This is a genomic window from Aeromonas sp. FDAARGOS 1419, assembly GCF_019047045.1.
Lineage (GTDB): Bacteria > Pseudomonadota > Gammaproteobacteria > Enterobacterales > Aeromonadaceae > Aeromonas > Aeromonas veronii.
In genome coordinates this window covers 345,477-403,147 of record NZ_CP077209.1, presented here as the reverse complement: position 1 = coordinate 403,147, position 57,671 = coordinate 345,477, and the positions used below count along the sequence as shown (strand labels likewise).

Sequence of the window (57,671 nt, the reverse complement as noted above, 5' to 3'; positions counted from 1 at the left end):
CCCGGCCAAGCCAAGCTTGCCGCCGCCAACGCTCAGGGCCAGCAGAGCCAGCGCCAGCAACGCCATGGCCAGCAGAGCCAGCCAGCGCCAACTCGGCAGATGGATCAGCAAAGAGCGGTTGCCAGCCCGCAGGCAAAGCATATCGATAGGTGTACGCATCAGCCCCTCACTTGACGGTCAGCAGGGTACGAAAGCCCCCGCGGTGGACAATGGCGATCAGTACAGGCGCGCCAATCAGGGCCAGAATGACCCCGTTGGGCAACTCGAACGGCTGGATCAGCCAGCGCGCCAGAATGTCGGCCAACAGCAGAAACAGCATGCCGAACAGGGCGGAGAAACAGACCTGCACCGACAGCTTTACCGGCTCCACCAATCGGCCACAGTAGGCGGCCAGAAAGCCGACAAAGCCGATGGGGCCGGCGATAGCGATGGCACTGGCGGTAAACAGAGTGGCGGCCAGCAGCACGCCAATTCGCACCCGGTTTGGGCGGATCCCCAGCGCCTGGGCCTGACTGTCCCCCATCTGCATCAGGGTCAGCTGGCGACAAAGCAGCAAGGTGATGACAAACGCCGCCAGCACGAAGGGCAGTACGGCAATGATGGCATCGAGATTGGCCGCCGACAGGGAGCCTAATACCCAGAAACGGTATTGCTCCAGCACCATCTTGTTGGAAAACAGCAAGAAACTCGACAGACCACGAAATGTTGCCGAGAGGGCTACCCCGACCAGAATGAGCTTGAGAGGATTTGCGCTGCCAGTAATAGTGCTGAGTACCAGCACTATTACGTTGCCAAACAGAGCACCAAAACCAGCCCAAATCAGGTAACTGTAAGCTGATTCCGCTCCAAACCAGGTGATCCCCACCACCAGTGCAAATACGGCCCCTTCACTGACCCCGAGCAGGCCGGGTTCCGCCAGCGGGTTGCGGGTCGCACTCTGCAACAAGGAGGCCGCCAGAGATAAAGAGGCGCCGACCACCATGGCACAGAGGGTGCGCGGCAGTCGCAAGGTATTGAGCACCATGGCGAGCTTCTCGTCGCCAGCCCAGCGGGCATCCCCCATCAGGTAGCCGAGCACCTCGCGAGCACCATAGACACCCGCACCGGTGGCGAGCGAAAGAGAAAGCAGTACAAACAGGAGGAACAATCCCAGCCAGAACAGCGAGGTCTGGTCTCTAAACACCCTTTAACTCCTTATGGTGGCAATACGCATGTTGTTGAAATAAAAGCGGTCACCCGAGGTGATCCCCTGACAACAACGGAAGCCCGCCAATGCGGGCTCCCGTTCAGCCATTACAGCTTGTAGGCCACACCGGCATAGACAGTACGCCCATCGAGAATTTGATCGGCCTCGGTGGCAACCCAGTCACGCTTGGTATTGGTCAGGTTGTTGAGTCCGAACTTCAGATCCAGTGCCCGAGTTGCGTTCCAGACTGCCCCGACATCCAGGGTGTGGAATCCGGCGGTGGTCTCATAGGTGGTGCCGCTCATGCGCGGAACCGGAAGGATCTGGCTGCCGGTGTAGTTCCAGCCGAGCTGTGTACTCAGGCTCTCGATGACCTGCCACTCCAGCTTGGCGTTGGCGGTATGCTCCGGCGTCCGATAGAGATCCTTGCCGCTGGTCTTGTCCTCCGCATCGATCAGGGTGACGTTGCTGGAGAGGGTTAGGTTATCGGTGAGATCAAACCAGCCGCTCAGCTCCATCCCCTTGATGCGGGCCTTGCTGACGTTCTGATAGGTCATCACCGCCGGACGCCAGGTGGAGGTCCATGCCTCGCTCTGGATCTTGTCCTTGATATCGTTGTGGAAGGCGGTAACCCCGGCCCCCCAGAACGAACCATCGTAGGCGGTGCCCAGCTCGTAGCTGACGGCGGTTTCCGGTTTCAGATCCGGGTTGCCCACCACGGCGCAGCGACCGCGACAGGCAGCTACGGCATAATCCGGGTTGGACTGGGCAATGGTCGGCGCCTTGAACGCCTTGCCAATGCCGCCCTTGACCACCCAGTTGTCCGTCAGGCTGTAGAGGGCATAACCGCGGGGGCTGAACTCGGTGCCATAGGTCTCGTGGTGATCGACCCGGCCACTCAGGGTCAACGCCAGATCGCCAAAGCCAAACTCATCCTGCAGATAGAGCGCGCTCTGGTTGACGCTGACATCCCCCCCCTTGAGGTTGACGTTATGCTTGAGTTCGGTGATGCGGTACTCGGCACCGCTGGTCAGCAAGTGACTACCCAGGTTGCCGCTCAGCTGGCCATCGAAGGTGTGGTTGGTCTGGCTCACATCGCCGCTGCTCTTGCTCAGCGCCGTCATCAGCTCGGAGTCGTCAAACAGGTCAACCTGCTCGAAGGCATAGCCGACCCGGCTGTCGAACTGCTCCCAACGGCCGACGTGAGTGGCATTGAGCCCCAGTCGCTCCATCTGCTGGATATTGCGCGGCGTCTGGCCGTAGTTGTTCCAGTGGGCCTCGCGATCGTCTTTGGCGTAGTTCATCCCTACATCCAGATCCTGACGATCATCGATCAACCATTTGACGTTGGAGAGGATCCCCAGCTTTTCACGCTGCTCGATGGCATCTGCCTTGGGGTTGATGCTCTGCTCGCTCTGCCAGGCATCCCGGTGATTCCCTTCTACCACCAGGTTGGCCAGCAGCTTGTTATCGATCAGCGCCCCGCCCACATAGGCGCTCGCCTTGTTGATAGTCCCGCCGTGACCATCGGTGGGATCGCTAAAGGTATAGGTGGCAGCCGCTTCGGTCTTCTCCACGGGTTGGCGCAAGATGACATTGACCACCCCACCCAGCGCATCGGCACCGTAGAGGGAGGAGATAGGGCCACGGATCACTTCGATACGCTCAATGGCCGCCATCGGGATGGCGGAGAGATCGAAATCATTGCCATAACCGGAGGTAAGAGCATCGCGGGAGCTGATACGCCGGCCATTGACCAGCAACAGGGTGTAATCCCCCTCCAGCCCGCGCAACTTGATCTCGCTGCGGCCGTAGCTGGTAGCAGGGCTGATATTGACCCCCGGCAACTGTTTCAGAGCGCCGGTCAGATCATTGACATTGAGCTTGTCGAGCTCGGCCCGGGTTACCACAGAGACGCTGGCCGGGGCGGTCAGCTCGCTGTGCCGGGTTTTACTCGCCGTCACCACCATAGTTTCATGAGCGGCGACAGGCGCAGTCCCTTGGGCCAGAACTGGCAGGGTAAAAAGGGACAACACCAGCGGATGCACTGCAAATCGTCGGGATGATGTACGCATCATCAACACTCCACATAAAACAACCAGGGCCAACACCACCGACATCCCTGTCTGACCTCGCCAGACCCGGTGCAAAGTGATGGAGTTCATTGGCATGAACAGTCTCGTTCATGCCCCATCACCCCGAACATCAGTGCATTACGGCAGGCCCTGCGTTGTGCTATGCCACTCGCAGCCATCATTAACAAAAGCGCCGTACCGACTGACATCGGGACGGCGCAATACTAAATGCAAATCATTTTTATTTGCAAGAGTGAATCAGGTATTCTTTCGCATCCGCTTAATTATCCATCACATCGTGACGGGTCTGGTGATAGGCCTCTTCACTCTTGCCCCGGCGCCAGTACGGCACGGCGTAGAGCGACTGGCGATCCACCTCGAGCACAGACCGAAAATGGCGGCGCAGCGGCAGCACCAGCGCCTCTTCCCCACCCAGCCAGAAGAAGCCACCATCGCGCACCAGCGGCAGAGCAATCACATGTTCCAGCAGGCCACTGGACTCGGGCTCGCCGACAAACCAGTGACAGCGAACCCCGACCGGCAGCGTCAACGGCTGAGCATCGGCCTGATCCGGCACCAGAATCGCAATTTCCCCTCTGGCATCGGCAGGCATCACCTCACACATCGCCATGATGGCGGGCAAGGCGGTGAGATCCCCCACCAAGCAGTAGTGATCGGCCGGTTGCAGCATGGGGTTGGGACCACCCGGCCCGGAGAGGATCACCTTCTCTCCCGGCTTGGCATGGGTAGCAAAGGCGCTGGCGGGCCCGCCGTCACCGTGCAGCACGAAGTCGATATCAATTTCCTGCTCATCACGGCGAAACGCTCGGATGGTGTAGGTGCGGATCACCGGCTTGTCAGCCGGGTCACTCCAGCGCGGGCCGCTCGGGGTCATGGCAGGCAGCACCGGCTCTACCTGATGGGGCTGGGCCAGCATCACCTTGATATGGGCTCCACCGCAGGTAAAGGGATAGTCAGCCAGTTCGCTGCCACCAAAGGTGATGCGACGCAAATGGGGGGTGATCTGGGCAATGGCTTTGACAGTCAGCAGACGGGGGCGATTGGGAGGCAGAGATGGGGACACGATGGGGCTCCTCGTTGAGTGTGTCGCCCATGCTACACGCAAATAGGAATTACTATCAAATAAGATTATTTCTCGTCTAATAGCTACAAGCTGGATTCAAACATCCCCAACCACTGGCGTCCACACCCCAATCCAGACATAGGCTTTATGCACGCTAGCTCCATGATTGGGCAAAGAAAGCAGCCGGACAACGCCATAGTTACGAAGGGTTCCATTTGCTTATTTCGACCATAGTTTTTCGAGATCAAATTTTATTTCCCAATAAGTTTCCTATCCTTAGTGAAGCAGTTAATGTAAGCACAGGATGCCAAACAGGATTGTATGATGGATGACCAGATCCTGATTATTGATGATGACGATCTCTCCCTCCCCGACGCACAGCAAGCGGGCTGGAAGGTGATGATTGTTGACGATGAGCCTGAAGTGCATCGCATCACCAAAATCACCTTGAACAAATTCGAGTTTGACAATCGCCCCATCGATTTTCTACATGCCTATTCCGCGGCGCAGGCCAAAGAGTTGCTGGCCACCACCCCGGACGTTGCTCTGTTGCTGCTGGACGTGGTGATGGAGGTCGACCACGCTGGCCTCGATGTCGTCAAATACGTCCGTGAAGATCTGCAAAACAAGATGGTACGCATCGTGTTGCGTACCGGCCAACCCGGCCAGGCGCCGGAAGATGACGTGGTCACCAACTACGACATCAACGACTACAAGGATAAAACCGAGCTCACCTCCCAGAAGCTGCGTACCCTGCTGCGGGCCAGCCTGCGATCCTATCGGGATATTCGCACCCTGGAGAGTAACCGCCAGGGGCTGGAAAAAGTCATCGAAGCCTCCAAGGGGATCTTTGAGAAACGGGCCCTGCGCCAGTTTGTCGAAGGCGCCCAGGAGCAGCTCAGCGCCCTGCTCCATCTGGGGGAAACCCAGATATACGACGTCAAGCAATGCGCCTATGAGGTGAAGGATCAAGTATTGGAGCCCCTGCTCCCCGGCCATCCCGCCATGCTCCTCACGGACGCGCCGGAGATCCTGCGCCAGGCCATGAGCAAGCGCAGCAACGTCTATAACGCCACCCAGATGGTGCTCTACTGCCAGAATCCGCGCCACCACCTGCTGTTCCACATCGAGACCACCCGCCAGCTCAGCCAGATCGATACCAGTCTGCTGACACTGTTTACAGAAAACATCATAGTGGCGCTGGAGAATATCCGACTCAATGAGGTGATCGCCGACAACCAGCGGGAGATCATCTATCGCATCGGCGAACTGGTCGAAACCCGTTCAAAAGAGTCAGGACTGCACGTCAAACGGGTCGCGCTCTATACCGAACAATTCTGCCACCTGATGGGCATGAGCGAAGAGCAGAGCGAGCTGGTGAAACGTGCCTCGCCGCTCCATGACATTGGCAAGGTGGGAATTCCCGATGCCATCTTGCACAAGCCGGGCAAGCTGACACCGGAAGAGTGGGAGATCATGAAAACCCACGCCCAGCTCGGGCAGGATATGCTCTCCGGCAGCGATCTGGCGCTGTTTCAGATTGGTGCCACCATCGCTGGCAATCACCATGAGAAATGGAATGGCAGTGGCTATCCCCGCGGTCTGAAAGGGGCGGATATTCCGCTGGAGGGGCGAATTGTGGCGCTGGCTGACGTGTTCGATGCCTTGGGTTCGGATCGCTGCTACAAGAAGGCGTGGCCGCTGGACAAGGTGCTGGCCCTGATTGAAGAGGAGAAGGGGCAGCATTTCGACCCCCAGCTGGTCGAGCTGATGATGGCCAATCTGGACAAGTTCCTCGAGATCCGCGAGCAGAACAAGGATGTCTATATCGGCGAACACTGATAGCCAGCTTGTTCTGTTTATGAACTCAAAAAAACCGCCCTGCTTATCAGGGCGGTTTTTTATATCTGGCATCACGCCACTTCAGTACGAGGGTTACTGCTCTGGCAGATTGAGATCCAGCTTGGCAGCCGGTTGTCCGGCTTGCTGATTCTCGGCCTGCGCAGCGGCCAGAGCACGCTTCAGAGCACGCCGTTTTTGTATCACCACAAACCCGACCCCACCCAATACCGCCAGCAGCACACCACCACCCGCCAATGCCCAGATCAGCCAGCCCATTTCCTCCTCTGCCGGAGTTTCATGGGTCGCCTCGGCGCTAGATACAGGAGCTGCGGCCGACACCACCTCTACAGGAGGCGGCGGTGGCGGGAAGACATTGAAGGTTTTCACCGGCAACTCGATTTTCAGCTCACGGCCGAGGCGAGTGGTGCCATAGAGGGTTGCTTTCACCTCATGCTGACCGACCTCCTTGATGTTGGAGAGATCGATATCAAGCTTGGGGTCGCTGGCGGTCTCGCTGAACTCGTAGAGGCCGCCCACATTGCTGGTCACACTCCCCTTGACCACCACGGAAGCGGGATCCAGCTCATCACGGTCGATTAGCAGTGAGAGCTTGGCACCCAGCTCATCCGAAGGCGGCGCCAGGTTATAACTGAACGGATAGGGGTAAAGCAGCACATCCTGATAACGGGCACGGACAAACACCTGATTGCCCGTGCTGAACATGGCGCGGTACTTTCCACCGGGAATATCCTGCAGCGTCACTTCAGCCGTCATGATGCCATCGCCCGGCACTTCGTCGAGCCCCTTGCCATCATCGCGATAGTGGCCAAGTACTTGATCCAGCACGACCTCTTTCTTATCGGCATCGCTGAACGATTGCAGCTTGATGGTCATGCCAAGATCAGAGAGATAGTATTTATCTTTCGGCGGCTGGCCATTGATCAGCAACCACGCCTTGAGCTTGACCACCTCCCCCTGATAGAGCTGCATCGGCAGGGCGGCGATATCGAGCCGGATATCGGAGAGAATGCGCACCCGGTTATCGGGATCCACATCGCCAATCGCCTGCCAGGGGCCCGGCATGGGATTGCGCAGGGTAATGAGATCATGCTCCGGCAACGCCAGCCAACCCACATCTGCGGGTTTGACCTTGCCCACGTAAAGCTTGCTGCCATCGGGGCGAACCAGGATCACGGACGGGGTGCCCGGCTTGCGCTTGATGATGAAGGTTATCTCCTTAACCCCATAATCGATGCGAAAGCGGTTATCCAGCAGCGGGATGTCGGAGGGAGCAAACACTTCGGTCGCCGTCGCCCCCAGCGAGAGCAACAGCAGCAGACCGGCACACCACTTGCTCATTGCCGCCACAGACAACTTCCTCCCTTCTTCTGTACCAGATCCAGTCTCGCCTCGTGCAGGGCCTGAACCTCGGTGCTGGCACGCACCACCTTGAGGGCGGGTCGGTTGCTCTCCAACCGGCGAATGCTGGTGTCCTGATTGTTTTCGTTTTCGTTGCTCTCGGTGGCCAGATTGAGTTTGGTCTGGCCGCCGGTCATCAGCAGGTAGACGTCCGCCAGGATCTCCGCATCGAGCAGAGCCCCGTGCAGGGTACGGTGGGAGTTGTCGATACCGTAACGATCGCACAGCACATCCAGGTTGTTGCGCTTGCCGGGGAAGAGATCCCGCGCCATCGCCAGGGTATCTGTGATGGTGCAGATATCCGCCGTCTTGAAGTTGAGTCCGAGCTTGCTGAACTCGTAGTCCATGAAGCTCACGTCAAACGGTGCGTTGTGAGCGATCAGTTCGGCGCCGCGAATGAACTCGAGGAACTCGTCGGCGATCTGGCTGAACGACGGTTTGTCACGCAGAAACTCGTCGGTGATACCGTGCACCTGGATCGCTTCCGGGTCGACCAGACGATCAGGCTTGATATAGACGTGATAGTGGTTACCGGTCAGCTTGCGGTTGATCACCTCCACACAGCCGATTTCGATAATGCGGTGCCCCAGATAGACAGGGCCGCCCGCCGTATTCATACCTGTGGTTTCAGTATCCAGAATGATCTGGCGATTCAGTTGGGGTGTGTTCATGATCCAATCTATGTCAAACTTCGGCTTTACTTACTCGCTAGTTTACCCCAAGCCTCATGTTAAAACAGATTGATTGCTCATGTTAAAACAGATTGATGTCTATACCGACGGCTCCTGCCTCGGCAATCCGGGCCCGGGCGGTTACGGGGCCGTGATGGTCTACGGCAAGCACCGCAAAGAGATTTCCGCCGGATTCAAGTTGACCACCAATAACCGGATGGAGCTGATGGCCGCCATCATGGGGCTGCGCACCCTCAACGAACCGTGCAAGGTGCGCCTCACTACCGACAGCCAGTATGTCCGCCAGGGGATCACCCAGTGGATCATCGGCTGGAAGAAGAAAGGGTGGATGACCGCCAACCGGCAACCGGTCAAGAACGTCGATCTCTGGAAGGAGCTGGATGCGGAAGTGGGTCGCCACCAGATTGAGTGGCTCTGGGTGAAGGGTCACTCCGGCCACCCGGAGAACGAACGGTGCGACGAGCTGGCCAGAGAGGCCGCCTGCGGCAAGGATCTGGCCGAGGATACCGGCTACCAGCCCTGACGGGCCATTCCCGGTGTGGCGAGGGACTTTGGCAATTGCCAGCGCCGCCTCACCGGGATCAGTGGAAAGCGCCGTTTACGTGCCGCAATCACGTATACCGATGCAAACGCCCTGCAATAATCCCGTCCGATACTCTCCTGCCACCAACTGTGCCAGCTCTGTTTCCCCATAAACGAGTAACCAAAGCGCTCGTCGAACATCACCTCACATCCTAGCAGATGCAGCCAGTCCGTCACCCGCCCCGGGGTGAACATCCGTGCCGACCAGGGCATTCTGCGCCGCAAGAACGGCACACAGTGACCGATCCCGACCAGACTCATGGGGTTATAGCCACTGATGATCAGCCAGCCATCGTCGGTCAGCACCCTTTCGGCTTCGCGCAACACCTGATGGGGATCGGCAGAGAAATCGAGACAGTGAGCCAGCAGGCAGGCATCGACGCTGCCGGTCCGTACCGGTAGATCGAGGGGGTCGCCATACATGTCGAGCAGCCGCCCGCCGGGGGCAACCCCGATCTGGTGACGAATGGAGGAGCGTTTGCAGGAGAGTTCAGCGCTCAGAGCGCCAATTTTCAGCAGATGATACCCAAACAGATTGGGACACCAGTTGTCGAGTCGATCCTGGATCTCGGCCGCCACCCAGTCCCCCATAGGCAATGCAGACCAGCTGGTCGGGATCTCGATTTGTTGTTCGGTACGTGCCACCTGCATAATAGGGCTCAACTCGGGGTTTCGAACGCCATCCTGTTATATAAGATACCCTCCCTAAAGAGAAGCAGACTCATGTATCCAGTGATCACAGTTCCAGCCTTTAATGACAACTACATCTGGTTGATCCGCCACGAAAATCACTGTCTGGTGGTCGATCCGGGCGATGCCGCCCCCGTGCTGGAGCGGCTCGAGGCATTGGGGCTGGTGCTCGATGCCATCCTGCTGACCCATCACCATCACGACCATGTCGGGGGCGTCACCGACCTGCTTGCCCACTTCCCCCACGCCCGGCTCTATGGCCCCAAACTTGACCCGATGCCGGATCACCACGGTCAGTGGCTGGAAGATGGCGATCAGATCAACTGGCACGGCCTCGCCCTCGAGGTGATCCATGTGCCCGGGCACACTCGCGGCCACATCGCCTACCACGGTAACGGCATGCTGTTTTGTGGCGATACCCTCTTCTCGGCCGGTTGTGGCCGCCTGTTTGAAGGGACGCCGGAGCAGATGTACCACTCGCTGCAACGACTCGCCGCTCTGCCCGATGAGACCCTCATTTATTGTGCCCACGAGTACACCCTCTCAAACCTGCGTTTTGCCTATGCGGTCGAGCCGGACAACCCGGCGATCCGCCGCCAGATCGGGCTGATCAGCAAACTGCGGCAACAGGGGCTGCCAAGCCTGCCAAGCCGGCTGGGTGACGAACGCGCTTTCAACATTTTTCTGCGCTGCGAACAGGATTCAGTGAAATTTTCTGCTGAAAAGCACGGGCTAAAATGCGTGGAAAATCCGGTAGATACCTTCACCATCCTGCGTCAGTGGAAGGACGTTTTTTGAACAAACCTTGATCAGGGGGCCATTGCCCCTTATGATGCGAGCTGTTTTTCCTAAAAATGACCGGAACGAGATGAAGGTACGAACGGCCTTATTGGCAGCGCTGTTGCTCAGCGGCTGCCAAAACCTGAGCCATCAGGATGACCGGGCGCTAACGGCAATCGAGCCGATCAAGTCCCCCCAGGTCAAGAAAAAAGCGCATAAAAAACACTCTTCCCATTTTCTGTTTGGCGATGAACAGCTGGACGAAATGGAAGATACGGACAATCTGTGGGTGCGTATCAGCGATGATATGCAACTGGAAACTCCGGACAACCCGCGCATCCGCCAGCAACGTGAGTGGCTGTTGCGCAATGATAAGCATCTGGCGACCATTGCCAGCCGGGCTGAACCCTACCTCTATCTGATGGTAGAGGAGATTGAACGGCGTGAGCTGCCAATGGAGCTTATTACTGTCCCGATGATCGAGAGCATGTTTGATCCCCATGCCCGATCCCGCAGCAATGCCGTCGGTCTGTGGCAGTTTGTGCCAGCGACAGGCAGAAACTTCGGTCTGCGCCACGACAACTGGTATGACGGACGGCGCGATGTGCTGGCCTCCACCAATGCGGCGCTCGACTATCTGGAATACCTGAACCGCTTCTTTGACGGTGACTGGCTGCAAACGCTGGCCGCCTACAATGCCGGTGAAGGACGGGTGCGCAACGCCATCCAGCGTAACCAGCGCGCAGGCAAACCGACCGACTACTGGTCGCTCGATCTGCCCCGCGAAACCCGGATGTATGTGCCCAAGATCCTCGCCATGGCTGACATGATCAGCAATGCTGACAAGTACAATATCCAGTTGCCGGTGCTCGCCAACGAGCCGAAGCTGCGAGTGGTGGAGACCGGCAGCCAGATCGATCTGAATGTGGCCGCCCAACTGGCCGGTCTGCGTACGTCACAGCTCAAGGAGGTCAATCCGGCCCTGAGCCGTGGCGTGATGTCGCCCCGTGGCCCTTACCGCCTGCTGGTACCGGTAGAGTATGCCGATACCTTGGAGCTGGCACTGGCAGATCTGCCCAAGAGCGAGCGTATTCGTACCCGCTCCTATCAGGTCACCAGTGGCGATACCCTGTCGCGCATCGCCCAGAATCATGGCGTCAGCGTGAACGAGCTGAAGCTGGCCAACAATCTGCGCAGCAACAACCTGCGTCGCGGTCAGCAACTGGTGATCCCGACCCACGGTCAGGTCAGCAACAAGGCCAGCTCCGCCAGCAAACCGCAACAGCTGGCAAGCCGTGGCAGCAGCCAGAAGGCCAAGGTCAGTTACAAGGTGCGCTCGGGTGACAACCTGTGGAGCATCAGCCAGGCACACGGCGTCTCCCACGAAGAGCTCGCCAAGTGGAACGGTCTGAATGCCAAGTCGGCGCTCAAGCCAGGTATGAAGCTGGTGGTCTATCCCAAGCAAGGGAAGAAGAGCGACAAATCGATGGTGTATCAGGTTCGCCGTGGTGACTCCATCTCCTCCATCGCGGCTCGCTTCCAGGTGGCCATCAACGATGTGATGCGCTGGAATCAGCTGGATAAAGGGGATTACCTCAAGCCCGGCCAGGAGCTGACCCTGTTTGTGAAGAACAACAGCTAAGCCACACCACTTGAACCCGATAAAAAACGGGGCCAGTCATCTGACTGGCCCCGTTTTTTATTACTGCGGCTAACCGCTGCTGTGTCTGAACCACCGACTAAAACAATGGCTTGGCGCCGCCTGCGGATGCATCACCGCTCTGCAGGCAAAACTATCACCGCTATTCCCAGAGCCTTGTCGGCACCACCATCAGCACGGTGCGCTGGCCAATCGCCACATTGGCATTGGGGAAGACTACCGCCTCACGCGGCTTCTCGACTGTGTAACGCAGCTCGCCATCCTCGGCCAACACGAACCCTTGGGGGAATTCGGTGAAGTTGTCCACATCGCTGGCGAACAGGAAGCGAAAGTCCGCCGATTTTTTGGTGATCACCCGATCGATGGCAAACAGGGTGAAATCATCCGCCCGCCACGGCTCCAGCGCCACCTCATCCTGAGTGACCAGCTCCTGCAGCGCCTGACGGGTTTCGATAAAGCGGGTCATATCGTTCTCGCCAAACGGGCGCACCTTACCCAACTCCACCGTAAAGGCGTGGGCCCCATGCTGGCGGGAGCTGTAGTAGCTGAAGGTCGTAGTCGGGCTGGCGGAGAGCAGTATGGTGCGCACCCCGCAGGCACCGAGGAACTGCACCTGCTCGCGGCAGTGGGGCCGCTCGTGGGGAAAGGGGTAGACGGCAAACTTCTCGTGGCGCGAGCCGCGAATGGCGGTGTGCAGGTCGTAGTGGTAACGGGGACGAGCCGGATCGGCAAAGAAGCGGCTCACATACTGCTCAAGGCGCATGGCGCGGATCCGCTCCCGATTGCAGAGCCCCTCCCCCTTGCTGTGGGCACCGGAGAAGAGCCGGTTCATGTTCTCCTCCACCTCCCGCAGCCCCAGATTCATCGCAGCCGGATTGCCAAACAGGAACAGCACCCGATGGCGGGCGCTCAGCTCGCCTGAGAGCAGACGACTCAGCAGCTGGTTGCAGATCTCGATGGGAGCGGTCTCGTTGCCGTGGATGCCGCAGGAGAGGACGATATCCTTGCGTCCTCCCGGCTGGTCGTCCGTGCCACTGGCAGGCTCCAGACAGAGCACGCCCGTATCCCAGACGCTGACCCGCGCACCATCGGGCAGGGCAAATTCAAAGGGCTCAAGCTGCCACTCATGGCTGCGGGTCAAGGCCAAAAAATCGTGCTGGGGAATCATCCGTCTCACCCTCTTGCGCTGGAATACTATGGCCGGATTATACGCAAGGCATCGCGGCTTAAAATCGTTTTTTAAACAAATTCAAACATTAACGATACAAGTGTGATAACAATCGAACGACGACAGCAATGACGGTAGCGATGTGGAATAAAGAGGAGAGGAAAAAGGATCAACAAATAACAGGGGGAAAACGGGGGAGGATAAAACAGACAATGACAGACCTGGCGGCCGGGCGCCACAGGGGCAGAACAGCAAACGACTCAGCAGAAAAACAAGGCATCCATGCCCGGCAGATCAACCACGCCAGAACGGCTTGGTGGTCTCTTGATAACGGTCAGCTTCGTTCAGGCCGATGTCTTTGAGCAGGTACTCGGGCAGCTCGGAGAGCTGGCGACGGCTGCGGCTGCGCTCCAGCCAGGTCAGAACGGTCATTTTAACGCGAGCAACCAGATTCAATTGGCTGGAATGCTGGTAACCGGTTTCGGTATAAGTCATGTTGGCCATGATGTGGCTCCTCTGAATATTTGTTTACGCACTGGGCTTTATTTGATGCGCAAAGCTTAGTCAGGGAGCAGGGCCGACTCAATTGACGAATTTTGATACGTTACATTAGGAAAACTAATAGTAAAAAACTGACTGATACAATTTTAATGCTTTGATTTATAAAGAATAATTAAGTCACCATTCGACCATCAACGGCCCGCAGCATATTGTGCTGCATGGCACCACCTTACATATGCAATTTACCGCATTGCCTATGCACTCACCAATGGACGTGCCATGGGTGGCAACCCCGTCATTACATTCGATTGTTAATTCCGTGATCTCTTGGCGATCTTAAATTAACACAATGAAACATATAACAAACTTACTTTTCCTCCCGCGCAGCTCCCTCGATGAAGACCCGAAAACGCCCCTCTTGGCGCGCAACCGGCATACTGGTATGGTTATTTATACAGTAGTTTATTCCCCTGCCCTGACGCCATCGTTTATGCCGTCAAAGGCGGATGAAACCACAGGATCATCGATGGATACCTTTACCCCGACCGCCGCCCTGCGTCAACAGATGGCCGCCATTGAAGCCTCTCTCAACCAGCTGGCCGATCTGCTTGGCCAACTCGAGCTGCAGGAGGCTCATGTCTATCCTCTCCCCCCGGTGCCACAGGGGGAAGAACACGACCCGATCGAGCAAATTGAGGTGGACTATCTCAACGGTGAAGCCGCGCTGGCGGCCACCCTCGCCGCTTATCGGGACCACAGCGCCCGTCCCGGCTGCTCCACCAAGGCGACTCATCGGCTGCCCGGCTGGTTGCGCTTTCCTGCTGCCGCAGCCCCCTTGCTGCAACCGCTGATCGACCAAATCAACCAGCACAAGCTCGATTTCAAGGCGCTGGTGCAGCAGGCGGGGGGACGGGACGAGAAGTTCGAGCTGGTACATACCGCCCTGCCCGGGGTGATCACCTTGCAGGTCTACCGCAAACTGACCCTGTTGGCGGGGGAGTTGCAATCCCTCGGCTTTACCTGGGCCGACAAGCAGACCATCAATCGCCTCAGTCGCGAGCAGGTGCTTGAGATGCTGGAGCGCAGCCGCCGCTACATACCGGCCCTCTCCAACAACGAGGAGTGGAGCAAGATGGTGGATCAGGAGGTGTACGACATTCGCCGTCTGCCCGCCGATGCCGAGCTGCGGATCCGCCGCCCGGTCAAGACCCACCCGATGATCAACCTGCTCTGGCTGGAGCGCACCCCGCGCAAGCAGCAGATCAAGGCGAGCCTGCCGCTGCTGCTCTGTTCGGATACCCCGCCCGCGGTCACCCATCTGGGCAACTATCCCCCCAAGAGCCGACAGGCTCGGCGAGATCGCAAGATTGGCGGCGAGCCCATCATCGAGCGGCTGCACCTCTATCTCTATCAGGGGTGACTGGATCAGGGATAGCTGGTTCAGGGATAACTGCGCCGCCTTGCCGCGATAAACGAAGTATCCCGCATCAGCACCCCAAATAAGAAAGGGGAGAACATCTCTGGATGCTCTCCCCTTTTCTGTCTCGATAGGCGGTATGAAAGGTGGCGTCGCCAATCAGCCCATCAGCAGGGCCCGCAGGCTCTCCACATCCAGCCCGCGCACCTCGGACTGGCCGCTCAGCAGGCCATCGGCCAGCGCCCGCTTCTCGTCGTGCAGAGCGACGATCTTCTCCTCCACCGTCTGCTCGCACACCAGCCGGTACACGGTCACCGGCTGGGTCTGGCCCATCCGGTGCGCCCGATCGCTCGCCTGATCTTCCACCGCCGGGTTCCACCAGGGATCGAGGTGCAGCACGGTATCGGCCTGGGTGAGGTTGAGGCCGGTCCCCCCTGCCTTGAGGCTGATGAGGAACAGCGGCACTTCCTCATGACGAAAACGCAGGATGGAGTCCTGACGGGACTTGGCGGAGCAGCCCCCATCCAGATAGCAGTAGTCCCAGGACTTCTGCTCGATGCGGGTCCGCAGCAGGCTCAGCAGATCGACGAACTGGCTGAACACCAGCACCCGATGACCGCCGTCGATCGCCTCTTCCAGCAGGGCCATCGCCTCGTCCAGCTTGCTGCTGGTCTGCGACCACTCGGGCATCACCAGCTCCGGCGAACAGCAGAGCCGGCGCAGTCGGGTCAGGCCACTCAGCACATGCATCAGGGCCCGGCCATCGGCACTTTGCACCTGCTGCACCACCTCGCGCCGGGTCGCCTCGTAGAGCTGGCGCTCTTCGGGGGAGAGGCTGATGTGGTGGATGATCTCGGTCTTGTCCGGCAGCTCGGTCAGCACCTGCTGCTTGAGACGACGCAGGATAAAGGGGCTGATCACCGCCCGCAGCAGCGCCATGTGCTGGGGATCCTTGACCGCCTTGCCAAAGCGACGCTTGAACTCGCCAAGGCTGCCGAGCAGCCCCGGGTTAATAAAGGTGAAGAGGCTCCACAGCTCCCCCAGATGGTTCTCGATGGGGGTGCCGGAGAGGGCGAGGCGAAAATCGCCGTCGAGCTGGAACAGCAGCTTGGCGCGCTGGGTACCAGCGTTTTTGATCTGCTGCGCCTCATCGAGCACCATGCTGGACCAGCGGCGGGACTTGAGCGCCTCCGCCAGGCTGCCGAGCATGCCGTAGTTGATGAGGATCACCTGACCGGCCTTGGCCTCGCGAATGATCCCCTCCCGCTCGGCCGGGTTCTCGAACACCACCACATCCAGTTCGGGGGCGAAACGGGCCACCTCCTCCTGCCAGTTGGTGACCACTGACTTGGGCACCACTACCAGGGCAGGGCCAAGGTGCTGGCGCATCCGCAGCACAATCAGCGCCTGCAGTGTCTTGCCCAGACCCATGTCATCGGCCAGACAGGCACCAAAACCGTGATGGGCAAGGGTCGCCATCCAGCGCACCCCCTCTTTCTGATAGTCCCGCAGGGAGGTGAGCAGCTCGTCCGGGCACTCGACCTCCTGCTGCCACTCCTGCTGCAGGGATTGCCACGCCGCATCCCCTTCGGTGGTAATGACCGAGAGCAGGCGAGTGAGCGGATAGGCCAGCTTGTTGTTGATCCGCTGCTCTTCATCGAGCATGGCCCCCAGCATGGTGAGCCGCTCCACCAGCTTGTCGCTCAGCATCAGGCTGGTCTTCTCGTCGAGCTGAACGGTGCGCTGCCCCGGGGTCATCTGGCGCAGAATAAGGCGCAGATCGAGGATCTGGTGCTCATCAAGCGCCAGTGCCCCTTCGACCTGGAACCAGTCCTGCCGCCGTTCGATGCGCAGACTCAGGGCCGCTTCATCGAGGCTCTTGAGGCGGGCGCTGTCCTGATGCCAGTGAATGACCACACCGGCATCCACCAGCTCGGGCAGGGCATTGACCAGCGCCAGCGCCTGTTCCCCCTGCAATAGCCACTCGCTACCGGGCAGGCCGATGGGGAGTTGATTGCGCAGTAGCTGGGCCTGCCCCTTCTCGGCCGCGAGATCCCGCTGCCAGTAGTGGTACGCCTTGATCCCCTGCCGCACGATCGCCTCCCCCTTGCCAAGGGGCTGGGGCGGCAGATCCTCAAAGCGGGTCACCAGCTTGACCGACAGCTGACCATCCTGCCAATCCAGTTGCACCGAAGGAATGCCCGGCCAGGGAGCCAATTCGGCGTTGCCGCTAAGCCCCGCAACCTGACTGTGCCAGGGCAACTCGGGAATGGCATCGAGCGTGCGTTGCAGCTCAGCCAGCCCCTCGGCGGGCAGCAGCGGGATGGATTCGAGCGCAGGCAAGCGGTCGAGCAGCGGCTGCGGAGTGAGGATCAGCTGCCACAGGTCCTGCGCCAGCGGCATGATATGGGCCCCGCGGGCGGCCGCATCGGGGCAGAGCTGCGCGCTCATCCCCTGTTCGGTGGCCACCACCTGCAGCAGGGGGGCGCTGATGGCCAGTTGCAGCTTTTGCCCCTTGGCGTTGAACAAACGGGGGTGATCGGCCAGCGGCGCCCAGACATCCCGCGGCAGTCGTCCCATCACCCGTGGCAGGGTGCGGACCAGTGCCCAGTCGTGCTCATCGAGCATGGCGGCATACTGGGTAGAGAGCAGGGCCGGATCGACCCGGCGACCGGCGGTCCACTCCCCCTTGGTACTGAGCTTCTGGATCTTGCACTCCAGCTCGGGGCCGTCGGCATGGAGCAGCCACACCAACCGCTCCTGCGGCTTGCGTACGCCACTCGAGCGTCCCAGCCCCTGCAACCAGTTGAGCCAGCTGGCAGAGGCCGCGGTTTTGTCCTCGTCCCCGTCATCATCCTGCTCGTCACTGCCCTCTTGCGTACTCTCCTCACTGCCGCGCAGTTGGCACAAGGGCGCCCCTTTGGCCGCCTCGCCCAACAAGATGCGCAGCAGATCCTGACAAAAGGCCATCAGGCGATGATGGGGTTCGGCATCGAGCAGATGGGAGAGATCCCACTTGTGCAACATGGCCACCTGCGGGCTCTGGGCACCGTGACGGGCCAGCGCGCAGAGATCGAGCCAGAGATAGCCCCAGTGGAGCTCCTCCACCGGCAGTTGCAGGGTATCAAACAGGCCAACCGCCTGACCGTGGCGATCGCCCGCCCACTGGCTGAGCAAGTCGGCAAGCAGGGGGAACTGGCCAGTCAGACTGCGCTGCCACTTCTTGCGCTGTTCGCTGGCGATGACGGGATCGGCCTGCTGCAACCAGCCAAGCCAGAGCAGGGCGCTGAATGAACGGGGCCACTGGCCCGCTTCACCCTCATCGGTTGCCTGCCACTGGCCCAGCGCGGTGAGCAGTCGCTCGCCAAGCGGGCCGCTCTGGTTCTGCTGGGCCAGTGCCTGCAGGGCTGGCCAGCCGGGGGCGGCATCCTTGTCCTCGCCGGTTGGCGATGTGCACTCGCCATCCCCGCAGAGCCAGCGCCACTCCGCCTCGAACGCTTTGGCCCGGGCCTGCACCTCGGGGGCGCAGCGCACCAGCGCATTGGCCAACGGCCAGCGCTCTTCATAGGGGGCATCAAGCAAGAGTTGCAGCGAGAAGTGCTCCAGCAACATTTGCTGCCAGGCGGGGCTGGAGCCCGCCAGCAACTGGTGAGCGTCCGGGGTATCGAGCAGGGTCAGCAGATCGCTGGCCGAGAAATAGGTCGGGATCTCCCCCGCCTTGCCGCGGCAGAGCTCGCGCACCACCGCATGGGTGAGATCCTGCCCGGTCAATGAGGGTACCCGGCTCCAGTCCGGCGCCGGGCAGAGACCGGCACGCACCCCCAGGATCAGTGCCAACGTCCCCTCGGCGGTCAGGCTCCACTGCTGCTCCCCGCGCAATCTAACCAGCCCCGCATCCTGCAGTCGGGTCAGTTTATCGATCAGCGCATGGCCTATCGCCAGTTGTTCTTGCAGCAAACGGGTACTGGCAACGCGCTGCAATTGCAGGGTGGCGAGCAGGGCATAACTATCCGAAGAGAGGGTGGACGCAGACATCAAGACTCACGGGCAAGTGCAAAAGCGGAATTTTAACGGTAAAGCGCCAGCGGCTCGACCCTTTACCGTGAAATAACTCAAAAAAAAACGGCCATCCATGATGACCGTCGAAAGTAACGAAGGAAATAGCCGGATCATCCGGTTACCTCCCACAGCGGGAAAATCGGGAGCGCTAGCCCCTAATTCGTGGAGCCAATGCTAGAGGTTGGCGCCCGAAAAAGCTTTGAAGCGGATCACAGTTGAAAAGGATTTCTGAAAACGGTTTCAATTTTTAGCGGCAAAAAACCATGATTTCGCGCCAAATGAGCCATGTCCCAACCCCTCCTGCTCACCCGGCACAAGCGGTAGAAAACCCTATGACGGTCGCTTGTCGAACGCCCCTGTGCTGGCAGCTGTCAGCTGTATAGCTTCATCAGAACCTGCCGCCCCTAGGCTAGATTTCAGGGCCACCGGACATGGCCGAGATGGGCCAGGAGAGCATGAATCGGCTCCCTCCCCGTCCGGTAGCTTGGCAAACCGCACTGCCGCCGTGGGCCTCTGCAATCGCCTTGACCACGGCGAGTCCGAGTCCGCTGCCGCCGCTCTTGCGAGAGCGTGACGGCTCTCCCCGACGAAACGCATCGAAGATACAGGCGGCGATCTCCTCGCTGATGCCTGGCCCCTCATCTTCCACACTCAGGACGCACACACTCTCCGAGCGATACAGCCGTACGGTCAGCAGGCCCGGCAGCGCGTGCTTCTGGGCATTTTCCAACAGCGCCATCAGGGCCTGACGGATGCGAAACAGATCGCAGCAGACATGAAGTTCGCTATCGAGCTCCTGCTGCAACACAAATCCGCTCGCCGCCAGAGGGCTGGCAAATGCCTCAAGCACCACGGCAAGCTCGTCGGCCAGCCTGACCTCGGTCCGCTGCAACTCCAGATGACCGCTGTCGTTGAGGCTCAATACCCGCAAATCCTCGATCAGGTGATTGAGCCCCTCCACCTGACGCAGCAACCCCTCGAAGAGTTCGCTACTGGGAGGAAATACCCCTTCGGCCAGCCCCTGCAAGCGGCCGCGCAAAATGGTCACCGGAGTGCGCAACTCGTGGGCAATGGCGGCATTCCAGAACTCCCGCTCGCGGGTCATGTTCTGCAGCCGCTCGGCCATGGCGTTGAAGTCGCGCACCAGTTGCGCCGTCTCCCCGATCGCCTGCTCATCCTCCGGCACGCGGGCATCGAGTTTGCCCTCGGCCACCTCGCGCAGGCTGGTTGCCACCGAGTTGAGGGGAGTCAGGATGCGGCGAGAGAGGCGAACCGCCACGTACAACGCCATCCCCAATGCAATGAGAATGGTGGAGCCGATCCATAACATCTCGACTCTGGAGGGCACCCAGGTCTCGGAGATGCTGCCCGGCACAAACGCCACGGCGATGCCATAAAACACATAGGTGCCGATCACCGCGAGGGAGATGATGCCAAGCGTCATCAAGCCCAGAGAGCGGATGATCTGCCTGCGAAGGCCGGGCGCCGATTTCATGCATCGCCCCCGAAGCGATAGCCAACGCCCCAGACACTGGCGGGGACCCCCTGAATGCCGTGTGTCTCCAGTTTTTTGCGCAACTTGCTGATGTGGCTATCCACCGTACGCTCCTGGGTATCCCCCTCCGGCAGGCAGTGAGTCAGCAGTTCGGCGCGACTGAACACCCGTTTCGGCGCCCGCATCAAAGAGGCGAGCAACTTGAACTCGGTCAGGGTCAGCTCCAGCACCTGCTGCTGGTCATCGCGGAAAATGCTGGCCTCGTGGCTCTCCAGATCGATCTGAAACTGGCCGACCCGTAACACGTTCGCCGTGGCAGGCTTTACGGCCCGGGTGCGCCTGAGCACGGCCTGCACTCGCGCCACCACTTCGGCCGGATTGAAGGGTTTGACCACATAGTCATCCGCCCCCATGCGCAGCCCCATCAGCTTGTCGAGATCCTGATCGAGGGCGGTCAGCATGATCACCGGCGTGTCGCCACGCGCCCGGATCTCGCTGAGCACCTGCCAACCATCCAGTTGCGGCATTTGCACATCCAGCAGCAGGAGATCGGGTTTGAATGCCTGATGCATGGCCAGCGCTTCACGGCCATCGGCGGCGTGCAGGGAGCGCAAGCCATGACGTTGCAGGTAAGCGGCGAGGATGTCGGCGATCTCGGCTTCATCCTCTGCAATCAGTACCAGTGACTGGCCCGCCGGGCTGGCGGAAGCATTGAGATGGGACATAGTCGGACTCGAAAAAAGGTGGCGTTGAACTTTATCATCGCCTCCATGGATTCTCCACAAAGCCTCGAATCATTCGCAATAGCCCCTCGCCATAATGGCCGCTCGATGCACTCTTCGGTCACATCACACCGGAGAGACGGTTTAACGAGGTGAGTGGATGATGTTTGTCAAACAGCGGTATGCGGGCGCCCTGCTCGCCGTCATTGCCGCATTCGGGTTGGCGGGTTGCGATGTCGCGCCGCAAGAGCAGGAGGCTCCCGCCCCTCCTCAGGTGTCGGTGCTGACACTGACTGGTCGGGAGCTGGTCATCAGCGAGGATCTGCCCGCCCGGGTGGCGGCACTGCGCAGCGCCGACATTCGCGCCCAGATCAGCGGCATCGTGCAGCGCCGCCTGTTCGAGCAGGGCGCCGAGATCAGCGCAGGCACAGTGCTGTTCCAGATAAACCCGGCCCCCTTCAAGGCCGATGTCGACAGCGCCGCCGCCGCATTGCAACGGGCCGAGGCTGTGCTGGCCCGCGCCCGCATCCAGATTGACCGCCTGCGGCCGCTGCTGCGCACCGACACCATCAGCCGCCAGACCTATGACGATGCGATCTCCCAGCGGGATCAGGCGGCCGCCGATGTGGCCCAGGCCAGGGCGACCCTGGCCCGGCACCAACTGAACCTGCAATTTGCCAGCGTGGAGGCCCCCATCGCCGGACGTATCGATCAGGCGCTGGTGAGTGAAGGGGCTCTGGTGTCCCCCACCGATGCCACCCCCATGGCCCGGATCCAGCAGATTGATCAGGTCTACGTCGATGTGCGTCAACCGGCCTCGGTGCTGGAATCCCTGCGCCAGCAGGCTGGCTCAACGGCACCGGAACTGGCGGTGGAGATCCTCGGTAGCAATGGCACACCGCTGGGCATGCAGGGGCGCATCCTCTTCTCCGGTATCGAGGTCGATGCCGGAACCGGCGACGTGCTGCTGCGGGTGCTGGTGGATAACCCTGAGCGGCGCCTGTTGCCCGGCCTCTATGTGCAGGCGCGCATCCCCCGTGCCCGCTATACCAACGCCCTGACCGTGCCCCAGCAGGCGGTAGTTCGCACATCGGGTCAGACCAGCGTGTGGGTGGTGGATGGCCAGGGGCAGGCACAGCTGGTTCCGGTCAATACCGCTGAGCTGGTGAATAACCAGTACCGCATCGCGTCCGGGCTCAGTGCCGGGCAACAGGTGGTGATCGAAGGGATCGACCGTCTGACCCCGGGGGTTCAGGTCACAGCTTCCCCCTGGCAAGCACCCGCTGTCAGCCAACCGGCTGACGGTGGCATTCGCTGAATCGGAGAGTTATCCATGCCGCAGTTTTTTATCCATCGCCCGGTGTTTGCCTGGGTGATCGCCCTGTTCATCGTGCTGGCAGGGGTCATCGCCATCCCCAAGCTCCCCATCTCCCGCTATCCCTCGGTGGCGCCGGTGTCGGTGACCCTCTATGCCACCTATCCGGGCGCCACGCCGCAGACCCTGAACGATGCGGTGGTGAGCCTTATCGAGCGCGAGCTGTCGGGAGTGAAGAACCTGCTCTACTTCGAGTCCTCTGTGGACGCCTCGGGCAGCGCGCAGATCACTGCCACCTTCAAGCCGGGCACCGATCCGGAGCTGGCCCAGATGGACGTGCAAAACCGCATCAAGGCGGTCGAACCTCGCTTGCCACAAGCGGTGCGGCAAACCGGCCTGCAGGTGGAGTCCGCCTCATCCAGTTTTCTGATGATGGTCGGCATGACCTCACCGGATGGCCGCTTCGATGAGGTTGCCCTCAACGACTACATGGCACGCAATATTGTGCAGGAGCTGCGCCGCATCGACGGGGTGGGACGAGTGCAGCTGTTTGGCGCCGAGCAGGCCATGCGCATCTGGGTAGATCCGGCCAAACTCGCCGCCTACGGGCTGACCATCAGCGAGGTGGCGCAGGCCATCGAGCAGCAGAACATCCAGATTGCACCGGGACGCCTCGGTGATGAGCCCGCCCTGCCGGGGCAGCGCCTGACGGTCCCCCTCACGGTTCAAGGGCAGCTGACAACCCCCGAGGCATTCGCCGCCATCATGCTGCGAGCCGGTGGTGATGGCGCCAAGCTGGTGCTGGGTGATATCGCCCGGGTCGAGCTGGGGGCGCAATCCTACGCCTTTTCCAACCGGGAGAACGGCGTGGCCGCCACCAGCGCCGCCATCCAGCTCTCCCCCGGCGCTAACGCCGTGCGTACCGCAGATGCGGTGCGCACCCGTCTCGCCCAGCTCGCTCCCACCCTGCCGGCTGGCATGGCCTATTCGATCCCGTTTGACTCGGCCCCCTTCGTCAAGGTCTCCATCGAAAAGGTGATCCACACCCTGCTGGAAGCCATGGTGCTGGTGTTTCTGGTGATGTTTCTCTTCCTGCAGAACCTGCGCTACACCCTGATCCCGGCCATCGTCGCCCCCATCGCCCTGCTTGGCACCTTCGCGGTGATGCTGTTGGCCGGTTTTTCGATCAACTCCCTCACCATGTTCGGCATGGTGCTGGCCATCGGCATCATAGTCGACGACGCCATCGTGGTGGTGGAGAACGTCGAGCGCCTGATGGCCACCTGGGGGCTGTCGCCCCGGGAGGCGACCTCGCAAGCCATGAAGGAGATCACCGGGGCGGTGATCGGCATCACCCTGGTGCTCACGGCGGTGTTCCTTCCCATGGCGTTTGGCAGCGGCTCGGTGGGGGTCATCTACCAGCAGTTCACCCTGTCGATGGCGGTGTCGATCCTCATTTCGGCCTTCCTCGCCCTGACCCTGACGCCCGCGCTCTGCGCCACCTTGCTGCGCCCGGTCAGTCCGGATCATCATGAGAAACGCGGCTTCTTCGGTGCCTTCAACCGGGGTTTCGAGCGGTTCACGGCAGGCTACGGTGCGCGGGTAACCCGGCTGGTCGGGCGCAGCGGACGGATGATGGCAACCTTTGCCGCCCTCTGCGCCGCGCTGGCCATCGGCGCCGCCCAGCTGCCCTCCTCTTTCCTGCCGGACGAGGATCAGGGCTACTTCATGACCTCCATCCAGCTGCCGACCGGCGCCACCAGCGAGCGTACTCTTGAGGTGGTCAAGGCCTTCGAGGCTCACGTCGCCTCTCGCGAGGCGCTGGACACCAACCTGGTGGTGCAGGGCTTCAGCTTCTCCGGCGCAGGCCCCAATGCGGCCATGGCCTTCACCATGCTCAAAGATTGGGATCAGCGTCATGGCGCCACGGCAGCCGAAGAGGCAGATCTGGCACAAGCAGCCATGGCAAACATTCCTGAAGGCACGGTAATGAGCCTGCTGCCACCCGCCATCGACGAGCTGGGCACCGCCTCCGGCTTCACCCTGTTCCTGCAAGACAGGGCCAACCGGGGAGATGCCGCGCTGCTGGCCGCTCAGGCCCAACTGCTGGAACTGGCCGCCAAAAGCCAGGTAGTCAGTGATGTGTATCCCGACAATCTGCCTCCCGGCGAGAGCATTCACCTCGAGATCAACCGACAGAAGGCCGAAGCCATGGGACTCTCGTTCGCCAGCGTAAGCAGTACCCTGTCGGCCGCAATGGGGTCGCTCTACGTCAACGACTTCCCCAACGGCGGGCACATGCAGCAGGTCATTCTGCAGGCCGACGCGTCGGCGCGCATGCAGCTCGATGACGTGCTCGGCCTGCGGGTACGCAATGCCAGCGGCGGCATGGTCCCCTTGCGGGAGGTGGTGACACCGGAATGGCGCGAATCGCCGCAACAGATGATGCGCTTCGATGGCTTCCCTGCCGTGCGTATTGCCGGGGGGGCAGCGCCCGGCATCTCCAGCGGAGCGGCGATGGCGGAGATGGAGCGTCTGGTGGCGCAATTGCCACCAGGCTTCGCATTGGCCTGGACGGGACAGTCGTTGCAAGAGCGCCAGTCGGCCGAGCAGGCCCCCCTGCTGATGCTGCTGTCGGCGCTGGTGGTCTTCCTGGTGCTGGCGGCACTCTATGAAAGCTGGTCGATCCCGCTCTCGGTGATGCTGGTGGTGCCGCTGGGCCTGCTCGGTGCCGTCGCGGCCGTGATGCTGCGCGGCATGCCCAACGACGTCTTCTTTAAAGTAGGCATGATCACCATCATCGGTCTATCGGCCAAGAATGCCATCCTCATCGTGGAGTTTGCGCGCCAGTTGCACAGTGAAGGACGCTCGCTGCTTGATGCAGCTGTCACTGCTGCCCGCCTGCGCCTGCGCCCCATTCTGATGACCTCGCTGGCCTTCACCCTCGGGGTGGTGCCGCTGATGCTCGCCAGTGGCGCCAGCGCGGAGACCCAGCACGCCATTGGCACCGGCGTGTTTGGCGGCATGATCAGCGGCACCCTGCTGGCCATCTTCTTCGTACCGGTCTTCTTCGTCTTCGTCATCGGCACCCAGGCGCGCATTCAGGCCTGGCGGGCACGGCGAGCATACAACAGCATTCATCCGGGCCGATGACCACAGATACACAGGCAGCCGGATAATCCCTCAGCACATCACCAAAAGAGAAAGCCCAACCTGCTAAACAGGTTGGGCTTGGTATGTGGCGGAGAGACAGCCAGTGCAATCATCACTTGAGGAAGTTGAATTTTAAAGCATTTTGAATCAATACAAAGTCGCAATGTACCAATCACTGTACCTATATCCCTCCACCCAAATCATCGTATTCCCCCCGCAACAAACAAACCAAATGAACTAAAAAGCAACATCGTTATGAAAACAAAGTCTAAAAAACACCCAAAAACGTTATGAAAAACATAACAAAAAACGCCGAAATGTTATGAAAAACATAACAAAAACGTTATGAAAAACATAACCTTAGAAAAAAAATTTGATGTGGAGTTTTTAAATTAGTGATTCACTGCGCTCACTGTACGGACAGGGACAACACCGTACGCTGACCAACTGCTACGCAAGGAGCTCAGTATGAATCAAAACGCCACTCCTCAGACTTACCCCAAAGGTACCAAGCGCTCTTGCGCCTCTGCCCCAGCAACAATTAAGGCCAAACTGCGCTCATCAACTACCTGCTCCTACCACTTCCTTTCTCTTTACGAAGTGCTGGCTTTAATCCCTGTCAGCAAGACGACTTGGTATGACGGAATGAAGCAGGGTCTCTACCCGCAAAATTACAAGCTCGGGCGTCGCCGCGTCGCTTGGCGCAGCTGTGATATCGAGGACTTGATGCAGAAGTTGGTCGGGGGGATGTAACCATGACCACCGCCCTCTCCTTGGAAGACTCAATGACTGACATGGGCGTGAAGCCATCACGCGCATTGAACCCTACTCCTGGTCAGGTTCTCCGCTTTCATATTCAAGGGGACCGCCCTGGTACAAGCAATGGTTGGTTGATCACCGACGAGTTGGGTAATCACGCCGTCTTTGGCTCGTGGAAGTTGGGAATAAAGTGCGTATGGCGGCCAATCGGACCCGCAATACCAAGCTATATCCGTGCCCAACTCACTCAGCAAGCAAAAGCAGCTGAGGCACATCGGCTTGCCGAGACCCAAGCAAAGGCACTCAAGGAAGCCAAAGAGATCTGGGGGGCAGCCGAGCCCCCATACCAACACGCTTACCTTGCACGCAAACAAATCTCAGGGGTCGGTGCTCGTCAGTTTGGTAACCGGTTGATAGTACCGGTCTTCAATGCACGCTCCCAGTTGTTGAGCTTGCAAGACATCGATGAAAGCGGGAATAAGCGCTTCCATCGGGGGTTGTCACTCAAGGGCGGGTTCTTACTCCTTGGCCCTTCACCCAAGTCCGGCGCCCCCGTATTGCTTTGCGAAGGCTATTCAACCGGGGCCACGCTGTTTGAGAACCTCGGCCTGCCGGTCGCCATTGCATTTTCTGCCGGTAACCTGCTCGAGGTCGGCCATATCATTCGCACGCTTTATAGCAACAGCAAGCTGTGGGTGTGTGCAGACAACGATCATGCCACTACAGGCAACCCCGGACTAACCAAAGCGCGTGCAGCAGCTTATCAACTGCACGGCCGCTTGATTGTGCCACCGACCATCCCCGGCATAACCGACTTCAATGACCTCTTCTGCCTTAACGGCAAAGCCGCACTGCTCGCGTGTGTTGAGGCCGCTCCTCCAGCCCATTAAATCCGGTGTCACGGCGTCACTGTGTCACAAACCCCAACGAGACCGGATCGTTCAACCAACTTTATATAAAGGAATATCTCATGAATACAAAGCGTTATGAGCTGAAGGCCGAGCCCTTCCAGTTAGGTCCCATTGAGTTTCAAGATGGACTCTACTGTGTCACCACTGACAAAGGTCAAGACGATGTTTGGAGCAGGATCGGTGCTCCACTCTGGGTAACAGCCTGCGGGCGCGACACTGCGGGTCTAGGCTGGGGCTTGCAAGTACGCTGGTATAGCCCTGATGGTCGACCGCAGGAGGCGTTCATTCCACACGTTCACCTGCTGTCTGACGGACGCGAAGCGTTGATGAAGCTGATGGACGGGGGCTATCGCTTCAACTTGGGAATGAAGAGACAGCTGATTGACTATCTCAACTCGAAGAACCCCTACAAGACGTTCATTCGGGTTGATCGACTAGGCTGGATCCCGGATACCCACATCTTCATGTTGGGAGATGGACCGGTGGGATCTACCAACGACAATGAGTACACCTATACCGGGAATAACCCAACCCAATCCGACGTGGCAGGCACCTTGGACGAGTGGCGTGATGACGTTGCCGCGCTGTGCCTTGGCAACAGCCGCTTGCTATTAAGTACCTCGCTTGCTTTCGTTGGCCCCTTGCTGCGCTTGACCAATCAGAGCAGCTTTGGCGTCCATCTGGTGGGGCCATCCTCAATTGGCAAGAGCACCGCCATGTTGGTTGCAGCTAGTGTGCTCGGCAAGCCTGCCAACAAGATCCAGACGTGGAATGCCACCAAGGTGGGATTGGAAACCACTGCGGGCTTGTTCAACGACAGTACCCTCTTTCTGGACGAAATCGGGCAGGCTGACCCTCATGTTCTAGGCGACACCATCTACATGCTGGCCAACGGCGAAGGACGAGCTCGTGCCAATGCAGATCTGTCGCGCCGTGCCAAACTGCAATGGCGAACAACCTTCCTCAGCAACGGGGAAGTTGACTTGGAGCACAGCCTTGCCTCGGTCGGTAAGCGTCACAAAGCTGGCCATGATGTCCGCATGATCAATATTGAGGCCGATACAGACCGGCATGGCATCTTCGAAGAGTTGCATGGCTACCCGAATGGTGCCTCCCTTTCCAAGGCCCTCGCAGAACGGACTGCCCAGTATCATGGCATTGCCTTCCGATCTTTTGTTGAAGAGCTGACCTTGGACATCAATGGTGCTCAGGCATTCGTTGACGAACATCGCGCTGACATGATGCGACGGCTTGGAGCCAAAGAGTGTGATGGCCAAGTGCAAAGGGTAGCCGATGCATTCGGATTGATATCAGCTGCAGGTGAGTTGGCCAACCGCTTCGGGATCACAGGTTGGCCTGCGGGTAGTGTAGCAGCTGTTGTCGAGCAACTATTCCGCAAGTGGCTCGCAAGGCGTGGTACAAGCGGCTCCCTTGAAGAAGCAAACATTATCGAGCAGTTGGTCGACCTACTCGAAGGGCGCCACGGGCAGTACCTTGCCGATGGGCCGAATGTAACGAAGCTGGGAGAGACTTACGGCTACAAACTCGGGCCCGACCTGCACCTCTACGTGTATGGGTTTAAAAAGACCTTCGCCGATTTTAACGCCAACTACGTCCATAAGGTGTTGCGTAAACACGGCATTCTCATGCATGGCACCGGCCGCGACCTGCCACGCCACAGCCAATCCAGGGTGTACCAATTGTCGTTAGACAAGATCGCGGACGCCCACGACAGGCTGTTGGCGGAACAAGGTGGAGAGTAAACAACAGGGGCCGCAGGACGCGGCCCCTTTTCTTGTTTGCTATTAATGCAGGGGGGATTGTGGTTCGTCGGAGCAGTCCTCATCAAGCCAGCGCTGCCGCTTGTGTGTCAGTTGAGCGACCAGCTCCTCCTGCGACCATACCCTCTCCCGCAGGTCGGTCTCGACTCGCCCTCGCAGTTGCTCAAAGAAATGTTCATCCGCGATGGCCATCAGATAGGCCAGCTCCAACACCTCATCACCGTTGAGCGAGACACGACGAGCCTTTCGCTTGGCACTCACGCTCACCTTCTCTTCCCGCTGGGTGTGGCTAACATGGAGCCCAACGAGAGACGGGTTCAGACCGGAGATGATGCGCTCACTCAATCCCCACTTGATGCTATCCATCAACGGCTTGCCCAGAATGCCCCCTGTTGCCACCGTCAGTGACGCGACAAACAGGCTGAAGTCCAACAACTCCTCCTTGGTCAGCTGACCGTTATCCAGCATCCGCTGGATCGACCGGCCCGACTTGCCAAAGAGTCGCTCTATGAGATCGAGATTCACTTTCATGATGGTGTCCTTTGGTTTTGGCACTATTGCCGCCCCAAGATTTAAGTCCCCCTTTAGGGGGACAAACTGCCACCAAATGCAATTGATATTTATTCCCATCAAGTTGGGTGTAACTTCATAAGTTCATGACAGATATTGGGCCACAGGTCGATTGATGCGGCCCTGCTCGACGGGATCTCGAACGCACTCCCCCTCCCCTAGCTCATGCCAAAGATGGGGTTCGTTTCCTATTATAGGAAACGAACATTCGAGCAATTTCAATTGGTTACCATACCTAGCAGCGGTCATAACAGCACACTCACCCGCAAAGGATGAGTCGAGGGTGAGTGTGGCTATCGGTTGCACAAGGGAGAAAAACCGGTACCGACGAGGTGGTGGGGGTGGATCAAATCAAGATGGGGGGGCGGGAGGTGACCCCGCCGCCGCGCATGTGGAATATGTCACCGAGACCCGTCTACATTCGCAGCACTTTTCCAAAACGTCCAACTACAGCCAAGTAGCAGGTTCCTTGTGCCTTGGTTACCTAGCCACCGGCAGGTCCTCCCAGCGGGTGGTGTAGCAGGGGCTCAGGTGCTCTTGTCGCATCATCCACTCAGGCGACCCCGTACCTTGGCTGGCAAAGCCTACGCGCCCCAATCCCTTGGCTTTGATCTGGTCCATCACTGCCATCAGCGCATCTGATTGAGCGGAGGACGGGGCAAAGAGATCTGCCTGTTGTTGCCCCTTGGGGGTGAACTCACTCAGCATGACTCCCCCCTTCTGATAACGGTAACCGTCGCGCCAAATCTGCGGTAGCAGCACGTTCACTTGCTGCAGCAGCAACCGGGTATCATCGCTAGGGCAGACCAGCCGGACGCCAGCCTGCTCACTGTAGTAAGGGGCTCGTTCATCAAAGGGGCTGGTTCGCACGAACAGGTGCACACGCTGGCAACACATTCCCTCGGCCCGCAGCTTCTCGGCTGCGCGAGCCATAAAGCCCGACAACGCCTGGGCCATTTCTCCACGGTCGGTCACGCGCTCACCAAAGGAACGGCTCGAGAGGATCTGCTGCTTCGCCGCCGGTTCAACGGTCAGCTCTGCGCAAGGCAGGCCACGCAGCTCCTGTACGATCCGCTCGACCACCACGCCGTATTGGGCGCGTAACCCTTTGGCGTCGCTAGCCACCAGGTCAGCAACGGTATTGATACCTTGTGCCACCAACTTGGCCCCCAAGCGCCGTCCTATGCCCCACACCTCGTCCACCGGGGTGATAGCCATCAGCCGGGCACGGCGCAGCTCGTCACGCAAGTCCACGACGCCGCCAGTGGCAGGCCACTTCTTGGCTGCATAGTTTGCCAGCTTGGCGAGGGTCTTGGTGGGGCCAATCCCAACCCCTACCGTTAGTCCGGTCCACTGCCACACTCGCTGCCGGATCTGTTGTCCATAGGCTGTCAGGTCCCCGGCAAACGACTCCGACAACGCCATGAACGCTTCATCGATGGAGTAGACCTCAAGCTCGGGGGCCATGGTCTCCAACGTGCTCATCACCCTGCCAGACATATCGCCGTAGAGCGCGTAGTTGGAGCTGAATGCCACACCGCCATGCGCCTCGAACTGCTCGCGGATCTTGAAGTAGGGCCCGGCCATCTTGATACCCAGCGCCTTGGCTTCGGGGCTGCGCGACACCACGCATCCATCGTTGTTGGAGAGCACCACGATCGGGCGGCCACGCAGCTCAGGGCGAAACAGCCGCTCACAGCTGGCGTAGAAGTTGTTTACATCAACGAGCGCTATAGCCATCACGCTGCCTCAGATTGCCAATCACATGGGTGACCACCCCGAACAACTCCAAAGAGAGGCTCATACAAGGGTCGATAGGCGCGAACGCCGGATTGGCTGGCAACAGCCGCAACCTCGGCTTGAGCTGCAAGGTCTTTACCGTGAAGCCGCCATCGAGTAGTGCAATCACCACATCACCATGGCGCGGGGTGAGGCTCTTATCGACCACCAGCAAGTCACCGGGAAAGATGCCGACCCCGGTCATGCTCTCCCCCTCGGCACGCAGATAGAAGGTTGCTGCAGGGTGCGCCACGCAGTGGGTGTTGAGGTCTAACTTCCCTTCCAGATAGTCGCTGGCTGGGCTGGGAAAACCGCAAGAGGCGCGGTGCAAGAACAGCGGGGTGGTCACCTCGGCGGGTGATGGGTCTGGGGTTAACAGCTTCATGGCAAAACACCTGTATTTATATACAGTCATTATAGCGCACCACCTTTGAACCAGCGCAAGTCCCGCATGCCACTGATGGCGTACCATGGCGTCAACAAATAACAAAGAGGTCAGTATGAGTCACAATCTGTGCGCCCTACCGAAAGAGCAGCAAGAACGGGTCGAGGTCGAGAAGGCCGCCGCGTATGCGGTATGGAAGGAGCGCAACGGTCACTTGGCCAGCGCAGAAAGCGAAGCGAACCAACATCAAGGTGAACTGGGTCGCTACTTCCTTGAAAAGGTCACCTACTTCAAGTCTCGCTGACCCTATCAACACGTTCATCGGTGGCTGTGCAGGTCACTAGCAACAAACCGCATTCCAAACAACTTAACGAGGTACGTATTGTGACGGCATTGGTAGTCAACTTGGTTGAGACCTACTCCAGCCGAGGTGCTTACAAGGGCGCCATTAGCGCTTGGCGGGTTTCAAGTGATATGGCCAACAAAATCTCCACCGTCATTGGGGTTTACAAGTCTCAAGTCGTGGTTGTCATCGAAGGCTGCCAGCTGAAACTCTCGACACCTGATGTCAATGAACTACACGATGACGGGTGTGATGGTCGTTACTTCGTGGTCGGTGGAGACGTTTACGAAGACACCAAAGCTTGGCTAAAGCCGCATCCGTGGTTATTCAAGTCACTGGCCAGCGTACAAGGCCCACGCTACCTGAGCCTCGAAGAGGCCAACCAGATACCTTCAGGCAGCGTCATACTGAAGTAAGCCATATCTACACATCTTGATAGATAAGGTGAGGGAGGCTCGCGCCTCCCCCACTTAACACCACACCTCACACAAGCTCTCAGCCTGTGCCAGCACCAGCTGGGCAGCCTCTTCCTGCTGGTCTGGCGGGTACTTGTACTTGCGCAGGATGCGCTTGACCAACAGACGTAGCCGAGCCCTGACGCTCTCTCGACTACTCCAGTCAACGGTCACGCTGCGACGCAGGCTGGCAGTCAGCTCGTGGGCTATCTTGGCCAGTATCTCGTCACCCAGCTCACGCACCGACGCCTCATTGTTGGCAAGGGCATCATAGAAGGCGAGCTCGTCATCATTGAGGCCCAAGGCCTGCCCCCGCTTGCTCACAGCGGCAAACTTCTTGGCCATGTCGATCAGCTCCTCGATAACCTGCGCGGTCTCGATGGAGCGGTTCTGATAGCGCTGGATGACCTTGGTCAGCATCTCCGAGAACTTCTTTTCCTGGGAGAGGTTGGTAGCAAACTTCGCCTTGATCTCCCCCTCCAGCAACCGCTCGAGCAGCTCCACGGCGAGATTGCGCTCCGGCAGGTTGCGTACCTCGGCCAGAAACTCATCATCGAGCAGACCGATGTTGGGCTTGTCGAGGCCGACCGCTTCAAACACATCGACCACATCGCCCGATACCACAGCATTGCCGATGATCTGGCGAATGGCCAGATCGCGCTCTTCGTCAGTCTTCTTCTTCCGGGTGACCTCTTTCTTGGTCAGCATCACCTTGACCGCTTGCAAGAAGGCCACTTCCTCTCGTACCGCCTTGGCTTCATCAAGGGTGCAACAGAGGGTGAATGCCTTGCTCATCGCCAGCGCGTTGTCAGCAAAGCGCTTCTTGCCATCTTCAAGACCAAGGATGAAGTCAGCAGCCCTTGCCAGCAGCTTGTGTCCACCCGTGAGGTAGTCGCTGTAATCGAAGCCATGCAACATGGAGCGCAGTACATCCAGCTTCTCCTCCAACACCGCGTAGGCCTCACGGGCATCGACCGTAGGGCGACCACGACCACGGCTGGCGGTGTACTCCTTGATAGCGCTCTTGAGCTCGTTGGCGATACCGATGTAATCGACCACCAACCCACCTTGTTTGTCCTTGAACACCCGGTTTACCCGCGCAATGGCCTGCATCAGGTTGTGGCCCTTCATCGGCTTGTCCACATAAAGGGTATGTACGCAGGGTGCGTCGAAGCCGGTAAGCCACATGTCTCGCACGATGACCAACTTGAGCGGGTCACTCGGGTCTTTGAACCGCTTCTCCAGCCGTTTCTTCACTTGGGTGGCATGGATGTGGGGCCGCAGCAATGCCTTGTCAGAAGCGCTACCGGTCATCACGATCTTGATGGCCCCCTTGTCGGGGTCCGGGTCATGCCAGTCGGGGCGCAGGGCCACGATGGCATCATACAAGTGCACGCAAATCTCGCGGCTCATGGCGACCACCATGGCCTTGCCATGCTGCGCCTGATTGCGCTCTTCGAAGTGGGCCACCAGATCGGTGGCAACCCGCTCAATTCTTGGCTTGCTGCCAACCACCTTCTCCAAGGCTGCCCACCGTGACTTAAGCTTGGCCTGCTCGCTCTCTTCCTCATCCTCGGCCAGCTCATCCACTTCGTCGTCGATGTGGGGAAGCTCTTCGTTATTAAGTGACAACTTGGCCAAGCGTGACTCGTAGTAGATGGCGACCGTGGCACCATCGTCCTTGGCCTGCTGCATGTCGTAGACGTGGATGTAGTCGCCAAAGACGGCGCGAGTGTCCCGGTCTTCCGCAGATACGGGCGTACCGGTAAAGGCCACGAACGTCGCGTTGGGCAGCGCGTCGCGCAAGTGCTGGGCATACCCGACCTGATAGCGCGCAGCCCCTTCTGCAACCTTGCCTGGCGCTTTGAGCGAGGCGCTGAAACCGTATTGGGTTCGATGTGCTTCATCCGCGATGACCACGATGTTGGCACGGTCGCTGAGCACCGGGAACGAGTCCTCATCCTCGCCGGGCATGAACTTCTGGATGGTCGTGAACACGATGCCGCCGGAGGGCCTGTTGCCAAGCTTGTCACGCAGGTCACCTCGCGTACTCACTTGCACCGGCTGCTCGCGCAGCAGATCTTGCGAGAGTGAGAAGACCCCAAACAGCTGGCCATCAAGGTCATTTCGGTCAGTGATGACGACGATGGTCGGGTTCTCCATCGCTGCGTCTCGCATCACCCGCGCCGCAAAGCAGGTCATGGTGATGCTCTTGCCACTGCCCTGGGTATGCCACACCACCCCGCCCTTGTGGCTACCGTCTGGACGCGACGCCAGCACCACCTGCTCAATGGCCGCCCTGACCGCATGGAACTGATGGTAACCGGCGATCTTCTTGACCAACCGGCCGTCGTCTTCAAACAGCACGAAGAAGCGCAGGTAATCGAGCAACATGGCCGGGGCCATAATGCCGCGCACCATGGTCTCAAGCTCGCCAAACTCGCCGTAGGGGTCGAGGTTGACCCCATCCACAGTGCGCCACTGCATAAAGCGTTCGGCATCCGCAGACAGAGATCCCATCCTCGCCTCGCTACCATCGGAGGCAATCATGATCTCGTTGTACTGGAACAGGTCGGGGATCTGCTCCTTGTAGGTTTGCAGTTGGTCGAATGCCTTCCAGATGTCGGCATGCACGTCGGCCGGGTTCTTGAGCTCCAGCACAACCAGCGGCAACCCGTTGACGAAGAGGATGATGTCTGGGCGTCGGGTGTGTTTGGGCCCCTTGATGGTGAACTGGTTGATGGCCAGCCACTCGTTGGCGGTAGGGTCCTCGAAGTCAACGAGGCGGACAAAGTCCCCCACCGTCTCGCCATCCCGCTGGTACTGGACTGGGACCCCATTCACCAGCAGGCGGTGAAACGCCCTGTTGGCCGACAGTTGCGCCGGGGTATCGAGATTGACCACCTGCGCCAGCGCGTCTTCACGCGCTACCATCGGCACAGACGGATTGAGGCGTGCTATCGCGCCTCTCAACTGGTCGAGCAACAGCACCTGATTGAAGTTCGCACGCCACGGGTTATCAGAATCAGGGGCCACATCGTAGCCACACACCACGCGATAGCCGACTTCGGCCAACCACCCCAGCACCTCTTGTTCCAACTGCTCTTCGGTCATGCACCATCACTCATCAACAGGGAGAAACGCCCGTCAGGCGGGCTCGGTGGGCCTCAGTGGCAAACGCAGTTCGCACGCAGAATCCGCCCCCGGCTGGCAAGGCAATATCAGCCGGTGGGACGAACTGGCAGCCAAGTCAAACGGCAAGACCCACAACGTCAGGCGGGCATCATAACAAAAAGGTTCGAGTGGAACTTTGAGCTGGCTCCATGATGGATAAATCAATACCAGATGACCATCATCTTGCTCGGTCAGGTACTTGTGGCCGTAGGCAAACAGTTGGTAGAGGTCACCCTGGCTGATGCCGTACTTTCCGTCACGGTCGCTGCTATCGAGCCGCTTCCACTTCACATCCATCACCCAACGCTTGTTGCCGTGCTGCAACAAGAGGTCCGGCTGTAACCGGAACATCTGCTTGCCTTGCTGGGTGCAAAGGTACTGACTGGCCACCTGGGCCTTGAGGTTGGCATCGGGCAACAGCTGCTCGCGCAGGCACGACTCTACATAGCGCTCGAACAGCTTCTCCATGGGGAACAGCAGGCTGATGCCGCGCCACTCACCATTAAGGGCACTCGGCATGGCACGATAGAGGATGAGCTCACACCACGGCCGAGCCCCTTGATAGTGAGCCATCAAGCGGTCATGTCGCCACAGTCTGAAATCCCCTTCCACATCGCGGCTGGCAGGCACATCCACCAGCAAGTGGCGCAGCTCCTGTGCCAACCGCCAGTTGTCCGGGTGCTGAGTCGCATTGGCGACGGTCTCCAGCGCCCGCTTGAGCAGCCGGTTCTCGGCCCGGTCGGGCAAGAAGAGGTCGTAACGTAACGCAAAGTGGTGGCCCCGGCCCGGTGGCTGGCGCATCTGCCGGGCGACATCCAGCTGACCACGCAAGAACGGCTCGGTCGCCTCAAGACGCTGATAGTCACTGCGCACGCCACGTTTGACCAGCTGATCGAGCTCGGCCAGAAAGCGCGCGATAACCCACTCATTGAGCGGCATATCAAAGCGATCCAACGACGCCTCCGCCGTTTCACGGGGTGGCAGATCCAGGGCTCGTTCCAGCATCCGGCGGATCAACTCACGACCATCCTCGAGTGGGTCATCCTCATTGGCGGTCTTGGGCAGGATCTCTATCACCTGCCCGGTGGGGGTCTCTATCACCCCCACGTAGTTGTCCAGTTGCAAGGTCCGGCTATCTTCCACCTGCGCAAGAGCGGGTGCATGGCTTACCTTGTAGCGCTGGCTCAACTGACATAGCCAATCGAAATCAACCGGGTCTATATGGGCAAGCGTCAGCGTATCAACAGCGTTATCTCTAACAGTTAGCCGACCATACTCACGAACCGTGATGGGAGCCTTCACTGCGCCCCCTTGTCACCCTCGATGGTCAAGGCATAGGCCTCAATACGCGTAAACGCCTTCTCATTGATGCACCAACGTTGGCGCTGCCCCCCAACCGCTATATCACCAAACAGGGTCTTGATATCGAGTTTGGGAGGTGTGAGGAACATCGCCTCAGCGCGGCTCTTGCGATGATCATTGAGTACCCAGGCGATACGCTGCCAGTCCTCAAAGAAGTACTCCTGCAATAGCGGCAGGATCTGATGCTGGAAGATGTATCCCAACTGCGCCAAGGTTGGCTTTGCAGTCGCTTTGAGCGGCATAAAGTAGGCATGACCGAGGCAATGGTCGCGGTCCAACAGCACCTCGATGCGCTGGTTCAGCGTGTGCAGCAAGCGGCCTACGTCTACCTTGTGCTCCTCATCCTCGATGACCACGCCATCAAGCAGCTCGGCCCTAGGCGGCATCTCTTCAAACACAAAACGGCGACGCAGCGCGATATCGAGTCCGGCCAAGGATCGGTCGGCGGTGTTCATGGTGCCGATAAGGTAGAGGTTGTCCGGTACGCTAAAGGGGCGCTTGGAGTAAGGCAGAGTAGTGGTCAGCGCCTCGCTTGCCCCAGCCCGCTTGCTTGGCTCTATCAGGGTGATCAGCTCACCGAATATGCGCGAAACGTTGCCCCGGTTAATCTCGTCGATGATCAGTACGCGTTTGTTTGATGGTGTCGCGCCCGCTTCACTCTGCGACCCAGCTTGTGATGCTGTGGCATTGACCAGAGCAAGCAGCTTCTCCGGGATCAAGGTCGGGGCCTTCAACTCATAGAGCGTCATCTGGCTGAAGCGGCCGTTGATCAGCTCACCGCATGGGAGCGAGGGGCTGAACTGGCATAGCCACTTGACCGGCCTGACCTGCGCGTAGCTGTCATCCCCCTCGTAGTGCACGTCACTACGATAATCACCGGTAATCTCGCCGATAGCGCGGAACTTGAAGTTGCCGTCGGTGACCACCACGAGGTCGCCAATCTTCATCCGGTTCACCAGCGTCATCACGCTGGTCACGGTGTAGTCATAGGCGTTGTCTATCTTGCCCACCGACTGCTCCAACACGCGCTGAACGTCGCTGCGTGTCTTACACTCGCTGTAGTCGTGAGAGCTGCCATAGCCCAACCGGATAAGACCCTGCTCAATGCAGTCGTCAAAGATATGGGCATCATCGCCCTGAGTGTTGCCAAGCGACATCTTCCAGACCCGGCGTCCCTCCAACGTCATCGCCTCATGGCTGTCGCTGCGCGTGACTTTGGCGGCCACCGCGTCACACATGCGCTTGAAGACGCCATCAACCACGTCATAAGTCAGTTGACCGCTGTCTCCATCACTCTCGGCACGGATCCCCTCCACAAAGTCTTCATAACTAAAGCTCTGGTGGAAGGTCACAAAGTCGATACGCCCCTCCTTTACCAGCTCATCAAAGCGCGCCTTAAGCGCCTTGCGGGCCTCTGGGCTCACATCATCGTCGTGTTGTGCCAGACACTCGGGGTCGAGAATAGCCAACGCCTTGTTGATGGTGTGGTAGGTCTTGCCGGTACCGGGCGGGCCGAAGAGGATCTGGTTCAACGGTGCGTTGGTCTTGGGCATCACCGGGGTGTCGTTTGCTTCGCTCATGGTGTCATCCTCATCATCACTCCCGCTATCGTCCTTGTCTGCCTTTGGTGGTGCCAGTCCCAACGACTCGTCATACAGGCCCAACATAAAGCCATATGGGGTCAATTCAGGTAACGACTCGCGGGCCAGGTCGTAATAACGCATCAGGCGCTGCATACGCGCCATCGGCTGGTGCTTGGCGGGGATATCCTCCTTCGGCCACCCCAACACCGTCAGAAAGTGCCCAAGGTGCTCACACGACGAGATGGGCAGCATCCGCTTGGGGTGATAGCAGGTCACCAGCCGCAGCTTGCGGCCGTGCCCCATGGTGACACGCGGCTCGACGCCTGCCTGCTTGTAAAGAGCCTCGTCATTATCAATCCAACTCAGGTCGCCATCAGGGTCGGCGGCGGCTACGCAGTGCTGCACCTTGAGGGTGTAGCGCAACGCCTCCTCATCACCCAACTCGGCCAAGCGCTGGTGCTTGTAGACGGCACCATCTTTCTGAAAATAGAGCAGGTGACCACGGGACGTACCTGGCATATAGCGGGCCAGCACAGGCTGTAGACCACGCTCGATCCACCAGCAGAATGAATTGCCATCCCCCTTGCCTACGCAGTACTCCTCAAGGGTCAAGTTAGGCAACGAGTCAAGCGGGAACTGCTCGATAAACTTGCAATAGAGATCGCTCTGCTCACTAGCGAAACGGGCTCTGTCGCCCATCGTCTTGAGCTGAGCCAACAGGCGCGGGAAGTGTTCATTGGTAAAGGCAGTGGCGTTTACAACAGCGGCCGTCATACAGCGAGGTCCTTCAGTTGTTGTTCGGCATCCGGCAAGCGCAACTGGCCGGAGATCAGGCGGGGTAGCAGGGTGTCGCGTAGGGTCGCGAGAGTTCGAGCTTGTATTAGGTTTTCCTTGATGCGCTCCATCACCGGAGCAATAGTCTCCTCGAAAGCGGTAATTGCGATGGTCTGTGGATAGACAACCGAAACTCCAGCTAAGGTATCACGAGTGATTGTGTCGAACACGGAACCATGGGTCCGTTGTTTTAAGGTTTCAACAAGGCGATGCGTGCTGAAGTAAGTGAAATAGACATCACCGGCCTTACCAGATAAGCCATAGCAAGACTGGTTCATAGCCATTGCCTGCCCCACCAGAGCAAGTCGACCAACAGTGCCTCGCGCCGAAATGATAGTGGTCCCCACAGGCAATAATTTAGTTGATGACTTGTTCAAGCCTTCGCAAGTGATGTGCTTTTCAGTCTCGATTACAAACACGTCTGTGGTTGCTGGCGCATCAACTACAGAAAACCAAGGAATATCCCCATTCCAATACTCGCTGATAGAGGTTTTTGGCGTGCCCCCCCCAATAACATCAATCGTTTCAGTGAAGGACAAAACTCTCCACCCCTTCGGCACCATGCCAACCTCGGACTCTTCGAAGCTATCGGGGAACCGGGCGGCAACCTCGGGGGCCAGACCTGCTGGTTTCTCGCCACGAGCTCGGGCACGAACCGGATCGAAGTCGACAAACCACGACTTAAATAGCGCCTGCGCGATAGCCTCCAACGTGGCATTGGATTCGCGCAGCAGAGCGATACGTTCATCTAGTGCTCCGAGTAGTGCAGCAATCTCCTGTTGGATAGCCAATGGAGGTAAACGCATTTTGAACTTGAAACAGTCTCCGACCCGGATATGGCTAACGACTGAACCAGACCCTTCATGACTACGAAATTGATGCTGCAATGCCGGAGATAAAAATGAATACAGTAAAAAGCGTGGATCTAGGTGTTTGGAGTCAGCTCTGTATTGCATGAGCCTTTGGCCGAGAAATACTCCTTCGCTCTCGTTAACGAATCCAACCTCACCAATAGGAGCTTCTCGAGTAAGGATCACATCACCCGGCTGCAACTTAGCTCGGCGAGTCCACTTTTCATAAGTTTCCTGAACAACATAACGACATGTCGAGAGGTCGATGCGCCCATTCCTAACATTTGTCGTTCGTATCATCCGATAAGGCGTAGGCTCTTCTACAACTGGTGCCGTTTTGTTCACGCAATCGACGATCAATTCGCAAACATCTTCAACAACAACCAAGGGCCACTCAGAACTCATACCCAAGCCCCCCCAGCTTCTGCTTGATCAACCGATCCAGCTCTGCCCCCTTGACCATCTGGTCGCCAAGTTGCTTGGTCAAGCGAGCCATCTTGTCAGCAAAGGGTTCATCGTCCTCCTCCACCTCTTCGGCGCCCACATAGCGGCCGGGGGTCAACACATGGCCGTGCTCGGCAATCTCGGCCAGGGTTACGCTGCGGCAGAAGCCTGCTACATCCTCGTAAGGCTGCTCACACTCCCCGTCCCCTTTCCACGCGTGGAAGGTATCGGCGATGCGGGCAATCGCGCTCTCATCGAGCTCGCACTGCACCCGGCTGATCATGGTGCCCAGCTTGCGGGCATCAATAAACAGCACCTCGCCCTGGCGGCGGGTCTTGTTCTTGGCGAGGAACCAGAGGCAGGCCGGGATCTGGGTGTTGAAGAACAGCTGACCCGGCAGCGCCACCATGCACTCCACCACGTCCGCCTCCACCATGGCACGGCGAATGTCGCCTTCGCTATTCTGGCTAGAGCTCATGGAACCGTTGGCCAACACGATACCGGCACGGCCATTGGGCTTGAGGTGGTAGAGCATATGCTGCAGCCACGCATAGTTGGCGTTGCCCGCAGGCGGCGTACCGTAGACCCAGCGCGGATCCCCCTCGAGGCTGCCATGCCACCAGTCGCTGATATTGAACGGCGGGTTGGCCAGCACAAAGTCTGCACGCAAGTCCGGGTGCTGGTTGCGGGTAAATGTATCACCGTTTTCGCGCCCGAGGTTGTAGTCCATCCCCTGGATGGAGAGGTTCATGGCCGCCAGCCGCCAAGTGGTCGGGTTCGACTCCTGACCGTAGATGGAGACATCACCCAGCTTGCCGCCATGGGCCTCGATAAACCTCTCCGACTGCACGAACATGCCGCCTGAACCGCAGCAGGGGTCGTAGACCTGACCATGATGGGGAGCAAGCACCGCCACTAGCGTCTTGACGATGCTGGCAGGCGTATAGAACTGGCCCCCCTTCTTGCCCTCGGCACTGGCAAACTCGCCAAGGAAGTACTCGTAGACCTGCCCCAGGATGTCGCGTGCTTCACCGACATCACTGCCAAAGCCAATCTTGGAAACCAGATCCACCAGCTCGCCGAGCTTGCCATCGGGCAACTGGGCACGGGCGTAGCGCTTGTCGAGGATGCCCTTGAGGCGCGGGTTCTCCTGTTCGATCAGGGTCAGCGCATCGTCGATTAGCTTACCGATGACGGCATCTTTGGCCTGAGCACGGAGTCCCTCCCAACGGGCCCCTTCCGGTACCCAAAAGGCATTCACCTCACGGTAGTAATCGCGATCTTCAAGCTCCTCGGCCAGCAGCTCATCGTCACAGTCGTAGAGGAAGTACTCGTCGCTCTCATCGGCAAAGCGGCGGGTCAGCTCGGCGCGACGGGCAGCGAAGGAGTCGGAGATGTACTTGAGGAAGATAAGGCCCAGCACGATGTGCTTGTACTCGGCGGCGTCCATGTCGGCACGCAGCTTGTCTGCGGCAGCCCACAGGGTCTTCTTCAGTCCCTCGATACCGGTCGCTTGCGGCTCATCCTTGGCCTGCTTGCCCTTGCCACTGGCTTTCGCTTTGCGTGGTGCTGCAGCGGCGGCTTCGCCATCCAACACCCGGTGCACAGCACCGCCCCGCCCGCGCCCCTTGCGCAGTACGCCCTGTTCCAGCAGAGTCTCGCGTGCGGCGGTAAATACCTCATCGGTCAGGTCGCTGAATTGGGCTTTCAAGGTGTCCATCAAGGCTTGGTTGCCGATGCTGCTGCCATCTTCAGGAACGGCGGCCAGCAGCGCCTGGCTGAGCTCGTTGAGGTCTGTCATGGGGTTCTCCGGTTAATGCGTGTTGCCTTCACAGCCCACCTGCGCGAAAGCCAAGGTGAGGATGCGGGCCAAGTTGTCAGACTGACGGAACGGCGCATGCCGAGCCTTGCGGGCGCAGCAGGGACCTATCCAGGGTGGTGGGTCAACAGAAGGCGATGCAGCCAAGGTGATGCATCGGCGAGAAAAAGTCCGGCCCGTCAGTCGTCTATCAATTATCTGGCGGGCAGTTTATACAAATGAACCCTGCAGCACTATGCGTAATGTCACGCTGGATGCGGTCATCACAGGCGAGGTAGCTCAAGTGGTCAGAAGGCGAGCAGATCAGCCAGACACAATAAAAAAGGGCCTGATAACAGGCCCGACTAACGCACGAACATCTCACGGAGGAACGAAAGCAATGGGATCGTCAGTACCAAACTCACACGGACTCTCACCCGAAACAGCATAGACAAATGACAATCAAATCAATACCGGGATGGCCATACAAACGTCGTTATTGTTAAGTGGATCAACAATGCGGGATTTTGTTTTAACGTCACTTGCCCAAGACTGCGCAGTTAGCTACCGTGCTTGGGTGCGGCCCGCACGACTTGCACACGAGTCAAACCGGCATTCAATACCCCATACCCTTAATGATCTGATACCCAGCATCCACCTTCCGGTTGCTTAAACGTGTGCGCCTGACCCGAAGCGTGGACTCGGAGATTGGATCATGACCATCAAGCAATTCGTGCACGACACGCGCCAGCAACTCGCTGATTCAAGCGCACTGTCACTCAAGACCAGCCACCTCTACGAACTGATCGCCGCCGCTTTCGGCTACCGCAGCTATGCTGCGCTTCAAGCCGAGGCTATCGTGCTGCACCAGACACCTTGGCCCTGTCAGCCTGACCTCGCCCTACTCGAGCAGCGAGGACGTGAGCTCGCGTTACCCCAACCCCAGACCCTGTCGCTGCTGGTTGGCCAACATCTACAACGTGCTGGCGTGGTGAGCATCCAAGTCGAGGCTCTCGGCCTGACTAGAGAGGACGATTGGGATAACACATGGGAAGATGGCTGGCTCGATGATGAGGCCGAGGATGACGACGCACAGCTCCAACCTGCCCCATCCAGCACGACGCCACTCGATGCGGCGCAGGCACTACTAGCGCAACTTGATGCCTACCATCAGCCCCCAATCGCCCTCCAGGCACTGCAGCAACTGGAGGCCTTCGCAGAACGAGGCCATCCACAGGGGCACTGGTGGCTGGCACAGCGATTCGACGTGGGTGGTCGGTACATTGAGGACGTTAACGTTGCCTCTGGCTATTGGTATCGCAAGCAACAGCAGGGCGCGATATTGAGCGGCCCAGAACTGGAGTTTGCAGAAGCATTCGCCAAGCGGTTGCAACGTCAAGAGCGGTGGCTTACCCACGCACTCAAGGCCGCCCGCAGTGGTATCGTCGAGGCACGCTATGCACTGGCAGAGGCAAAGTTGGATAGCAGCATCTTTGACACTGACCCGGCTGCAGTGAGTGACCCGGCCGCCATCGCATGGCTCGCGATGGAACACGACAACCAACAAGCTGCCCACCACTGGTTGACGCAAGCAGCGCAGAGAGGCGATACACAGGCCATGCTCGCCCTCATTGAAGAGTACGACCGGGACAACCTCTACCAGTCTTGGGTATGGCTGCGTTTAGCCCAGTTGCTTGGCGACGACTTCACTCAGGACGACTTGAGGGCCATCCATGAGAATGGCGATGACTACGATGATGATGTGGGTGGACCACTCTATGTCGCCGGACGGGAAGGCATCGAGCTGCCGCCACTCGCCCCCGAGCTTGCCAGCAAGGCAGAAGAGGAAGCACAGCGCTTGTTTGCCCAGAGCGCCTCAGAGGCTCTATAGCGCAATCAAAGAACAAGGGGGCACCTGCCCCCTTATCACTTGGCCAGCAAGCGCCCTGGAGGACTGAGCGACGTCAGAACCTGGGCGAACATACACCTGCATGGGCCCAGAAGCTCGCAGTGATGTCGTGACACAATGACACAATGACACTGTCAAATGGCCTCATGATATGAGCGGTTCGATAGGCTAAACCGCTCAATAAGATCTGCTAGCTTCAATTAACAAGTTCGGTACTGTCAGCTTCGACATCTAGCGCGGGCTCTTCCTCGTCAAGCTCAGTGGCTCTACGCGCCATAGTCTGAATGTGGTTGCTCCACCACTCCATCATAGGCCTGCGTCTTTCTAGGAAATCGGTACGGTTATAGGCTGCACGTACAGCGTCTCGATCCATGTGACTCAGAGCGACTTCAATCAAGTCCTTTGCAAACCCTCGCTCGTTGAGCACCGTACTTCCAAGTGACCTGAACCCGTGAGCGACAAGCTTGTCAGCGAATCCCATACGCTTCAAAGCCATATTGACCGTTGACTTGTTACAGTGGCTACGTCGATTACGTTCCCCGGGAAAGACGTAGGGAAACCTGCCCGATATCGGCTTCATTGCGTGCAGAATATCGAGAGCCTGATCTGTGAGAGGTACCTGATGTTCCCGGCGACGCTTCATCTTTTCGGCTGGTATACGCCATACCTTGGCATCCCAGTCAATTTCATCCCACCGGGCTGTTGCGGCCTCACCCGGCCTAGCAAGGGTATGGAGGCTCCACATGATGAGATTACGCGTAATCACGGTAATGCTGGCTTGGTTTACCGCTCTGAGAAGAACGGGTAACTGACTTGGCTCGATACTGGGCAAGTGCTGCTTGGTTGGTTTATCAAATACCTGACGGATACCTGCACACGGGTTGGCCATGATGTAGCCCGAGTTAACGGCATACGTCATGATCTCGTTGATTCGCTGGCAACTACGTCGAACCGACTCGTGCTTCTCCTCCAGCTTGAGAGGGCGCAATGCAGCAATTGCATGCTGTGCCGTCACTTGCTGGATCGGGATATGCCCCAATCCGGGCAACACATGCCGCTCCAATGAGTTCCACAGGTCCTTGGCATACTCAGCGGTCACCCTGCGTTGGTGCAGCGCCCTCCATTCCTCGGCAACAATGCGGAAGGTGAGGTTGGCTGCAAGTCGTTCTTCAGCCTTTTGGTCCTGGGGGTCTTTGCCTTTGGCTAGCAACCGGCGGTATGCATCTGCCTGATCGCGGGCGTCCGACAACGATATCTCCGGGTATGCGCCTAGCGAGATCCGGGTACGCGACCCACTTGGTCGAGTGTATCGAAAGCGCCATAGCTTATTCCCGTTAGGGGAGACGCACAGCTCAAGGCCGTTTCCATCTGAAAGAGTCCATTCGATCTCACGGGGTTTTGCGTTACGCACTTCCGTGGCAGAGAGGGGTTTGGTAATTCTTGGCATTGGTACACGCTCCATCGTAATGCCGCACGTCATGTACCAAAACATGTACCAAAAACCACCGGTTTTAGGCAAATCAAACCGAACTTCGCCGGACACTAAAAAACCCGCAAGGCCTTATGCCATGCGGGTTTCCTGTACTGTCCCAGACTATCTCGGACTACAATTTGGCGGAGAGACAGGGATTCGAACCCTGGGTGGCATTGCTGCCACAATTGATTTCGAGTCAATCCCGTTCGGCCACTCCGGCATCTCTCCGTGGGGAGAGAGTTTTACCCAAGCTGGGCCGAGGATGCAATAAAAATTTCTTAGATATCAAATGGCTGAATCAGATATCTGGGAGCAGGCTCACAATGCGGCGCGTGCTGTTCGCGTTGCTAGGCCACCCTGCATCCACCCGACATTAACCCTCTCGCACACCCGGCCATTATCCATATCGTGATATTCCCCCCATTGCCATGAGGCGTCTCTTTTTCCTGCTTGGTGCTCAAATTTATGGGTGATGCCGATTTTGGCAGGTTTCCTATGTATCCCCACATCATTGCGAGTGCGCGGCAAGCTGGTAATCATGGGCTGATTGAGGAACAATCGCGCCATCCTGGCGGCTGTATTGATGATGTTCCGCCCCGATTGAACTGATGGATCTTCTTATGCGATTGCCAAAACTTATGCCCCTCTCCATAACGCCTTCCCTTTCCATGCTGCTGGCAGCGATCCTGCTTTGCGCCGCGCCGGCAGAGGCCAAACGCTACCCGCTGCCACCTGCTGGGAGTCGCCTCATCGGTGAGCTGGAGGATTACATTATCCAGCAGAATGAACATCTGGAGCTGGTTGGCAAAAATACGCAAATTGGATTTTTAGCACTGCTTGAGGCAAATCCGGGTGTAGACCCCTATTTACCCAAGCCGGGCACCCGTTTGACGCTGCCCACCCAGATGCTGCTGCCTGATGTGCCTCGCGAGGGGATCGTCATCAATCTGCCCGAACTGCGCCTCTACTACTTCCCCAAAGAGAAGAGCGAGGTCATCGTGCTGCCCATCGGGATTGGCGATATCGGCCGCGAAACACCCGAGATGACCACGACGGTCATCGAGAAGAATCCCAACCCGACCTGGGTGCCCGGCCCCATGGTGCGCAAATCCTGGCTGGAGCAAAAAGGGATCACCCTGCCCGCCGTAGTGCCCCCCGGCCCGGAGAATCCCCTTGGCAAGTTCGCCATGCGCCTTGGCTATGGCAAGCGCGACTACCTGATCCACGGCACCAACAAGGATTTTGGCGTTGGCCTGCGGGTAAGTGCAGGCTGCATCCGGCTGCGACCTGACGATATCGAGGCCCTGTTCAAGATTGTGCCGATCGGCACGCCGGTGCGGGTCATCAATCAACCGGTCAAGGTCGCCATCGAACCGGATGGTCGGCGCTGGCTGGAGGTACACTCCCCGCTCTCCCGCACCGAAGAGGAGCTTGAAAATGGCGCCCCGCTGGTGCTATCTCCGGCCATAGAGAGCTTTATCAGCGCACCTGACGTGATGCAGGATGAGGTGACGGCTGCGCTGGAGAGCAAAAATGGCCTGCCCCGCCCCATCAGCAGCCAACTTGTCAGTGGCTAAGTAACCAGCGCCCGAGTCGCACCGGAGTCACCTTACCTCATGAAATTCCTGCCCCTCCTATTCCTGTTGGCCTGTCACTCCTTGTGGGCCAAGGACATTCTCTGGATGAACAATGGCGATCGTCTGACCGGTAACATCGAGGAGGTGACCGAACAGTCGGTGCGCATCGCCCTGCCCTACAGCGGCGCGGTGACCGTCAAGCGGGAGGCCATCAAACGCTGGCGCATTGATAAAGAGGACAAACCCAAGGCGACGGCAAAGGGTGGGCTCAAGCTGTTCGAGGATGACCAGGATGAACGCAACGCCTGGCTCTGGACCGGCAGCGGCGATCTCAATGTCAAACTCAAACAGAATGACAAGCAGACCAACAACGTCAACCTCAAGTGGAAAAGCGAGCTGGCCAATCTGGACTGGCGTTACAGCTTCTCCGGTGAATATACCTATGAGACCGCTGACAACATCACCGACAGCCATGATTATCAGCTCAACCCTACGCTGGACTACTTCTTCAACCAGCAGTGGTTCTTGCGCACCTCACTCGATGCCGAATATGACATGCTGGATAAAGATCGCTATCTCTATATGGACTATGGCTCGGGGCCGGGCTACCGCTTCTGGAACGACAAACGCCGCCGACTGGAGCTGATGGCCCAAGGGGGATTAAGCCGACTCTACTTCCGTGAAGATAGCGAGGTTCCCAAGATTTTTCTGGGTGAACGGGTCATTGACTACCCCTTCGCCGGTTTTAACTGGGATTATCGCCAACCTTTCTCCCTCTGGCAGGAGAAAATGGAGCTGTTCAGCCAGGGGCGCTATCTGAAATATCTGGCACAAGCCTCCCCCTATTTCACCCGTAATCAGGATCTGAAAGGCAGCATAGGATTGCGCTACTACTTCAACGACCATCTGCGCCTCTCCTGGTCGAGTGAGCTGGATTGGGAAGATGCTGACATCCTTGTCGACACAGGCAGCCCGGAACCCCGGGAGAGCGAATTAAGACACCTGCTCAGCCTTGGTGCCAGTTTCTAGCCTCGGATCCCCAACACGCAAAGAGGAGCCAAATCGGCTCCTCTTTGCTTTAGGCGAACAGGTTCGCTAGATCAGCCCCCAGGCGGCAATCTGGTAGATCCACACCATCGCCAGCAATGTGCCGACCAACCCCATGATGACACCGATGCGCACCATCTGGTGACTCTCCACAAGACCGGTGGCGTGGGCCAGCGCATTGGGTGGGGTACTGATGGGCAGCGACATCCCGAGTGAGACCGAAATGGTAACCGCCAGGATCAGGGTGTGGCTGCCGCCCCACTCGGCCAGCTCCGGCATGCTGACCGCCAGTGCCGCCACCAGTGGCAGCAGCAGGTTGGCGGTTGCGGTGTTGGACATAAAGTTGGCCATCACCACCGCCAGCAGACAGGCGCCGACCAGCACCGCCAGCGTGGAGTATTCGTGGAACGGAATATGGGTGATGAGCCGCTCGGCCAACCCGGAGTCCTCCAGCGCCAGCCCCAGCGCGATACCGCCCGACACCAGCCAGAGCACATCGAGGGAGATCTTGTGCAGATCGTCCTTGGTGATGATGCCGGTGGTCAGGAACACTGCCACCGGGATCATGGCGACCACGTAGGAGCTCATGCCGTGCAGATCCCCCAGTAGCCAGAGCACTATGGTGGTGATAAAAGTGAGGTAGACCACCCAGGCGCGAGGGGTCTGCATAAAGCGCCCCTCAATCTTGAGATCCATCCGCTTGAGGGTGCTCGGGAAGAAGCGCCCCAGCAGAAACCAGCCAAGCAGCAACAGCAATACCACAAAGGGCACCGCAAACCCCATCCACTGACCGAACGAGATGGCATGCTCGCCGGTCAGGTATTTGAGGGCCACTGCGTTGGGCGGAGTACCGATGGGAGTGCCGATCCCCCCGAGGTTGGCCGCCAGCGGAATGGCCAGTACAAAGCCGATTTTGGCCGGGTCCTTGTCGGGAAACGCCGCCAGCACCGGGGTGAGAATGGCCAGCATCATGGCGGTGGTGGCGGTATTGCTCATAAACATGGAGAAGGTGGCGGTGATCAGCATCAGCCCCAGCATGACGATCCGGGGATCCTGACCGAACGGGCGCAGCAGCACCCGCGCCAGATTGACGTCCAGATGGTATTTGGTCGCCGCAATGGCGAGAAAAAAACCGCCGAGAAACAGCATGATGACCGGCGAGGCAAAGGTCGCCATCACCTCGGTGGACTTGAGCAGCTCACCAAATCCCGGCTCTGCCTTGTCGGCAGTCATGAACCAGAGCCCCTTGTCGGAGAGCAGCAGCAGCTCCAGCACGATGATCAGCACCGAGGTGGCGAAGATAGGGATGGGCTCCAGGATCCAGCAGAGGGCGGCCAGCACGAAAATAGCCACGACCCGCTGCTCGATGACGGTGATCCCCTCCAGCGGGATCCAGTGGGTCGGGATCAGCAGGATGGCGAGGCTCAGCAGCAGTGGCAGAATAATCTTGTTATTGATGGGCACTATTGTCTCCAGGATCGGGAGTAAGAAGCCAATAGTGGCATAACATGCTATCGCCTCACGCGGCCAACTCGCCAAAATGAGAGCTGGCTAACTGCACGGCGCACCGTTTTGTGAGTCATATCAAGCTGGGGTCGGCGCGCGATGGCTGACGCCTCAGACCTTGCAACAAACAGGCAAAAAAACGGGCCCGCTGTTCGTTGCACACGACAGCGGGCCCGTTTCACCATTCATACCGATGAGGGGCTCAGAAGTAGATGCGGGTCACCGACTCGATGACGCAACCCGGGCGACGGATCCCTTCGATCTCCACCTTGATCTCTTTGAGCAGCTCCAGCCCACCCTTGATGGGGGTGACCCGGGCCAGCTTGGTGCGGGCGCGGATGTTGCTGTCCACCTTGATGGGGTACGGGAAACGTACCTGATCCAGCCCGAAGTTCACCACCATGCGGGCGGTCGGGAACTCGGGGGTGGCCTCATCGACCGAGCCGGTCAACTGCGGCAGCAGCGCCAGGGTCAGGAAGCCGTGGGCGATGGTGGTCTTGAAAGGCGACTCGGCGGCCGCGCGCTCCGGATCTGTGTGGATCCACTGGTGATCCCCGGTCACGGCAGCAAACTGATCGATCATCTGCTGGCTGACGTGCAGCCACTCGCCCACATGGGTCTCTTCACCAATGCGAGCCTGCAGGGCGGCATAGAGCTCGGCTGCCTCGGCCCCCAGCTCCACAGCGGGTTCCTGAGCCACGGCAGGCTGACCGTTGGCCACCCGTGCCACGGTTGCTGCATCCTGTTGCTGCTCGCTCTGGGTCTCGGTTTGCAAGTCCAGTACACGACCCAGCAAAGGGTGAAGATGTGCCTTTTGCTGAAACTCACGCCAGTAGTCGCGGATCGCCGGTGAGAGCCAATCCTTGAGCTCAAAGGGGTGCTGCGCCAAAATTTCGCGCTTGCGCTTCAGAAAATCGACAACTTTCATGTTCCGATCCCTATGTGATTCATTGCCTGTAAAGAGGTCTAACCAGTCCTATTTTATTAAAGTTTCAGCTGTAAGTGCAAAAAAATCTCGGCGTACACCTGTACCAAGGCGGAAGTAACTACTTACACCATGTAAACCAGCACGATCTGCCAATGAGGAAATCGATTGCCAAAGATGCCGCCAGCAGGGGAAATTCGCGGGGCTCATCATGAAAAAAGGCCCTCATCGGGCCTTGTGGTGGGGACTCAGCGCGCGCTCGACCAGCCGCGACGCAATCCCTCTTCATCCAGAAAGGACCAGGCGAGGATCCGGCTCACCTTGTTGCCCTGCGCCATGTCGATCACCCGTACCTGACGCGCCCCCACCCGGCTCAACGCCTTTTTCGCCCCCGGCAGGTTCTCTTTTTTCGACACCAGCGAGCTGAACCAGAGGCACTGAGTGGCAAACTCCTTGCTCTGGGCAATCATGTTGGCCAGAAACGCCGCCTCGCCCCCTTCGCACCAGAGCTCGGCCTTCTGGCCGCCAAAATTAAGCACAGGAGCGCCTGTCACCTCCTTGCCCAGATTGCGCAGCTTGCGCTCCGTCCCCTTGCTCGCCTCTTCCAGCGACGCGTGGAACGGCGGATTGCACAGCGTCAGGGCAAAGCGCTCCTTTGGCCCTATGATGCCGCGAAACACATGGTTGGGGTTGCCCTGCAGGCGACACTCAATCTGGTTGCCGAGTCCGTTGCTCTTGGCCAGCAGGGTGGCCGCCTTGACCGAGACCGGATCGATATCCGATCCCACAAAACGCCAGCCATATTCGCGGGCCCCCAGCAACGGATAGATGCAGTTTGCCCCCACCCCGATATCCAGCACCCTCACCCCCTTGCCGGTAGGGAGCTGGCCTGAGCTCTCGGCCAACAGGTCGGCCGCCCAGTGCAGGTAGTCCACCCGTCCCGGGATAGGAGGGCAGAGGTAACCGGCAGGCAAGTCCCAGTGGGCAATCCCGTAGTGATGGGCCAGCAGGGCGCGATTGAGGGTCTTCACTGCATCGGGATCGGCAAAATCGATGGTGCGGGTGCCGTAGCCATTGATAAAGACATGGGCAGCCAATTCGGGAGTTCGCAGGCAAAGCGCCTCAAAGTCGTAACCCGCCTGATGGCGATTACGGGAGTGAAGTCCGGATTTACGGTCGCCCGACTTGGGGCCACCGGCTGATGGGATGCGGGGTTTCATGCTGAGCCTGCCGAAGAAAACGGGCCCACACTATAGTGATTTGACTCGGGAAAGTCTAAACGAGGGCAATAAAAAACCGGGCTATCGAGCCCGGTTCAAGTGAGGTTGGAAAAACAGTCCGTACTGCGAGCCGTTTGTCCAGCCTGACTCAGATATCGATCCGGCGAGCTTGCCAGAACTTGTTGCGCCAATATTGGCTATCCAACTTGGAGCGCGTCACACCAGCTCGAGTCGAGGCGTGGATGAATTCACCATTGCCGACATAGATACCAACGTGGTTGAGACGACGATTGATTTTGAAGAAGACCAGGTCACCCTCGACCAGATCCTGCTTGGAAACGCGCGTCCCTTCATGGACTTGGGAGCGGGTATCGCGGGGTAATTCGATACCGACGGCATTGCGGAACACTTCACGGGCAAAGGCGGAACAGTCGATACCGCGCTGGCTGCTGCCACCCATCCGGTACGGAACACCACGCCACTCTTTATATACAGTCAGGATTTCATTCACATCGGGTGTCTGGGAAGCTTCCGGTTCGATGACAGGTTCAACCATGGAAACTTCGATCTTGCTCGCGACCTCGGGTTGGGGTGCCGAGGCACAACCCACCATTCCGAGCGCGACCAGCAGTAGCATCAGGTGGCGCAATCCTTTATCCCCGCTAAATAGTAAATTTTGTTAAAATACGGCCCCAAAGGGCAATTTATAAGGCAACAGCACCCGACTATATCCAAGAATTCTATCGAGGCAAGTGAAAATCCCTATCAAGCTCACATTTTTGCAAGGAAATGCACGATTTTTCATAATTAATGTGATCATGCCCAAACAATATACAATCGCAAAAAGAGCCTTGGGCCTCATAGATAACTGGCTTTTATCCCTGTTTCAGCACCTTTTTAAAGTGAAAAATCATGATCGAAACCGATCTTTTTTTGTTAAAACCGGCCAGGGTATGCCAGGAACTGCTTGCTCAATTGCCTGAATGGCTGTCAACCGATGAGCTGCATATCTGGCAAGCCATGACCCATCCTGAACGGCGTCAGGAATATCTGGTGAGCCGCGCCCTGCTGCGCCAGCTATTGGCCGAGCGGCTGCAACAACCCGCCGCCAGTCTGCAATTTTGCAACGGCCCCCACGGCAAGCCCCGACTGCATGATGATGCTTGGCAGTTCAATCTGAGCCACAGTGGCAGCTGGCTGGTGCTGGCGCTCTGCCCACAGGGGCCGCTTGGGGTGGATATCGAGCTGGGCAAACGGCGGCATCATCCCCTCCCCCTGGCCCGCCGGTTTTATGCACAGAGTGAATATGAGTGGCTCTGCGCACTGCCTGCCCAAGAGCAGGAGAGTGCCTTCTACCGGCTCTGGTCGCGCAAGGAGGCGGTACTGAAAGCCCACGGTGGCGGCATAGCGGCGGGACTGGAGAAGGTGCGGTTTCTCCCAGAGGAAGGATGGCGACTCGACAACCGGCTCGATGACACCTCTTATCAGGTACAGGATTGGCCCTTTGCCAGCGGCTGGCTCAGCCTCGCAGCGGCGGCAGCCCCTGTGACCTTTTACCGGCTGGATGAGCGCTTGAATTGCCACTCGCTTAACCCCATGTTACTCAACACCCTTTCTGAAGAGTCCAACTCATGATCGTCGACATTACTCCCCAGAATTTTCACGCTGAACTTATCGATGCGTCCATGAAGAAGCCGGTCGTCATCTATTTCCATGCTCCGCAGATGCCGGAGTGCCAGGGGATGACACCGCTGATCGAATCACTGGTTGGGCCCGCCAATGAGCAGGTCACCCTAGCCAAGGTGGATATGAACGATCCCCAGCTGCAGCCGCTGGCCAGTCAGCTCGGCCTGCGCGCCCTGCCGGCGCTGGTGCTGTTCCATCAGGGTCGCCCTGACGAACAGGGGATCATCGAAGGGCCGCAAGATGAAGCCACCCTGCGCCAGTATTTCGCCGCCTTCGCCCCCAAAGAAGAGGAAGAGTTGCTGGCCAAGGGGCAACAGGCACTGGCTGACGAGCAGCCCAGCACCGCCTATGCCCATCTGACCAAGGCACACCAGCTGGCTCCTGAACGTCACGACATCAGCCTGTGGCTCATTCAAGCTGCGCTCGACCTCAATCTGCTGGAGGAAGCGCAGGAGCGCCTCGGCACCATCCCGATGGCGGTGCAGGATGGCCACTTCCATACCCTGAGCTCACGGCTGGCGCTGGCCCTGCAAGCGGCAGACAGCCCGGAGCTGCGCGCGCTGGAAGCCCGTCATGCAGAACAGCCTGATGATTTTTCCCTGACTCAGGAGCTGGCGGTGCAATACAACCAGGCTGGTCGTCAGGAAGAGGCGTTGGGACTGCTGCTGGAGATCCTCAAGCGGGATTTGGCATTCGGCGATGCCAGAAAGACCTATCTCGATATTCTGGCGACCATGGGCAGCACACCGGCGGCGCAGAGCTACCGTCGCAAACTCTATAGTCTGCTCTACTGATCGGAATCGAACTGGCTGGTAATGATGGGGGAGTGCCGGGAGACCGGCATGACCTCATGGGTCAAGTACGAAGAAGGTATTGTGGGAATAAGGTGCTCTGGGAATAGTGGGCATACGGTGAATTTCAGGCAAAAAAAAATGGCGCAAAACTGCGCCATTTTTTTCGCATGGATTACTTCTTGTAGGAAGTAGCCATGTTGTCGATGCGCTGGTTAGCACGCATAGCTTCTTGCTTGGCTTCAGCAACATCAGCAGCGATTTTGGACTGATCAGCACGAACTGCGCTAACATCTTGAGCCAGTTGGTCAACTTTGTTAGACAGATTCTGAACGGAAGTTTCCAGTTCGCTGGTGTTTGCACAACCGCCCAGCAGAGCGGACAGACCAACAACACCTACCAACAACAATTTTTTCATTTTTAAAGCTCCCTTGAACTCGCCAGACGTTTAGCAAGCGGCGTGATTATGGCACAAAAAAATCCTACTTTGCATAGTCCCCACCACAGATAAATGCATTAAAACCCTCATTTTTTTTTGAATGAACAGTTTTTGTCCAGATTCGTCTAAAAAATGAGTGCCGTGTGGTGAGGGCACGGACAAAGGTTAACCAAATTTTTGCCTTATTACAATTTCGTATGAGGCTCAGGCTGTACGTTCTGACAACAATTGACGATATTGCACCAGATCCTCGATGGTCAGCACCGGCATCTGGTGCTTGCGACCGAACGCAACCAGGTCTGGCAGACGCGCCATCGAGCCATCTTCTTTGGTCAATTCACACAACACACCAAACGGTTTGAGGCCAGCCAGCTGCATCAGATCGACCGTCGCTTCGGTATGACCACGACGGGTAATCACCCCACCGGTTCGCGCCCGCAGCGGGAAAACATGACCCGGGCGGTGCAGATCGCCCGGTTTGGCGCCGTCTGCGATGGCTGCACGGATGGTGGTGATGCGATCAGCCGCCGAGACACCGGTCGTGACCCCCTGCGCCGCTTCGATGGTCACAGTAAAGGCGGTCTGGTAGTGGCTGGAGTTGGCCTCCACCATCATCGGCAGTTCGAGTTGGCGAACCCGCTCGTCGGGCAGGCAGAGGCAGACGATACCGGAGCACTCGCGGATCATCAGCGCCATCTGTTCATTGGTCATGGATTCGGCGGCGAAAATGAGGTCACCCTCGTTCTCCCGATCTTCATCGTCGGCCACCAGCACGCCGCCTCCAGCACGCAAGGCAGACAGGGCCGCTTCGACACGGGCAACGGGATCACCGAATTCACTGAGTAGAGACTGATTCATGGTAAAACTCCTAAACAAGACAAGGACCAGAATCAGGGCATGGAAAGGCAGACAGAGACGGGCATGCAGCGGCCAGCCCACAAGGGCCAAAACGGCAAGGTCTGTCTTATCCTCTTTCATCCGGACTATGACCGTCGGCTCCGGCATCTCACCGGATCTGCTGACCCCGACCTAGCAATCAGCCAAGTCGGGCGCTCGCGGGCTCCCCGAGTCAATCGGGATACCGCCGGTGGGGAATTGCACCCCGCCCTGAGAATAAGCTCAGACAGCCTAAAGAAAAACGGTTGCAGATACCAGCCAAAATCCCCCGCAGGCTGAAAAGCGTTTCAACATTGCGCCCGGTATCCCGCTCTGCGGCCCGCTCGCCAACGCGAAAGGCTATGACTGGCGAATTTCTTTATGGCGCGGATCGGTTTATGGCATAGTTCCCGAAACAAAAAAACAGGGCCCGAAAAGAGAGCCTGAACAACGCTGCCGGCGCAGACAGCAGCGCCAACACCACAAACGGAAAATGACAGAGATGGAAAAGAAAATACTGCTCACGGATTGCCCGGATGCCAAAGGGCTCATCGCCAAGATCACCAACATCTGCTACAAGCACCAGCTCAACATCATCAAGAACGATGAGTTTGTGGATCACGAGAATGGCCGCTTCTTTATGCGTACCGAGCTGGAGGGGCGCTTCAACGACGAGACCCTGCTGGCCGACCTCGATGATGCCCTGCCCATCGGTGCCCAGCGCCGTCTGGTCAAGGCGGGCAAGAAGCGCATCGTCATCCTGGTGACCAAAGAGACTCACTGCCTCGGCGATATTCTGATGAAGAACTACGCGGGCGCGTTGGATATGGATATCGTTGCGGTGATCGGCAACTACGATACCCTGGCCGAGCTCACCGGCAAGTTCGATATCCCGTTCCACACCGTCAGTCACGAGGATCTGAGCCGGACCGAACATGAAGAGCAGGTACGCGCCATCATCGACAGCTATGAGCCTGACTATGTGATCCTGGCCAAGTACATGCGGGTGCTGACCCCGAGCTTCGTCGAGGCCTATCCGCGCAAGATCCTCAACATCCACCACTCCTTCCTGCCCGCCTTCATCGGTGCCCGCCCCTACCGGCAAGCGTTCGACCGTGGCGTAAAGCTGATCGGCGCCACCGCCCACTTCGTGACCGACGATCTGGATGAAGGCCCCATCGTCGAACAGGACGTGATCCACGTCGGTCACGCCTTCAGTGCTGACGACATGGCCAAGGCGGGTCGGGATGTGGAGAAATCGGTGCTGAGCCGCGCGCTGGAGCTGGTATTGAACGAGCGGGTGTTCGTCTACGGCAACAAGACGGTGGTCTTCAAGTAATCCGCCCACACGG

General features: G+C 58.6%; 45 protein-coding genes, 1 tRNA gene and 1 riboswitch (1 of these 47 only partly in view). Of the genes, 18 read left to right on the top strand and 28 right to left on the bottom strand.

Annotated elements, in window-relative coordinates; translation table 11 throughout:
- The 4 genes from I6L49_RS01765 to I6L49_RS01750 form a co-directional block, all read right to left on the bottom strand.
- A protein-coding gene (locus I6L49_RS01765; protein ID WP_139407168.1) for an iron chelate uptake ABC transporter family permease subunit crosses the window boundary here: on the bottom strand, positions 1–159 show its 5' portion. The gene continues 879 nt to the left of window position 1, outside the view; 159 of the gene's 1,038 nt are visible here — the first part of the coding sequence; its start codon is at positions 157–159; the stop codon falls past the left edge of the window.
- Between the two features lie 7 nt (positions 160–166).
- The gene (locus I6L49_RS01760) at positions 167–1,183 is read right to left on the bottom strand and encodes an iron ABC transporter permease (protein WP_139407166.1); all 1,017 of its coding nucleotides are present in this window, start codon (positions 1,181–1,183) and stop codon (positions 167–169) included.
- Between the two features lie 110 nt (positions 1,184–1,293).
- Positions 1,294–3,261, bottom strand: coding sequence for a TonB-dependent receptor (locus tag I6L49_RS01755; protein ID WP_216951567.1), 1,968 nt, complete (start codon positions 3,259–3,261; stop codon positions 1,294–1,296).
- Between the two features lie 280 nt (positions 3,262–3,541).
- Complete coding sequence (locus I6L49_RS01750) at positions 3,542–4,345, bottom strand: siderophore-interacting protein (protein WP_047439190.1); 804 nt, start codon at positions 4,343–4,345, stop codon at positions 3,542–3,544.
- 324 nt (positions 4,346–4,669) lie between these two features.
- Between I6L49_RS01750 and I6L49_RS01745 the strand changes: the two genes are divergently transcribed.
- On the top strand, positions 4,670–6,187 hold the full coding sequence (locus I6L49_RS01745) for an HD domain-containing phosphohydrolase (protein WP_202003528.1): 1,518 nt from the start codon (positions 4,670–4,672) through the stop codon (positions 6,185–6,187).
- 93 nt (positions 6,188–6,280) lie between these two features.
- Here I6L49_RS01745 and I6L49_RS01740 read toward each other — a convergent pair whose 3' ends face one another.
- Together I6L49_RS01740 and dnaQ are read right to left on the bottom strand one after the other, a co-directional pair.
- A complete protein-coding gene (locus I6L49_RS01740; protein ID WP_216950462.1) occupies positions 6,281–7,546 on the bottom strand; it encodes a TIGR03503 family protein in 1,266 nt (421 codons plus the stop codon).
- Positions 7,543–8,277: a DNA polymerase III subunit epsilon gene (gene dnaQ, locus I6L49_RS01735; RefSeq protein ID WP_021231229.1), complete on the bottom strand. Its 735-nt coding sequence runs from the start codon at positions 8,275–8,277 to the stop codon at positions 7,543–7,545. Before dnaQ ends, I6L49_RS01740 begins: the two co-directional genes overlap by 4 nt.
- A gap of 79 nt (positions 8,278–8,356) precedes the next feature.
- Here dnaQ and rnhA point away from each other — a divergent pair, with 79 nt between their 5' ends.
- Positions 8,357–8,821: a ribonuclease HI gene (gene rnhA / locus I6L49_RS01730; RefSeq protein WP_005353268.1), complete on the top strand. Its 465-nt coding sequence runs from the start codon at positions 8,357–8,359 to the stop codon at positions 8,819–8,821.
- Here rnhA and I6L49_RS01725 read toward each other — a convergent pair.
- On the bottom strand, positions 8,809–9,531 hold the full coding sequence (locus tag I6L49_RS01725) for a methyltransferase domain-containing protein (protein ID WP_216950461.1): 723 nt from the start codon (positions 9,529–9,531) through the stop codon (positions 8,809–8,811). The two genes, rnhA and I6L49_RS01725, sit on opposite strands and share 13 nt — an antisense overlap.
- 72 nt (positions 9,532–9,603) lie before the next feature.
- Between I6L49_RS01725 and gloB the strand changes: the two genes are divergently transcribed.
- Entirely contained in the window at positions 9,604–10,368 is a 765-nt protein-coding gene (gene gloB / locus I6L49_RS01720) for a hydroxyacylglutathione hydrolase (protein WP_216950460.1), read from the top strand.
- A 70-nt stretch (positions 10,369–10,438) separates the two neighbouring features.
- Positions 10,439–11,992 carry a LysM peptidoglycan-binding domain-containing protein gene (locus I6L49_RS01715; protein ID WP_216950459.1) on the top strand — a complete coding sequence of 518 codons (1,554 nt, stop codon included), beginning with the start codon at positions 10,439–10,441 and terminating at the stop codon, positions 11,990–11,992.
- Between the two features lie 160 nt (positions 11,993–12,152).
- Here I6L49_RS01715 and astE read toward each other — a convergent pair whose 3' ends face one another.
- Both astE and I6L49_RS01705 read right to left on the bottom strand, forming a co-directional pair.
- Complete coding sequence (gene astE, locus I6L49_RS01710) at positions 12,153–13,178, bottom strand: succinylglutamate desuccinylase (RefSeq protein WP_182963554.1); 1,026 nt, start codon at positions 13,176–13,178, stop codon at positions 12,153–12,155.
- 294 nt (positions 13,179–13,472) lie between these two features.
- Complete coding sequence (locus tag I6L49_RS01705) at positions 13,473–13,682, bottom strand: DUF1127 domain-containing protein (protein ID WP_005337823.1); 210 nt, start codon at positions 13,680–13,682, stop codon at positions 13,473–13,475.
- Between the two features lie 523 nt (positions 13,683–14,205).
- Here I6L49_RS01705 and I6L49_RS01700 point away from each other — a divergent pair.
- Positions 14,206–15,099 (top strand): DNA replication terminus site-binding protein, encoded by an 894-nt coding sequence (locus I6L49_RS01700; RefSeq protein ID WP_216950458.1) that lies wholly within the window; start codon positions 14,206–14,208, stop codon positions 15,097–15,099.
- Positions 15,100–15,255: 156 nt separating this feature from the next.
- Here I6L49_RS01700 and I6L49_RS01695 read toward each other — a convergent pair whose 3' ends face one another.
- The 3 genes from I6L49_RS01695 to I6L49_RS01685 form a co-directional block, all read right to left on the bottom strand.
- A complete protein-coding gene (locus I6L49_RS01695) occupies positions 15,256–19,131 on the bottom strand; it encodes a DEAD/DEAH box helicase (RefSeq protein WP_216950457.1) in 3,876 nt (1,291 codons plus the stop codon).
- A gap of 433 nt (positions 19,132–19,564) precedes the next feature.
- Entirely contained in the window at positions 19,565–20,650 is a 1,086-nt protein-coding gene (locus tag I6L49_RS01690; protein ID WP_216950456.1) for an ATP-binding protein, read from the bottom strand.
- A complete protein-coding gene (locus I6L49_RS01685) occupies positions 20,647–21,375 on the bottom strand; it encodes a response regulator (protein ID WP_040065122.1) in 729 nt (242 codons plus the stop codon). Before I6L49_RS01685 ends, I6L49_RS01690 begins: the two co-directional genes overlap by 4 nt.
- Positions 21,376–21,532: 157 nt before the next feature.
- Between I6L49_RS01685 and I6L49_RS01680 the strand changes: the two genes are divergently transcribed.
- From I6L49_RS01680 to I6L49_RS01660, 5 genes are all read left to right on the top strand, one after another.
- Positions 21,533–22,690, top strand: coding sequence for an efflux RND transporter periplasmic adaptor subunit (locus I6L49_RS01680; RefSeq protein WP_216950455.1), 1,158 nt, complete (start codon positions 21,533–21,535; stop codon positions 22,688–22,690).
- Positions 22,691–22,705: 15 nt separating this feature from the next.
- Entirely contained in the window at positions 22,706–25,840 is a 3,135-nt protein-coding gene (locus I6L49_RS01675; protein WP_216950454.1) for a multidrug efflux RND transporter permease subunit, read from the top strand.
- 468 nt (positions 25,841–26,308) lie between these two features.
- Complete coding sequence (locus I6L49_RS01670; protein ID WP_136501564.1) at positions 26,309–26,593, top strand: AlpA family transcriptional regulator; 285 nt, start codon at positions 26,309–26,311, stop codon at positions 26,591–26,593.
- Positions 26,594–26,595: 2 nt separating this feature from the next.
- Positions 26,596–27,489, top strand: a complete 894-nt coding sequence (locus tag I6L49_RS01665) for a toprim domain-containing protein (protein WP_254127521.1) — start codon at positions 26,596–26,598, stop codon at positions 27,487–27,489.
- 80 nt (positions 27,490–27,569) lie between these two features.
- On the top strand, positions 27,570–29,273 hold the full coding sequence (locus I6L49_RS01660) for a DUF927 domain-containing protein (RefSeq protein WP_136501563.1): 1,704 nt from the start codon (positions 27,570–27,572) through the stop codon (positions 29,271–29,273).
- Between the two features lie 42 nt (positions 29,274–29,315).
- Here I6L49_RS01660 and I6L49_RS01655 read toward each other — a convergent pair whose 3' ends face one another.
- From I6L49_RS01655 to umuD, 3 genes are all read right to left on the bottom strand, one after another.
- Positions 29,316–29,822: a hypothetical protein gene (locus I6L49_RS01655; RefSeq protein ID WP_136501562.1), complete on the bottom strand. Its 507-nt coding sequence runs from the start codon at positions 29,820–29,822 to the stop codon at positions 29,316–29,318.
- 519 nt (positions 29,823–30,341) lie between these two features.
- Positions 30,342–31,601 (bottom strand): translesion error-prone DNA polymerase V subunit UmuC, encoded by a 1,260-nt coding sequence (gene umuC / locus I6L49_RS01650; protein ID WP_136501387.1) that lies wholly within the window; start codon positions 31,599–31,601, stop codon positions 30,342–30,344.
- Positions 31,582–32,025, bottom strand: a complete 444-nt coding sequence (gene umuD / locus I6L49_RS01645; protein ID WP_216950453.1) for a translesion error-prone DNA polymerase V autoproteolytic subunit — start codon at positions 32,023–32,025, stop codon at positions 31,582–31,584. Before umuD ends, umuC begins: the two co-directional genes overlap by 20 nt.
- 115 nt (positions 32,026–32,140) lie before the next feature.
- On the opposite strand from umuD, the gene I6L49_RS01640 reads away from it, so the two are divergent.
- Together I6L49_RS01640 and I6L49_RS01635 are read left to right on the top strand one after the other, a co-directional pair.
- Entirely contained in the window at positions 32,141–32,329 is a 189-nt protein-coding gene (locus I6L49_RS01640) for a DUF3283 family protein (protein WP_064341007.1), read from the top strand.
- A gap of 80 nt (positions 32,330–32,409) precedes the next feature.
- Positions 32,410–32,784, top strand: coding sequence for a hypothetical protein (locus tag I6L49_RS01635; protein ID WP_064341006.1), 375 nt, complete (start codon positions 32,410–32,412; stop codon positions 32,782–32,784).
- Between the two features lie 54 nt (positions 32,785–32,838).
- Here I6L49_RS01635 and I6L49_RS01630 read toward each other — a convergent pair whose 3' ends face one another.
- From I6L49_RS01630 to I6L49_RS01610, 5 genes are read right to left on the bottom strand one after another with little or no spacing between them, the layout of a single operon-like run.
- Entirely contained in the window at positions 32,839–35,937 is a 3,099-nt protein-coding gene (locus I6L49_RS01630) for a type I restriction endonuclease subunit R (protein WP_216950452.1), read from the bottom strand.
- Positions 35,938–35,970: 33 nt separating this feature from the next.
- Positions 35,971–37,299 carry an McrC family protein gene (locus I6L49_RS01625; protein WP_254127519.1) on the bottom strand — a complete coding sequence of 443 codons (1,329 nt, stop codon included), beginning with the start codon at positions 37,297–37,299 and terminating at the stop codon, positions 35,971–35,973.
- Positions 37,296–39,716, bottom strand: coding sequence for an AAA family ATPase (locus I6L49_RS01620; RefSeq protein WP_216950451.1), 2,421 nt, complete (start codon positions 39,714–39,716; stop codon positions 37,296–37,298). Before I6L49_RS01620 ends, I6L49_RS01625 begins: the two co-directional genes overlap by 4 nt.
- Positions 39,713–41,032, bottom strand: a complete 1,320-nt coding sequence (locus I6L49_RS01615) for a restriction endonuclease subunit S (RefSeq protein ID WP_216950450.1) — start codon at positions 41,030–41,032, stop codon at positions 39,713–39,715. Before I6L49_RS01615 ends, I6L49_RS01620 begins: the two co-directional genes overlap by 4 nt.
- A complete protein-coding gene (locus tag I6L49_RS01610) occupies positions 41,022–42,872 on the bottom strand; it encodes a class I SAM-dependent DNA methyltransferase (protein WP_216950449.1) in 1,851 nt (616 codons plus the stop codon). The genes I6L49_RS01615 and I6L49_RS01610 overlap by 11 nt, the downstream gene beginning before the upstream one ends.
- Before the next feature lie 712 nt (positions 42,873–43,584).
- Between I6L49_RS01610 and I6L49_RS01605 the strand changes: the two genes are divergently transcribed.
- On the top strand, positions 43,585–44,760 hold the full coding sequence (locus I6L49_RS01605) for a hypothetical protein (protein WP_216950448.1): 1,176 nt from the start codon (positions 43,585–43,587) through the stop codon (positions 44,758–44,760).
- Positions 44,761–44,974: 214 nt separating this feature from the next.
- Here I6L49_RS01605 and I6L49_RS01600 read toward each other — a convergent pair whose 3' ends face one another.
- Both I6L49_RS01600 and I6L49_RS01595 read right to left on the bottom strand, forming a co-directional pair.
- Positions 44,975–46,225, bottom strand: a complete 1,251-nt coding sequence (locus I6L49_RS01600; protein WP_216950447.1) for an integrase domain-containing protein — start codon at positions 46,223–46,225, stop codon at positions 44,975–44,977.
- Between the two features lie 165 nt (positions 46,226–46,390).
- Positions 46,391–46,480: transfer RNA gene (locus I6L49_RS01595), tRNA-Ser, on the bottom strand.
- A 440-nt stretch (positions 46,481–46,920) separates the two neighbouring features.
- Here I6L49_RS01595 and I6L49_RS01590 point away from each other — a divergent pair.
- Both I6L49_RS01590 and I6L49_RS01585 read left to right on the top strand, forming a co-directional pair.
- Positions 46,921–47,829: a L,D-transpeptidase family protein gene (locus I6L49_RS01590; RefSeq protein ID WP_234781340.1), complete on the top strand. Its 909-nt coding sequence runs from the start codon at positions 46,921–46,923 to the stop codon at positions 47,827–47,829.
- Positions 47,830–47,868: 39 nt separating this feature from the next.
- The gene (locus tag I6L49_RS01585; protein ID WP_058059928.1) at positions 47,869–48,858 is read left to right on the top strand and encodes a DUF481 domain-containing protein; all 990 of its coding nucleotides are present in this window, start codon (positions 47,869–47,871) and stop codon (positions 48,856–48,858) included.
- 66 nt (positions 48,859–48,924) lie between these two features.
- Here I6L49_RS01585 and I6L49_RS01580 read toward each other — a convergent pair whose 3' ends face one another.
- The 4 genes from I6L49_RS01580 to I6L49_RS01565 all read right to left on the bottom strand — a co-directional run bounded on the left by I6L49_RS01580 (position 48,925) and on the right by I6L49_RS01565 (position 53,164).
- Positions 48,925–50,340, bottom strand: a complete 1,416-nt coding sequence (locus I6L49_RS01580; RefSeq protein ID WP_076495096.1) for a DASS family sodium-coupled anion symporter — start codon at positions 50,338–50,340, stop codon at positions 48,925–48,927.
- 244 nt (positions 50,341–50,584) lie between these two features.
- The gene (locus tag I6L49_RS01575) at positions 50,585–51,310 is read right to left on the bottom strand and encodes a MaoC family dehydratase (protein WP_204483864.1); all 726 of its coding nucleotides are present in this window, start codon (positions 51,308–51,310) and stop codon (positions 50,585–50,587) included.
- Positions 51,311–51,555: 245 nt separating this feature from the next.
- Positions 51,556–52,527, bottom strand: coding sequence for a 23S rRNA (adenine(1618)-N(6))-methyltransferase RlmF (rlmF, locus tag I6L49_RS01570; RefSeq protein ID WP_216950446.1), 972 nt, complete (start codon positions 52,525–52,527; stop codon positions 51,556–51,558).
- 148 nt (positions 52,528–52,675) lie between these two features.
- Positions 52,676–53,164, bottom strand: coding sequence for a C40 family peptidase (locus tag I6L49_RS01565; protein WP_005334331.1), 489 nt, complete (start codon positions 53,162–53,164; stop codon positions 52,676–52,678).
- A gap of 275 nt (positions 53,165–53,439) precedes the next feature.
- Here I6L49_RS01565 and I6L49_RS01560 point away from each other — a divergent pair, with 275 nt between their 5' ends.
- Positions 53,440–54,162: a 4'-phosphopantetheinyl transferase superfamily protein gene (locus I6L49_RS01560; protein ID WP_216950445.1), complete on the top strand. Its 723-nt coding sequence runs from the start codon at positions 53,440–53,442 to the stop codon at positions 54,160–54,162.
- The gene (locus I6L49_RS01555) at positions 54,159–55,007 is read left to right on the top strand and encodes a tetratricopeptide repeat protein (RefSeq protein ID WP_216950444.1); all 849 of its coding nucleotides are present in this window, start codon (positions 54,159–54,161) and stop codon (positions 55,005–55,007) included. Before I6L49_RS01560 ends, I6L49_RS01555 begins: the two co-directional genes overlap by 4 nt.
- 172 nt (positions 55,008–55,179) lie before the next feature.
- Here I6L49_RS01555 and I6L49_RS01550 read toward each other — a convergent pair whose 3' ends face one another.
- Positions 55,180–55,422 carry an Lpp/OprI family alanine-zipper lipoprotein gene (locus I6L49_RS01550; RefSeq protein WP_005334342.1) on the bottom strand — a complete coding sequence of 81 codons (243 nt, stop codon included), beginning with the start codon at positions 55,420–55,422 and terminating at the stop codon, positions 55,180–55,182.
- A 225-nt stretch (positions 55,423–55,647) separates the two neighbouring features.
- A complete protein-coding gene (ribB, locus tag I6L49_RS01545) occupies positions 55,648–56,301 on the bottom strand; it encodes a 3,4-dihydroxy-2-butanone-4-phosphate synthase (protein WP_158109398.1) in 654 nt (217 codons plus the stop codon).
- 104 nt (positions 56,302–56,405) lie between these two features.
- A riboswitch (FMN riboswitch) is annotated at positions 56,406–56,562 on the bottom strand.
- Between the two features lie 259 nt (positions 56,563–56,821).
- On the opposite strand from ribB, the gene purU reads away from it, so the two are divergent.
- Positions 56,822–57,658 carry a formyltetrahydrofolate deformylase gene (gene purU, locus I6L49_RS01540; RefSeq protein ID WP_158109399.1) on the top strand — a complete coding sequence of 279 codons (837 nt, stop codon included), beginning with the start codon at positions 56,822–56,824 and terminating at the stop codon, positions 57,656–57,658.
- Positions 57,659–57,671 lie beyond the last annotated feature (13 nt).

Excerpts from the sequence above, each read along its gene's own strand:
- I6L49_RS01700 (WP_216950458.1), top strand. The coding sequence starts at position 14,206 with ATGGATACCTTTACCCCGACCGCCGCCCTGCGTCAACAGATGGCCGCC.
- I6L49_RS01590 (WP_234781340.1), top strand. The coding sequence starts at position 46,921 with ATGCTGCTGGCAGCGATCCTGCTTTGCGCCGCGCCGGCAGAGGCCAAA.
- I6L49_RS01615 (WP_216950450.1), bottom strand. The coding sequence starts at position 41,032 with ATGAGTTCTGAGTGGCCCTTGGTTGTTGTTGAAGATGTTTGCGAATTG.
- I6L49_RS01575 (WP_204483864.1), bottom strand. The coding sequence starts at position 51,310 with ATGAAAGTTGTCGATTTTCTGAAGCGCAAGCGCGAAATTTTGGCGCAG.
- I6L49_RS01680 (WP_216950455.1), top strand. The coding sequence starts at position 21,533 with ATGATGTTTGTCAAACAGCGGTATGCGGGCGCCCTGCTCGCCGTCATT.
- dnaQ (WP_021231229.1), bottom strand. The coding sequence starts at position 8,277 with ATGAACACACCCCAACTGAATCGCCAGATCATTCTGGATACTGAAACC.
- I6L49_RS01655 (WP_136501562.1), bottom strand. The coding sequence starts at position 29,822 with ATGAAAGTGAATCTCGATCTCATAGAGCGACTCTTTGGCAAGTCGGGC.
- I6L49_RS01630 (WP_216950452.1), bottom strand. The coding sequence starts at position 35,937 with ATGACCGAAGAGCAGTTGGAACAAGAGGTGCTGGGGTGGTTGGCCGAA.
- I6L49_RS01640 (WP_064341007.1), top strand. The coding sequence starts at position 32,141 with ATGAGTCACAATCTGTGCGCCCTACCGAAAGAGCAGCAAGAACGGGTC.
- ribB (WP_158109398.1), bottom strand. The coding sequence starts at position 56,301 with ATGAATCAGTCTCTACTCAGTGAATTCGGTGATCCCGTTGCCCGTGTC.
- I6L49_RS01705 (WP_005337823.1), bottom strand. The coding sequence starts at position 13,682 with ATGGCCAACATGACTTATACCGAAACCGGTTACCAGCATTCCAGCCAA.
- I6L49_RS01605 (WP_216950448.1), top strand. The coding sequence starts at position 43,585 with ATGACCATCAAGCAATTCGTGCACGACACGCGCCAGCAACTCGCTGAT.
- I6L49_RS01725 (WP_216950461.1), bottom strand. The coding sequence starts at position 9,531 with ATGCAGGTGGCACGTACCGAACAACAAATCGAGATCCCGACCAGCTGG.
- I6L49_RS01755 (WP_216951567.1), bottom strand. The coding sequence starts at position 3,261 with ATGCGTACATCATCCCGACGATTTGCAGTGCATCCGCTGGTGTTGTCC.
- I6L49_RS01550 (WP_005334342.1), bottom strand. The coding sequence starts at position 55,422 with ATGAAAAAATTGTTGTTGGTAGGTGTTGTTGGTCTGTCCGCTCTGCTG.
- I6L49_RS01665 (WP_254127521.1), top strand. The coding sequence starts at position 26,596 with ATGACCACCGCCCTCTCCTTGGAAGACTCAATGACTGACATGGGCGTG.
- I6L49_RS01685 (WP_040065122.1), bottom strand. The coding sequence starts at position 21,375 with ATGTCCCATCTCAATGCTTCCGCCAGCCCGGCGGGCCAGTCACTGGTA.
- I6L49_RS01560 (WP_216950445.1), top strand. The coding sequence starts at position 53,440 with ATGATCGAAACCGATCTTTTTTTGTTAAAACCGGCCAGGGTATGCCAG.
- I6L49_RS01745 (WP_202003528.1), top strand. The coding sequence starts at position 4,670 with ATGGATGACCAGATCCTGATTATTGATGATGACGATCTCTCCCTCCCC.
- I6L49_RS01670 (WP_136501564.1), top strand. The coding sequence starts at position 26,309 with ATGAATCAAAACGCCACTCCTCAGACTTACCCCAAAGGTACCAAGCGC.
- I6L49_RS01565 (WP_005334331.1), bottom strand. The coding sequence starts at position 53,164 with ATGCTACTGCTGGTCGCGCTCGGAATGGTGGGTTGTGCCTCGGCACCC.
- astE (WP_182963554.1), bottom strand. The coding sequence starts at position 13,178 with ATGATTCCCCAGCACGATTTTTTGGCCTTGACCCGCAGCCATGAGTGG.
- I6L49_RS01740 (WP_216950462.1), bottom strand. The coding sequence starts at position 7,546 with ATGAGCAAGTGGTGTGCCGGTCTGCTGCTGTTGCTCTCGCTGGGGGCG.
- purU (WP_158109399.1), top strand. The coding sequence starts at position 56,822 with ATGGAAAAGAAAATACTGCTCACGGATTGCCCGGATGCCAAAGGGCTC.
- I6L49_RS01660 (WP_136501563.1), top strand. The coding sequence starts at position 27,570 with ATGAATACAAAGCGTTATGAGCTGAAGGCCGAGCCCTTCCAGTTAGGT.
- I6L49_RS01555 (WP_216950444.1), top strand. The coding sequence starts at position 54,159 with ATGATCGTCGACATTACTCCCCAGAATTTTCACGCTGAACTTATCGAT.
- I6L49_RS01675 (WP_216950454.1), top strand. The coding sequence starts at position 22,706 with ATGCCGCAGTTTTTTATCCATCGCCCGGTGTTTGCCTGGGTGATCGCC.
- I6L49_RS01600 (WP_216950447.1), bottom strand. The coding sequence starts at position 46,225 with ATGCCAAGAATTACCAAACCCCTCTCTGCCACGGAAGTGCGTAACGCA.
- I6L49_RS01620 (WP_216950451.1), bottom strand. The coding sequence starts at position 39,716 with ATGACGGCCGCTGTTGTAAACGCCACTGCCTTTACCAATGAACACTTC.
- gloB (WP_216950460.1), top strand. The coding sequence starts at position 9,604 with ATGTATCCAGTGATCACAGTTCCAGCCTTTAATGACAACTACATCTGG.
- rlmF (WP_216950446.1), bottom strand. The coding sequence starts at position 52,527 with ATGAAACCCCGCATCCCATCAGCCGGTGGCCCCAAGTCGGGCGACCGT.
- rnhA (WP_005353268.1), top strand. The coding sequence starts at position 8,357 with ATGTTAAAACAGATTGATGTCTATACCGACGGCTCCTGCCTCGGCAAT.
- I6L49_RS01715 (WP_216950459.1), top strand. The coding sequence starts at position 10,439 with ATGAAGGTACGAACGGCCTTATTGGCAGCGCTGTTGCTCAGCGGCTGC.
- I6L49_RS01690 (WP_216950456.1), bottom strand. The coding sequence starts at position 20,650 with ATGAAATCGGCGCCCGGCCTTCGCAGGCAGATCATCCGCTCTCTGGGC.
- I6L49_RS01610 (WP_216950449.1), bottom strand. The coding sequence starts at position 42,872 with ATGACAGACCTCAACGAGCTCAGCCAGGCGCTGCTGGCCGCCGTTCCT.
- I6L49_RS01695 (WP_216950457.1), bottom strand. The coding sequence starts at position 19,131 with ATGTCTGCGTCCACCCTCTCTTCGGATAGTTATGCCCTGCTCGCCACC.
- umuC (WP_136501387.1), bottom strand. The coding sequence starts at position 31,601 with ATGGCTATAGCGCTCGTTGATGTAAACAACTTCTACGCCAGCTGTGAG.
- I6L49_RS01585 (WP_058059928.1), top strand. The coding sequence starts at position 47,869 with ATGAAATTCCTGCCCCTCCTATTCCTGTTGGCCTGTCACTCCTTGTGG.
- umuD (WP_216950453.1), bottom strand. The coding sequence starts at position 32,025 with ATGAAGCTGTTAACCCCAGACCCATCACCCGCCGAGGTGACCACCCCG.